Source organism: Nocardiopsis sp. JB363 (assembly GCF_900143625.1).
Lineage (GTDB): Bacteria > Actinomycetota > Actinomycetes > Streptosporangiales > Streptosporangiaceae > Nocardiopsis.
Map to the genome: position 1 here is coordinate 1 of NZ_FRFF01000021.1, position 56630 is coordinate 56630.

55 protein-coding genes and 1 pseudogene are annotated in these 56630 nt (G+C 69.4%); 14 read left to right on the forward strand and 42 right to left on the reverse strand.

The window, feature by feature from the left end:
• Nucleotides 1-195: 195 nt before the first annotated feature.
• From BQ8420_RS04390 to BQ8420_RS04460, 15 genes are all read right to left on the reverse strand, one after another.
• Entirely contained in the window at nucleotides 196-1713 is a 1518-nt protein-coding gene (locus tag BQ8420_RS04390; protein WP_087096523.1) for a YifB family Mg chelatase-like AAA ATPase, read from the reverse strand.
• On the reverse strand, nucleotides 1713-2087 hold the full coding sequence (locus tag BQ8420_RS04395) for a YraN family protein (RefSeq protein WP_087096524.1): 375 nt from the start codon (nucleotides 2085-2087) through the stop codon (nucleotides 1713-1715). The genes BQ8420_RS04390 and BQ8420_RS04395 overlap by 1 nt, the downstream gene beginning before the upstream one ends.
• Before the next feature lie 82 nt (nucleotides 2088-2169).
• A complete protein-coding gene (locus BQ8420_RS04400; protein WP_087096525.1) occupies nucleotides 2170-2502 on the reverse strand; it encodes a DUF2469 domain-containing protein in 333 nt (110 codons plus the stop codon).
• A gap of 248 nt (nucleotides 2503-2750) precedes the next feature.
• Nucleotides 2751-3620: a signal peptidase I gene (gene lepB / locus BQ8420_RS04405; protein ID WP_087096526.1), complete on the reverse strand. Its 870-nt coding sequence runs from the start codon at nucleotides 3618-3620 to the stop codon at nucleotides 2751-2753.
• 71 nt (nucleotides 3621-3691) lie between these two features.
• Nucleotides 3692-4051, reverse strand: coding sequence for a 50S ribosomal protein L19 (gene rplS, locus BQ8420_RS04410; protein ID WP_087096527.1), 360 nt, complete (start codon nucleotides 4049-4051; stop codon nucleotides 3692-3694).
• A gap of 286 nt (nucleotides 4052-4337) precedes the next feature.
• Entirely contained in the window at nucleotides 4338-5096 is a 759-nt protein-coding gene (gene trmD, locus BQ8420_RS04415; protein WP_087096528.1) for a tRNA (guanosine(37)-N1)-methyltransferase TrmD, read from the reverse strand.
• A gap of 45 nt (nucleotides 5097-5141) precedes the next feature.
• Nucleotides 5142-5660, reverse strand: a complete 519-nt coding sequence (gene rimM / locus BQ8420_RS04420; protein ID WP_087096529.1) for a ribosome maturation factor RimM — start codon at nucleotides 5658-5660, stop codon at nucleotides 5142-5144.
• 162 nt (nucleotides 5661-5822) lie between these two features.
• Entirely contained in the window at nucleotides 5823-6065 is a 243-nt protein-coding gene (locus BQ8420_RS04425) for an RNA-binding protein (RefSeq protein ID WP_067601808.1), read from the reverse strand.
• 2 nt (nucleotides 6066-6067) lie between these two features.
• Entirely contained in the window at nucleotides 6068-6523 is a 456-nt protein-coding gene (rpsP, locus tag BQ8420_RS04430) for a 30S ribosomal protein S16 (RefSeq protein WP_087096530.1), read from the reverse strand.
• A gap of 238 nt (nucleotides 6524-6761) precedes the next feature.
• Nucleotides 6762-8357: a signal recognition particle protein gene (gene ffh / locus BQ8420_RS04435; protein ID WP_087096531.1), complete on the reverse strand. Its 1596-nt coding sequence runs from the start codon at nucleotides 8355-8357 to the stop codon at nucleotides 6762-6764.
• Nucleotides 8358-8506: 149 nt separating this feature from the next.
• The gene (locus tag BQ8420_RS04440) at nucleotides 8507-9721 is read right to left on the reverse strand and encodes a hypothetical protein (RefSeq protein ID WP_087096532.1); all 1215 of its coding nucleotides are present in this window, start codon (nucleotides 9719-9721) and stop codon (nucleotides 8507-8509) included.
• Between the two features lie 337 nt (nucleotides 9722-10058).
• On the reverse strand, nucleotides 10059-11444 hold the full coding sequence (locus BQ8420_RS04445) for an ammonium transporter (RefSeq protein ID WP_087096533.1): 1386 nt from the start codon (nucleotides 11442-11444) through the stop codon (nucleotides 10059-10061).
• A 255-nt stretch (nucleotides 11445-11699) separates the two neighbouring features.
• Nucleotides 11700-12890: a signal recognition particle-docking protein FtsY gene (ftsY, locus tag BQ8420_RS04450; RefSeq protein ID WP_087096534.1), complete on the reverse strand. Its 1191-nt coding sequence runs from the start codon at nucleotides 12888-12890 to the stop codon at nucleotides 11700-11702.
• A gap of 75 nt (nucleotides 12891-12965) precedes the next feature.
• Nucleotides 12966-14000 (reverse strand): iron ABC transporter permease, encoded by a 1035-nt coding sequence (locus BQ8420_RS04455; protein ID WP_087096535.1) that lies wholly within the window; start codon nucleotides 13998-14000, stop codon nucleotides 12966-12968.
• A gap of 21 nt (nucleotides 14001-14021) precedes the next feature.
• Nucleotides 14022-15017, reverse strand: a complete 996-nt coding sequence (locus BQ8420_RS04460) for an ABC transporter substrate-binding protein (RefSeq protein WP_087096536.1) — start codon at nucleotides 15015-15017, stop codon at nucleotides 14022-14024.
• 643 nt (nucleotides 15018-15660) lie between these two features.
• Between BQ8420_RS04460 and BQ8420_RS04465 the strand changes: the two genes are divergently transcribed.
• The gene (locus BQ8420_RS04465; RefSeq protein ID WP_087096537.1) at nucleotides 15661-18327 is read left to right on the forward strand and encodes a S8 family serine peptidase; all 2667 of its coding nucleotides are present in this window, start codon (nucleotides 15661-15663) and stop codon (nucleotides 18325-18327) included.
• Nucleotides 18328-18468: 141 nt separating this feature from the next.
• Complete coding sequence (locus BQ8420_RS04470; protein ID WP_087096538.1) at nucleotides 18469-18825, forward strand: ribosomal protein L7/L12; 357 nt, start codon at nucleotides 18469-18471, stop codon at nucleotides 18823-18825.
• Between the two features lie 25 nt (nucleotides 18826-18850).
• Here BQ8420_RS04470 and smc read toward each other — a convergent pair whose 3' ends face one another.
• From smc to BQ8420_RS04490, 5 genes are all read right to left on the reverse strand, one after another.
• The gene (gene smc, locus BQ8420_RS04475; RefSeq protein ID WP_087096598.1) at nucleotides 18851-22399 is read right to left on the reverse strand and encodes a chromosome segregation protein SMC; all 3549 of its coding nucleotides are present in this window, start codon (nucleotides 22397-22399) and stop codon (nucleotides 18851-18853) included.
• Between the two features lie 455 nt (nucleotides 22400-22854).
• Entirely contained in the window at nucleotides 22855-23046 is a 192-nt protein-coding gene (locus BQ8420_RS04480) for a hypothetical protein (protein WP_067601834.1), read from the reverse strand.
• Between the two features lie 356 nt (nucleotides 23047-23402).
• Nucleotides 23403-23690, reverse strand: coding sequence for an acylphosphatase (locus BQ8420_RS04485; RefSeq protein ID WP_087096539.1), 288 nt, complete (start codon nucleotides 23688-23690; stop codon nucleotides 23403-23405).
• On the reverse strand, nucleotides 23660-23983 hold the full coding sequence (locus tag BQ8420_RS33185) for an NAD(P)H-binding protein (RefSeq protein ID WP_369825469.1): 324 nt from the start codon (nucleotides 23981-23983) through the stop codon (nucleotides 23660-23662). The genes BQ8420_RS04485 and BQ8420_RS33185 overlap by 31 nt, the downstream gene beginning before the upstream one ends.
• 39 nt (nucleotides 23984-24022) lie before the next feature.
• The gene (locus BQ8420_RS04490) at nucleotides 24023-24760 is read right to left on the reverse strand and encodes a dihydrofolate reductase family protein (protein WP_087096540.1); all 738 of its coding nucleotides are present in this window, start codon (nucleotides 24758-24760) and stop codon (nucleotides 24023-24025) included.
• A 320-nt stretch (nucleotides 24761-25080) separates the two neighbouring features.
• On the opposite strand from BQ8420_RS04490, the pseudogene BQ8420_RS32995 reads away from it, so the two are divergent.
• Nucleotides 25081-25482 (forward strand): annotated as a pseudogene (locus BQ8420_RS32995) (hypothetical protein); the annotation flags it as partial.
• Complete coding sequence (locus tag BQ8420_RS32570; RefSeq protein WP_255404809.1) at nucleotides 25374-26204, forward strand: hypothetical protein; 831 nt, start codon at nucleotides 25374-25376, stop codon at nucleotides 26202-26204. The pseudogene BQ8420_RS32995 and the gene BQ8420_RS32570, both read left to right, overlap by 109 nt.
• 194 nt (nucleotides 26205-26398) lie before the next feature.
• Here the strand turns inward: BQ8420_RS32570 and BQ8420_RS04500 are convergent, their stop codons facing one another.
• The 7 genes from BQ8420_RS04500 to BQ8420_RS04525 all read right to left on the reverse strand — a co-directional run bounded on the left by BQ8420_RS04500 (nucleotide 26399) and on the right by BQ8420_RS04525 (nucleotide 30721).
• The gene (locus BQ8420_RS04500) at nucleotides 26399-26941 is read right to left on the reverse strand and encodes a cyclophilin-like fold protein (RefSeq protein WP_087096541.1); all 543 of its coding nucleotides are present in this window, start codon (nucleotides 26939-26941) and stop codon (nucleotides 26399-26401) included.
• A gap of 53 nt (nucleotides 26942-26994) precedes the next feature.
• Entirely contained in the window at nucleotides 26995-27762 is a 768-nt protein-coding gene (locus BQ8420_RS04505; protein WP_087096542.1) for an SDR family NAD(P)-dependent oxidoreductase, read from the reverse strand.
• Between the two features lie 34 nt (nucleotides 27763-27796).
• The gene (locus BQ8420_RS32220; RefSeq protein ID WP_200815792.1) at nucleotides 27797-28054 is read right to left on the reverse strand and encodes a hypothetical protein; all 258 of its coding nucleotides are present in this window, start codon (nucleotides 28052-28054) and stop codon (nucleotides 27797-27799) included.
• A gap of 87 nt (nucleotides 28055-28141) precedes the next feature.
• Nucleotides 28142-28531, reverse strand: a complete 390-nt coding sequence (locus BQ8420_RS32225; protein WP_200815793.1) for an SDR family NAD(P)-dependent oxidoreductase — start codon at nucleotides 28529-28531, stop codon at nucleotides 28142-28144.
• A gap of 132 nt (nucleotides 28532-28663) precedes the next feature.
• Complete coding sequence (locus BQ8420_RS04515; protein ID WP_087096543.1) at nucleotides 28664-29329, reverse strand: SDR family NAD(P)-dependent oxidoreductase; 666 nt, start codon at nucleotides 29327-29329, stop codon at nucleotides 28664-28666.
• A gap of 102 nt (nucleotides 29330-29431) precedes the next feature.
• Nucleotides 29432-29791, reverse strand: coding sequence for a cyclophilin-like fold protein (locus tag BQ8420_RS04520; RefSeq protein ID WP_087096544.1), 360 nt, complete (start codon nucleotides 29789-29791; stop codon nucleotides 29432-29434).
• A gap of 27 nt (nucleotides 29792-29818) precedes the next feature.
• Nucleotides 29819-30721 carry a helix-turn-helix transcriptional regulator gene (locus BQ8420_RS04525; RefSeq protein WP_087096545.1) on the reverse strand — a complete coding sequence of 301 codons (903 nt, stop codon included), beginning with the start codon at nucleotides 30719-30721 and terminating at the stop codon, nucleotides 29819-29821.
• Between the two features lie 131 nt (nucleotides 30722-30852).
• Here BQ8420_RS04525 and BQ8420_RS04530 point away from each other — a divergent pair, with 131 nt between their 5' ends.
• A complete protein-coding gene (locus BQ8420_RS04530; protein WP_087096546.1) occupies nucleotides 30853-31875 on the forward strand; it encodes a zinc-dependent alcohol dehydrogenase family protein in 1023 nt (340 codons plus the stop codon).
• 168 nt (nucleotides 31876-32043) lie between these two features.
• Here the strand turns inward: BQ8420_RS04530 and mutM are convergent, their stop codons facing one another.
• The 7 genes from mutM to recG form a co-directional block, all read right to left on the reverse strand.
• Entirely contained in the window at nucleotides 32044-32898 is an 855-nt protein-coding gene (gene mutM / locus BQ8420_RS04535; protein WP_087096547.1) for a bifunctional DNA-formamidopyrimidine glycosylase/DNA-(apurinic or apyrimidinic site) lyase, read from the reverse strand.
• 3 nt (nucleotides 32899-32901) lie between these two features.
• Nucleotides 32902-33672, reverse strand: a complete 771-nt coding sequence (gene rnc, locus BQ8420_RS04540; RefSeq protein ID WP_087096548.1) for a ribonuclease III — start codon at nucleotides 33670-33672, stop codon at nucleotides 32902-32904.
• Nucleotides 33673-34022: 350 nt separating this feature from the next.
• A complete protein-coding gene (gene rpmF, locus BQ8420_RS04545) occupies nucleotides 34023-34199 on the reverse strand; it encodes a 50S ribosomal protein L32 (RefSeq protein ID WP_017545944.1) in 177 nt (58 codons plus the stop codon).
• A gap of 130 nt (nucleotides 34200-34329) precedes the next feature.
• A complete protein-coding gene (locus tag BQ8420_RS04550) occupies nucleotides 34330-34878 on the reverse strand; it encodes a DUF177 domain-containing protein (RefSeq protein ID WP_087096549.1) in 549 nt (182 codons plus the stop codon).
• Between the two features lie 210 nt (nucleotides 34879-35088).
• Nucleotides 35089-35577 carry a pantetheine-phosphate adenylyltransferase gene (gene coaD, locus BQ8420_RS04555; protein ID WP_087096550.1) on the reverse strand — a complete coding sequence of 163 codons (489 nt, stop codon included), beginning with the start codon at nucleotides 35575-35577 and terminating at the stop codon, nucleotides 35089-35091.
• 313 nt (nucleotides 35578-35890) lie between these two features.
• Nucleotides 35891-36457, reverse strand: a complete 567-nt coding sequence (rsmD, locus tag BQ8420_RS04560; RefSeq protein ID WP_087096551.1) for a 16S rRNA (guanine(966)-N(2))-methyltransferase RsmD — start codon at nucleotides 36455-36457, stop codon at nucleotides 35891-35893.
• A 166-nt stretch (nucleotides 36458-36623) separates the two neighbouring features.
• Nucleotides 36624-38843 carry an ATP-dependent DNA helicase RecG gene (gene recG / locus BQ8420_RS04565; RefSeq protein ID WP_087096552.1) on the reverse strand — a complete coding sequence of 740 codons (2220 nt, stop codon included), beginning with the start codon at nucleotides 38841-38843 and terminating at the stop codon, nucleotides 36624-36626.
• 431 nt (nucleotides 38844-39274) lie between these two features.
• Here recG and rpmB point away from each other — a divergent pair, with 431 nt between their 5' ends.
• Complete coding sequence (rpmB, locus tag BQ8420_RS04570; RefSeq protein WP_087096553.1) at nucleotides 39275-39460, forward strand: 50S ribosomal protein L28; 186 nt, start codon at nucleotides 39275-39277, stop codon at nucleotides 39458-39460.
• A gap of 164 nt (nucleotides 39461-39624) precedes the next feature.
• On the opposite strand, the gene BQ8420_RS04575 is transcribed toward rpmB, so the two are convergent.
• Nucleotides 39625-40272: a cellulose binding domain-containing protein gene (locus BQ8420_RS04575; protein ID WP_087096554.1), complete on the reverse strand. Its 648-nt coding sequence runs from the start codon at nucleotides 40270-40272 to the stop codon at nucleotides 39625-39627.
• A 140-nt stretch (nucleotides 40273-40412) separates the two neighbouring features.
• On the reverse strand, nucleotides 40413-41408 hold the full coding sequence (locus BQ8420_RS04580) for a thiamine-phosphate kinase (RefSeq protein ID WP_087096599.1): 996 nt from the start codon (nucleotides 41406-41408) through the stop codon (nucleotides 40413-40415).
• A 148-nt stretch (nucleotides 41409-41556) separates the two neighbouring features.
• On the opposite strand from BQ8420_RS04580, the gene BQ8420_RS04585 reads away from it, so the two are divergent.
• Both BQ8420_RS04585 and BQ8420_RS04590 read left to right on the forward strand, forming a co-directional pair.
• Complete coding sequence (locus BQ8420_RS04585; protein ID WP_087096555.1) at nucleotides 41557-41790, forward strand: Lrp/AsnC family transcriptional regulator; 234 nt, start codon at nucleotides 41557-41559, stop codon at nucleotides 41788-41790.
• A gap of 32 nt (nucleotides 41791-41822) precedes the next feature.
• Complete coding sequence (locus tag BQ8420_RS04590; protein ID WP_087096556.1) at nucleotides 41823-42290, forward strand: DUF3515 domain-containing protein; 468 nt, start codon at nucleotides 41823-41825, stop codon at nucleotides 42288-42290.
• Nucleotides 42291-42373: 83 nt separating this feature from the next.
• Here the strand turns inward: BQ8420_RS04590 and BQ8420_RS04595 are convergent, their stop codons facing one another.
• The gene (locus tag BQ8420_RS04595) at nucleotides 42374-43147 is read right to left on the reverse strand and encodes a DUF3105 domain-containing protein (protein ID WP_087096557.1); all 774 of its coding nucleotides are present in this window, start codon (nucleotides 43145-43147) and stop codon (nucleotides 42374-42376) included.
• Nucleotides 43148-43236: 89 nt separating this feature from the next.
• Between BQ8420_RS04595 and BQ8420_RS04600 the strand changes: the two genes are divergently transcribed.
• The 6 genes from BQ8420_RS04600 to BQ8420_RS04625 all read left to right on the forward strand — a co-directional run bounded on the left by BQ8420_RS04600 (nucleotide 43237) and on the right by BQ8420_RS04625 (nucleotide 51392).
• A complete protein-coding gene (locus BQ8420_RS04600; protein WP_087096558.1) occupies nucleotides 43237-43959 on the forward strand; it encodes a DUF305 domain-containing protein in 723 nt (240 codons plus the stop codon).
• Nucleotides 43960-44239: 280 nt separating this feature from the next.
• Nucleotides 44240-45685, forward strand: coding sequence for a cytochrome ubiquinol oxidase subunit I (locus tag BQ8420_RS04605; RefSeq protein ID WP_087096559.1), 1446 nt, complete (start codon nucleotides 44240-44242; stop codon nucleotides 45683-45685).
• 13 nt (nucleotides 45686-45698) lie between these two features.
• Nucleotides 45699-46739 (forward strand): cytochrome d ubiquinol oxidase subunit II, encoded by a 1041-nt coding sequence (gene cydB, locus BQ8420_RS04610; protein WP_087096560.1) that lies wholly within the window; start codon nucleotides 45699-45701, stop codon nucleotides 46737-46739.
• Between the two features lie 202 nt (nucleotides 46740-46941).
• Entirely contained in the window at nucleotides 46942-48669 is a 1728-nt protein-coding gene (gene cydD, locus BQ8420_RS04615; protein ID WP_087096561.1) for a thiol reductant ABC exporter subunit CydD, read from the forward strand.
• Nucleotides 48670-48767: 98 nt separating this feature from the next.
• On the forward strand, nucleotides 48768-50465 hold the full coding sequence (gene cydC / locus BQ8420_RS04620; protein WP_235005923.1) for a thiol reductant ABC exporter subunit CydC: 1698 nt from the start codon (nucleotides 48768-48770) through the stop codon (nucleotides 50463-50465).
• Between the two features lie 123 nt (nucleotides 50466-50588).
• On the forward strand, nucleotides 50589-51392 hold the full coding sequence (locus BQ8420_RS04625) for an EI24 domain-containing protein (protein WP_087096562.1): 804 nt from the start codon (nucleotides 50589-50591) through the stop codon (nucleotides 51390-51392).
• A gap of 66 nt (nucleotides 51393-51458) precedes the next feature.
• Here BQ8420_RS04625 and BQ8420_RS04630 read toward each other — a convergent pair whose 3' ends face one another.
• From BQ8420_RS04630 to BQ8420_RS04650, 5 genes are all read right to left on the reverse strand, one after another.
• On the reverse strand, nucleotides 51459-52019 hold the full coding sequence (locus tag BQ8420_RS04630; protein WP_235005919.1) for a Uma2 family endonuclease: 561 nt from the start codon (nucleotides 52017-52019) through the stop codon (nucleotides 51459-51461).
• Between the two features lie 254 nt (nucleotides 52020-52273).
• Nucleotides 52274-53398, reverse strand: a complete 1125-nt coding sequence (locus BQ8420_RS04635; protein ID WP_087096564.1) for a D-alanine--D-alanine ligase family protein — start codon at nucleotides 53396-53398, stop codon at nucleotides 52274-52276.
• 60 nt (nucleotides 53399-53458) lie between these two features.
• Complete coding sequence (locus BQ8420_RS04640) at nucleotides 53459-54676, reverse strand: PLP-dependent aspartate aminotransferase family protein (RefSeq protein WP_087096565.1); 1218 nt, start codon at nucleotides 54674-54676, stop codon at nucleotides 53459-53461.
• A gap of 11 nt (nucleotides 54677-54687) precedes the next feature.
• Nucleotides 54688-55752, reverse strand: coding sequence for an NAD(P)H-dependent glycerol-3-phosphate dehydrogenase (locus BQ8420_RS04645; protein WP_200815794.1), 1065 nt, complete (start codon nucleotides 55750-55752; stop codon nucleotides 54688-54690).
• Entirely contained in the window at nucleotides 55749-56615 is an 867-nt protein-coding gene (locus BQ8420_RS04650; RefSeq protein WP_087096566.1) for a 1-acyl-sn-glycerol-3-phosphate acyltransferase, read from the reverse strand. The genes BQ8420_RS04645 and BQ8420_RS04650 overlap by 4 nt, the downstream gene beginning before the upstream one ends.
• Between the last annotated feature and the right edge of the window lie 15 nt (nucleotides 56616-56630).

The window sequence follows — 56630 nt, forward strand, 5'->3', positions numbered from 1 at the left end:
CGCTCACCCAGCCCGCCCCCTCTGCACACCTTCGCGCGCTACCCGACCAACGCCCGATGTTCCGACAGCACCGGCCGGGACCGGGCACGCATCGGCCTGGCTCTCCGCGTGGAAGCGCGCCCCGAACCGCACCCCGCACGCGGTTCACATCGTGTCCGCCAGCTTTCGCCGCCACGGCCCGCACGTTCCGGTGGCTCACCAGGCGTGGCCGGCCCAGAGCGCGTACGCGTAGGCGGTCTCCTCCTCGCCTGGCCGGTCGCGACCGGCCAGGTCGGCGAGGGTCCAGGCGACCCTGAGGGCACGATCGACACCCCGGGCACTGATCTGCCCGCGGTCCATGGCCAGGCCCAACACCCGCAGGGCGGTGGGGGCCACCGGGAAGTCACGGCGCAGCCGGGCGCCGGGGATCGCCGCGTTGGTGTTCCACGGGGTGTCGGCCAGCCGGACGCGGGCCCGCTCCCGGGCCGAGGCGACCCGTTCGGCCACCACCTCGGAGGACTCCGCGAAACTCCGGTCGGCCAGCAGTTCGGCGCGGGCCACCGGTTGGAGCTCCACCTTCAGGTCGACCCGATCCAACAGGGGCCCGGAGATCCGGGAGAAGTACCTCCTGCGCTCGCCCGCCGGGCAGGTGCACAGGTTGCCCGGTTTCGCGCAGGGGCAGGGGTTGGCGGCCATGACCAACTGGAATCGGGCGGGGAAGGCGACGGTGGCGGAGGCCCGGGCGATGACCACCTCGCCGCGTTCGAGGGGTTCGCGCAGGGAGTCCAACACCCCGCGGCCGAACTGTGGCGCCTCGTCCACGAACAGGATGCCCCGATGTGCCTTGGACACCCAGCCCGGTCCGGGGTTGCCGTTACCGCCACCGATGATGGCGGCTCTGCTGGAGGTGTGGTGCGGTGCCGCGAAGGGTGCTCGGGTGACCAGCGGGGCTCCGGGCGGGAGCAGGCCCGCCACCGAGTGGATGGCGGTGGCCTCCAGGGCCTCGTTCTGGTCGAGCGGGGGCAGCACCGTGGGCAGCCGTTCGGCCAAGAGGCTCTTCCCCGTCCCCGGAGGCCCGAGCATCATCAGGTTGTGTCCGCCCGCGGCGGCGATCTCCACCGCACGGCGGGCCACCGGCTGACCCAGCACGTCGGCCAGGTCCGGTCCGTGGTCCTCGACGTCGGTCCCGGTCTCCACCGGTTCGTCGGGCGGATCCGACCGCTCGCCGCGTAACCAGGAGCACACCCCGGCCAGGTCGGCGACGGCGGTCACCTCCACGTCGGGGACCAGTCGGGCCTCGGCGGCGTTGCCGCCGGCCACCACGAACCGGGTGAACCCCTGCCCGGCGGCGGCGACCACCGCGGGCAGGACCCCGCGGACCGGGCGGGTACGTCCGTCCAGACCGAGTTCGGCGATGAGCACGGTGCCGTCGAGCCGGTCCGGGGGTACCTCACCGGCGGCGACCAGTACCGCGCCGGCGATGGCCAGGTCGAACAGGCTGCCGGACTTGGGCAGGCTCGCCGGGGACAGGCTGATGGTGATCTGGCCACTGGGCCAGTTCTCGGAACTGTTGGCCACGGCGGCGCGGATGCGGTCCCTGGCCTCGCGCAGCGCCGCGTCGGGCAGGCCGACCAGGGTCACCCCGGGGTCGCCGCCGCCCAGATGGACCTCCACCTCGACGATGTGCCCCTGCACGCCCAGCAGGGAGACGCAGTGGGTACGGGAGAGCGTCATCAGCGCAGCCCCCGTTCGTGCGACAGGAGCACCCGGCCCCGGTCGAACAGGACGCACACGCCGTCGACCCGGAGTGGGCCGGGTCGACGGCGGTGTGTCAGGGCCCAGGAGCGCCCCAACGCCCGCAACCGGCGACGTTTGCGTTCGTCGATGGCCTCCAACGGGTGACCGTGGTGGAGGGAACCGCGGGTCTTGACCTCGGTGACCACCAGCACGGGCCCGTCCCGGGCCACGATGTCGATCTCCCCGGCACCGTTCGGAGCCCGCCAGTTACGGGCCAGGACACGCATCCCGGCCCGCTCCAGATACCGGGCGGCGAGCTCCTCACCGCTCCGGCCCAGTGTGTGCCGGTACTCGGCCCATTGTCGTCGCAAAGCGACCACCTCCCGTTACCACGGTCGGTGATCGCGACGTCGCGCGCCAGAGGCGATTTCCCGCCTGTGGACAACTCCGGCCTCACTCGGCGGGAGGGGGCCCATCGGTCGGCGGCATCTCCAGGTCGGGCTTGGTGATCTCCTCGACGTTGACGTCCTTGAACGTCACCACGCGCACGTTGCGGACGAACCGGGCCGGCCGGTACATGTCCCAGACCCAGGCGTCCTCCATCACGACCTCGAAGTACATCTCCCCGTTCTCGGTGGAGCGGGGCTGTAGGTCCACGTGGTTGGTGAGGTAGAAGCGGCGCTCGGTCTCCACCACATAGCCGAAGAGACCGACCACGTCGCGGTACTCCCTATAGAGCTGCAGCTCCATCTCGGCCTCGTACTTCTCCAGGTCCTCTGAACTCATCCGCTCGCTCGCTTTCGTCAGCACTCTCCGGTCGTGATGTGCCGGTTCTCCCACCGTGGACACCATCGCCACCCGACCTGTTCCCGTCGGGGTTGTGGGCCACGCGTTCGGAGAACGCCGATACGATCCCAGATCCATCATGCGTCACCGAACGCGCTTTTGCGCCCCGTCGAACGGAATTCCTTCGACTGTTCGGTCACCCGGCCCTGTCCGAAGGTCCTCGAACGCCGAGGCGGTGGGGTCCGCCCCTACTCGGATTCGAACTTCTCGAAGCTCTCCGGGACACTGAGCGCACCGGCCTGGTCGAACGGCCAGATGATGACGAACGCCCGCCCCACCACGTGGTCGATCGGGACGGCGCCACCACCGGGGTTGTTCTGGTTGGCGCGCGAGTCGTGCGAGATGGCGCGGTGGTCGCCCATCAGCCACAGGTGGTCCTCGGGGACCTCGATGGGGCCGAACTCGGTGTGGCTCTCGACGCTGTCCGGGTAGAGGTAGGCCTCCTCGTCGAGGGGCTCGCCGTTGACCAGTAGACGGTTCTGGTCGTCACAGCACTCCACCGTGTCCCCCGGCAGGCCGATGACCCGCTTGATGTACTCCTTGCCGGTGGGCGCCGCGCCGAACTGCTGCTGCACCCAGGTGAACGCGCCGCTGACCGGGTTGGTGGGCTCGGGGATCTCCACGGTGTTCGGATCGTCCCATGACCCGTCGCCGTTGAAGACGATGACCTCGCCGCGCTCGATGTCCCGGATCTGGTAGACGACCTTGTTGACGAGGACCCGGTCTCCGACGAGCAGGGTGTTCTCCATCGATGTGGAGGGGATGAAGAACGCCTGCATCAACCAGGTTCTGATCACGAAGGCGAGCACCAGCGCGATCACGATCAGGATGGGCAGTTCCTTCCAGAACGACCCCTTCTTGGCACTGCTCTGGGACTTGCTCATCGCTGATTGCGCCCTCTCGTCCGACTCTTCGTCCTCGACCTCGGAGACACCACTGGCTCCCAGACCATTGTGGGTCTGGGAGCCAGTGGCGGAGCCGTGCTCCTCCGGGCCGGGCCGGGCGGAATCCTCGTCCTGGGCCCCGTCCGCGCCGAGGCCCTTCTCGTCTTCGTCCATCGGCCGAAAGCCTATCCTGCCTCCCACCTGGGCGGCACGGTTCCGGCCGGATGTGGCGACGAGTCGCGGAACTACTTGGTGACGGGCTCGCGGCGCTCGCGGATACGAGCGGCCTTGCCGCGCAGGTCGCGCAGGTAGTACAGCTTGGCGCGACGCACGCGACCGCGGGCGGCGACCTCGTACTTCTCGATGGCCGGGGTGTGGATCGGGAAGGTACGCTCCACGCCCACTCCGTAGCTCACCTTGCGGACGGTGAAGGTCTCGCGGCTGCCCGAGCCCTGCCGGCGGATCACGACACCCTTGAAGATCTGGACACGGGTGCGGGTACCCTCCGTCACGCGAACGTGGACGTTGAGGGTGTCACCCGGACGGAACTCCGGAACGTCGGTACGAAGCTGAGCCTTCTCAAGCTCCTGAATGGCGGTGTGCATCTCGCGAATCCTCATCGATAGCGCGCCGCGTCCTGCCCCCCGGCTGTTCCGAGGAGGGGGTTCGCGGGCGAGGCCCTGTTGGGTCTGAACTGTGGAACCACCCGGTGACCGACACAGAGGCCGACGTCGTACCGCCGGCATGCGGATGCCTTGGGGTCACCGAGGGGGAACCCTCCCAGTTTGCCATATCCCATGCGGCCACTCGAACCATCCGGGGTGTGGCCTTGACGATCCTGTCGAGCGGACCCGTGCCGGCGCGTCCGATCGGGCCCCTCCGGCCCCCGTTTCAGGTCTGAGTCGTGTCCTCGGCGAGCACCTCGCGGTCACGCTTGTCGAGGCTCTCTTCGGGGGTCGCGGTGATCAGGTCGGGACGGTTGCGCGCCGTCTTGCGCAGCGCCTGGTCACGGCGCCAGCGGTCCACCGCGCCGTGGTTGCCGGACAGCAGTACCGGCGGGACCTCCTGATCGCGCCAGACGGACGGCTTGGTGTACACCGGCCCCTCCACCAGGTGTTCCATGCCGCCCGAGGCGAAGGAGTCCTGGACGTGGGACTCGCGGTTGCCGAGTACGCCGGGCAGCAGCCGGGTGATGGCCTCCACGATGACCAGTGTCGCGGACTCGCCCCCGTTGAGGACGTAGTCGCCGATGCTGATCTCCTCGATCGGCATCCGACCGGCGGCGTCCACGGCCACTCGGGAGTCGATGCCCTCGTAGCGGCCGCAGCCGAACACCAGGTGCTCCTCACCGGCCAGACGCTCGGCGTCGGCCTGGGTGAAGGGCCGCCCGCTGGGGGTGGGCAGGATCAGCCTGGCGGGACGGTCCGCGACGACCTCGTCGAGCGCCTCTCCCCACGGTTCCGGCTTCATCACCATGCCGGGACCGCCCCCGTAGGGGGTGTCGTCGACGGTGTTGTGCCGGTCGTGGGTCCAGGAACGCAGGTCGTGGACGCGCACGTCGAGAAGGCCCGCGGTACGCGCCTTGCCGATCAGGGACAGGTCCAAGGGGGCGAAGTAGTCGGGGAAGATGCTGATGATGTCGATGCGCACGGCGTACTCGGTCTCGTTCGCTCGGCGACCGGGGGTTTCGGCCGCTCAGTCGTTGGTCTGGAGGTCGAGCAGGCCGGGCGGCGGGTCCAGCGTGATCCGCCCCGCGGCCACGTCCACCTCGGGGACGAGCGCGGCGACGAACGGCATGAGGACCTCGTGGCCGGCCTCGGCGGTGATCACCAGAACGTCCTGGGCGTAGTGGAGGATGTCGTCGACCCTGCCGACGGTCGTGCCGTCGGTGGTGACCGCGGTCATGCCGATGAGCTCGTGGTCGTGGAACTCGTCCGGATCGTCCAGGGGAGCGATGTCCTCGGAGTCCACCAGGAGGGCGGTACCGCGCAGCGTCTCGGCGGTGTCGCGGTCGGCCATGCCCTTGAAACGGATGAGCAGCTTCCCGCTGTGTCGACGGATCGAGACGATGGTGAGCGGTCCCACCGACTCGGGGTCGGTGTTCAGGACGGCGCCCTCCACGAACCGGGCGTCGGGGTCATCGGTACGCACCTCGACGGCCACATCGCCGCGGATGCCGTGCGCGCGGCCGATCCGGCCCACCACGAGTCGCATGAGTCCTTTTTCCTTCGATCGATACCGGCCCGGAGCTCGACCGGGTGCCTCGGTGGCGGCCCGGAAGGCCCTGCGGGGAAAACCGTGCCCGGGCACCCCATGAGGTGTGCCCGGGCACAGGTGCGGGGCACCGACCTCGCGGTCGGTGCCCCGGGAGGCGCGTCAGCGCACTTCGTGCAGGTCCAACAGGTCCACACGCACGTAACGACCACCGGCGAGCGCGCCGATGATGGTACGCAGCGCCTTGGCGGTGCGGCCGTTGCGGCCGATCACCTTGCCCAGGTCGTCAGGGTGGACCCGGACCTCCAGGACCTTGCCCTTGCGGAGCCGCTTGGCTCTCACCTGGACGTCCTCGGAGTTCGCGACGATCCCCTTCACGAGGTGCTCAAGCGCCTCTTCCAGCACGATCAGGCCTCGCCCTCGGACTTCTTCTCGGCCTCGGCGTTCTCAGCGGGCTTCTCGGCCGCCTTGTCCGCCTTCTTCTCGGCCTTCTTGGTCTTCTTCTCCTGGCCGGGGAGCACGAGCTCCTTCAGCGCGGCCTGGAAGGCGGCCTCCTGGGCCTCCGGGTCCTTGGCCTCGGCGACCTGGAGCGGAGCCGGGGGCTGCAGGCCCTTGAACTTCTGCCAGTCGCCGGTCTTGCGCAGGAGGACCTTCACCGCGTCGGACGGCTGAGCGCCGACGGACAGCCAGTACTGGACCCGCTCGGAGTCGAGCTCGATGAAGCTCGGGTGCTCCTTGGGGTGGTAGTGACCGATCTCCTCGATCGCCTTGCCGTCACGCTTGTTGCGGGCGTCGGCGACGATGACACGGTACTGGGGCGCGCGGATCTTGCCCAAGCGCTTGAGCTTCAGTTTGACAGCCACTGGAGTGGTCTTCTCCCGTTTAACGGTGTTAGGCGCCGGACGGCGGACCACGTGGGGTTGTGGAACCCGTCGAGGCAAGACATGAGTGGCAGGCTAGTTAGAGGGCCGGCCCACCACCGTTAGTCGACTCCTCATTGTGCCAGACGCCGGCGAGTTCCTTGGCCAGGACACCGGTACGAGTCCCATCACATTCGCGGACGCGGCCGCTCCCCCGGGGAAACGGCCGCGTCCGCGTCGCTCACTTGTCGTCGTTCTTACCGAACTTGAAGTTCGACAGGTCCGGCATGTTCGAGCCGCCGAAGGCGGGCGGGAGGCTGGGCTGTTCACCGCCGCCACCGCCCAGACCCGGAGGCAGCTGCGGTGTCTGCGGGCCCTCCTCCTGCCGGCGCTGCCGTTCGGCGGCGCGGTCGGCCTCCTGCTGGCGTGCCTTCATCGGGTTGCCGCTGCGCTGCTTGCCCTTCTTCGGCTTCTTGCCCTTCTTGACCTTCTTGCCGCCGCCCCCCGGCATCCCGGGCATCCCCGGCATGCCGCCGCCGTTCTTCATCTTGCGCATCATCTTCTGCGCCTCGAAGAAGCGGGTGACCATGCCGTTGACGTCTCCGACCTGGGTGCCCGAACCGTTGGCGATACGCAGCCGGCGCGACCCGTTGATCATCTTGGGGTTGGAGCGCTCGGTCGGGGTCATCGACTGGATGATCGCCTGGATGCGGTCCAGGGACTTGTCATCGATGTTGTCGATCTGCTCGCGCATCTGCCCCATGCCGGGCATCATCCCGAGCAGGTTGCCGATGGGGCCGAGCTTGCGGACCATCTTCATCTGTTCGAGGAAGTCGTCAAGCGTGAAGTCCTCGTCCGAGGCCATGGTCGAGGCCATCTTCTCGACCTCGGCCTCGTCGAACGTGCGTTGCGCCTGTTCGATGAGGGTGAGGACATCGCCCATGTCCAGGATGCGCGAAGCCATCCGGTCCGGGTGGAAGAGGTCGAAGTCCTCCAGCTTCTCACCGGTGGACGCGAACATGATCGGGCGTCCGGTGAGGTGCCTGATGGACAGGGCCGCGCCACCGCGGGCGTCACCGTCGAGCTTGGTGAGCGCCACCGCGTCGTAGCCGACGCCGTCGAGGAAGGCCTGCGCGGTGTTGACCGCGTCCTGACCGATCATCGCGTCGACGACGAAGATGATCTCGTCGGGCTCGACCGCGTCACGGATGTCCGCGGCCTGCTGCATCATCTCGGTGTCCACGCCGAGACGGCCGGCGGTGTCGATGACGACGACGTTGTGGTTGTTGCGCCGCGCGTGCTCGATCGACTCGCGGGCGACCTGCACCGGGTCACCGACGCCGTTGCCGGGTTCGGGGGCGAACACCGGGGTGCTCGCGCGCTCACCGACCACCTGAAGCTGCGTGACGGCGTTGGGGCGCTGGAGGTCGGCGGCGACCAGCAGCGGGGTGTTGCGGTCGTCCGACAGCCACTTGGCGAGCTTGCCCGCCAGGGTGGTCTTACCGGCGCCCTGCAGACCCGCGAGCATGATCACGGTGGGGGGCGTCTTCGCGAAGCGGACCTGCCGCGTCTCGCCACCGAGGATCTCGACGAGTTCCTCGTTGACGATCTTGATGACCTGTTGGGCGGGGTTCAGGGCCTTGGAGACCTCTTCGCCGCGGGCGCGCTCCTTGATCCGCGCGATGAACTCGCGGACCACGGGTAGTGCGACGTCCGCTTCGAGCAGCGCGAGACGGATCTCGCGCGCGGTCGCGTTGATGTCCTCTTCGGAGAGGCGCCCCTTGCCGCGCAGCGAGGAGAAGACCGATGTCAGCCGGTCGGAAAGCGTCTCGAACACGAGTTCAGCCAGTCCTTCGTCTCGGGAGTGGTCTCCTAGCCTACCCGCACGCCGTCACCTGGAGCGCTGTACGGGCGGGCTCGGCAGCCGGACACGGGGAGGGGCGGGAACCGAAGGCCCCCGCCCCGGTTCCCGGGAGACGTCGAGGGCTACTGACCCTCTTCGCCCTCTTCGGCGCCTTCCTCGGCGCCTTCCTCGGCGCCCTCTTCACCAGCGTCCTCGCCACCGGAAAGGGTGGCCTCACGCTGCTCGGTGACGGCGGCGAGCATCTCCTCCTGCTGGGAGGACGTCAGCCCACTGGTGGACAGGACGGCGTCGGCGTCGATGTTGTACTCCTCGGGATCGGAGCTGGTGACGTCGTAGTCGACCCCGCAGGACAGGTCCAGGGTGCCGCCGGCCTCCAGCGCACCGGACTCCGAGCACTCCTCGTTGCCGAGCTCCTCGTTGGCGAAGGTGACGTCCATGCGCACCAGAACGGTGCCGCTGCTGTTGCCGCCGGCGTCGTGCACGGTGCCGGACCAGGTACAGCTCGGCCCCTCGTCACAGTCCATGCCGGCCTCGCCGTCCCAGGCGGCCTCGACCCGGGCATCACGGGAGGAACCGAGTTCCTCCTCCACGGCGGTGGTCAGTCCGGTGTAGAGCTCCTCCACCGCGGGTTCCTCGGCCTCGGCCAGGTCCAGCCGAACCTGCGGTCCGCTCTCGGCGCCCTCGGGGACGAGTTCCTCGATCGCGATGCGCAGGATCTGGTTGGTCTCGGCGTCGATCCAGAGCTGGTTGCGCTCACCGGCGAGGTCGACCCGGTAGGCACGGGTGCCGTCGAGGTCCTCCTCCACCGCTTCGTCGCTCTCCAGCTCCATCGCGCCGAGGGTCTCGGCGAGCGAGGGCGGTGCGAGCGTGCTGGAGGGGTTGAGGCCGGCGTGCGCGGGCGAGGAACGCACCCAGTTGCCCTCGAAGGCGTCGCTGTCGGGACCGAAGACGCTCCGGTCCAGCCAGAACTCCTCGTCGGCACGCAGGAACAGCTTGCTGTCCGCGGCGAGCACCTCGGCCTCGGCCCCGTTGACCTGGAAGGAACCGCGGGTGGCCCCGCCGTCGGCGACGGTGAGTTCGGCCTCTTGTACGTCGGAGCCGACGCTTGCGGCGATCTGCCCGGTCGCGACCACGGCCGGGTAATCGGCCAGGGAGAGCAGGGCCTCCTCCAGCAAGGGTGCCGCGTCGACGGGTTCCGCGGTCTCGGTCGCGGGTTCCTCCGCCTCGTCACCGTCCCCGAGCGAGCATCCGGCCAGGCCCAGCGCAGCGATGGTTCCCACTGCGGCGAGCGTGAACCGTCCGCCTCTGCGACCCCTGTTGCGAGTAACCGGCGCCATCTTGCCTCCTGCCCCCATCGGCTGAGGGGTGCTGATACGAATCGGCGTTGAAAGTGAGTCATCGAGGAGGGTTCGGGCCCTGACGGCCCGGCCTGCAGCTCCCCGGCACGTGATGAGTCGGTGCGTACCCGGTCGGTGTCCCGTCGTGTCGGGAAGGGACCGTCACACCGCCTCGAAAGGGTACCGAACCCAGACACGGGTCACTGCCAACAATGCCTCATGATCACGCACACATATCCGACAAGCTGGGAGAACAGGCGCCCGAAAAACCCTTTCGCGCACGAATTCCGCACGTGGACGGGGCCGACGGAACCTGCCCGTCGGCCCCTGGACCACCTCACCGCGTCAACGGTTCGAGGCCACCACCTCGACGTTGAGGCTTGGACTCGTCCCGCGGTGAGGCCGTCTCCCCGCCCGGAGGCGTCGGCGAGGAGACCGCTTCTTCCTCCCTCTCATCGAGCTCGTCGAAGGCGTAGGCCGCTTCGGCGTGCAGCTCGTGGTCGAGGCCGTTGGTCTCGACCTCCTCCGGGAGACGGAAACCGATGATGAGGTCGATCACCTTCGCGATGACCCAGGTGATGGCGAAGGTGTAGATCATGACGCCCAGGACCGAGATGGCCTGGGCGGCCAAGAGGCCGATGCCGCCACCGGTGAACAGACCGGCGTCACCGCCGCCGGGCACCGCCGAGGAGGCGAAGAGGCCGAGGGCCAGGCAGCCGATGACACCGCCGACCAGGTGGAGGCCGACCACGTCCAGGGCGTCGTCGTACTTGAACCGGAACTTGAGGCTGATGGCGTAGGCGCACACGGCGCCGGACAGCGCGCCGACCACGATCGCGCCGACCGGAGTGAGGTTGGCGGCCGACGGGGTGATCGCGACCAGCCCCGCGATGGCACCGGAGGCGAAGCCCAGGGCGCTGACCTTGCCGTAGCGGATGCGCTCGACGAGCATCCATGCCGCCGTGGCGGCGGCGGTGGCGACCTGGGTGTTGACCAGGGCCAGGGCGGCCTGCTCGTTGGCGGCGTAGGCGGATCCGCCGTTGAAGCCGAACCAACCGAACCACAGGAGCGCGACGCCCAACAGGACGAAGGGCAGGTTGTGCGGGCGCGTCGACGACGAGCCGAAGCCCTTGCGGCGGCCCAGGACCAGGACCAGGGCGAGCGCCGCGACGCCGGCGTTGATGTGGACGGCGGTTCCACCGGCGAAGTCGATGACCTCGGGCAGCCCGGTCCACTCGTGCATGCTCGCGATCCACCCGCCGCCCCAGACCCAGTGGGCGACGGGGAAGTAGACCAGGAGCGCCCACACCGGGGCGAAGAGCAGCCAGGCGCCGAACTTGGCACGGTCGGCGATGGCCCCGCTGATCAGGGCCACGGTGATGACCGCGAACATCAGCTGGAAGCCGGCGTCGACGAGCAAGGGGTAACCGCCCTCACCGTCGGCGGCGGGTTCGACCTCGGTCATGATGGCGCTCAGGCCCACGTAGTCGAAGCCGCCGATGAACATATCGAAGGCGCCGTGGCCGGGGGCGTAGGTGAGCGAGTGCCCGATGAGCACCCACAGGACGCTGACGATCGCGATACTGCTGAAGCTCATGAGCATCATGTTGAGGACGCTCTTGGCCCGTGACATGCCTCCGTAGAAGAACGCCAGGCCCGGGGTCATGAGCATCACCAGTGCGGCGCTCATCAGGAGCCACGCGGTGTTGCCGGTGTCGATCATTTCGTCGCCTCCATGGGACGGACGGGGGATCATCTTTCGATGAGGGCGCCGGTCGGCGAGCGCGTCTTCGGGCCCGTCTCGGATCACCACGGCGACCACCGTCCACCTCCGGTGTTTCCCGGTGGGACTCCACGTGTTGCGCGAACGTAAAAGGCCGGGAGGCGGTGTTACGGCTACGTGAAGCGGAACGGAGAGAGGCCGGCGCACCCGTAGGTGCGCCGGCCTCTCTCCGTGGGTTCGTGGGGGTCGCGGGCGTCAGCCCAGGATCGCGTCCACGAAGACCTCGGGGTCGAAGGGCGCCAGGTCGTCGGGGCCCTCCCCCAGTCCGACGAGCTTGACCGGGACGCCCAGCTCGCGCTGGACCTGGACGATGATGCCGCCCTTGGCGGTGCCGTCGAGTTTGGTCAGGGCGATGCCGGTGACGTTCACGACCTCGGCGAACACCCGCGCTTGGCGCAGACCGTTCTGTCCGGTGGTCGCGTCCAGGACGAGGAGGACCTCGTCGACCTGGGACTTCTTCTCCACCACACGCTTGACCTTGCCGAGCTCGTCCATGAGACCGGTCTTGGTGTGCAGGCGTCCTGCGGTGTCGATGATGACGGCGTCGGCCCCGTCCTCCACACCGCGGGCGACCGCGTCGAAAGCGACACTGGCGGGGTCGGCGCCCTCTTCCTTGCGCACGACCGGGGCGCCCACGCGGGAACCCCAGGTCTGGAGTTGTTCGCTGGCGGCCGCGCGGAAGGTGTCGGCGGCACCCAGGACCACGCTGCGTCCGTCGCCGACCAGGGCACGGGCGAGCTTGCCGGTGGTGGTGGTCTTTCCGGTGCCGTTGACGCCCACGACCAGGACCACGGCCGGGCGTTCGCCGTGCGGCGCGGTGCGCACGGTGCGGTCGGTGTCGGCGCCGAGCTGTTCGAGGAGCTCGTTGCGGAGCAGGGTCCGCACCTCCTCGGTGTCACGGGTGCCGAGCACCTTGACCCGGGTACGCAGGTTCTCCACGATCTGGGTGGCCGAAGTCACACCGATGTCGGCGGTGATCAGCGTGTCCTCGATCTCCTCCCAGGTGTCCTCGTCGAGGTTCTTGGCGGAGAGCAGGCTGAGGAGCCCTTGGCCGAGGGAGCTCTGGGAGCGGGCCAGACGAGCCCGCAGGCGGACCATGCGTCCCGCCGACGGGGGCGGGGTCTCGATCTCGGGTTCGGCGGGGGCGGCCGGAGCCTCGGGCTCGGCCTCCTTCTCCGCCGGTGGAGCGTGGGCGGGGGGCGTGCGTACCGTCCCCTCGTCCCGTTCTCGATCCTCCGGGGCGGGTGCTTTGGGGGTCTCGGTGACCTCCGGCTTGGTCTCCTCCTTGCCCGGCGCGACCGAGCTTCGGGTCCTGACCAGGAAGAACCCGCCGACCACCAGGAGGGCGACGACGACGATGATGCTTACGAGCAAGGTGATGTCCATAGCGTGGACCAGTCTCCCAGAGTGTTCGTCGCGTTCGCATCACACACGGCCCCGCCGGCCACCACCGGACGGGGTTCAGGTGCCGCGATGGCGTGTGGTGCGCAGGATGAGGACGAAGAACGGCGCGCCGAGGAACGCGGTGACCACACCGATGGGCAGTTCCGCGGGGGCGACGATGGTGCGCGCCACGATGTCGACGGTGACGAGGAAGGAACCGCCGGCCAGCACGGTGACCGGCAGGATCGCCCGGTAGTTGGAGCCGACCAGGCGACGCACGATGTGCGGCACGACGATGCCGACGAACCCGATGAGGCCGCTCACTGATACGGCGGCGGCGGTGGCCAGGGACGCGGCGGCGATGACGACCAACCGCACGGCGGCCGGGTTGAGACCGAGGCTGACGGCCTTGTCATCGCCCAACGCCAGCATGTCCAGCAGGTACCCGGACAGCAGAAGTACGGCCAGGCCCACCACGGCGTAGGGGGCGATGAGTCGCACGTCGTCCCAGCCTCCCCGGCCCAGTCCGCCGAGCAGCCACGCGTAGATGCGTTGGAGTTGGTCCACGCCCATCTGCTGGACGAGGGTCTGTGCCGCGGACAGGAAGGAGGAGACGGCCACTCCGGCGAGCACCAGGGCGGCGGTGCCCCCTCCCCCGGCGGTGGAGCCGAGCGCGTACGCGGCGGCCACCCCCAGGAGCGCTCCGACGAAAGCCGCCACGGGGACCAGCGCCCGAGGGTCGGTGGTGAGGTCGGTACCGAACACCATGACCATCGTGGCGCCCAGTCCGGCGCCGGCGGCCGCGCCGAGCAGGAAGGGGTCGGCCAGCGGGTTGCGGAAGACACCCTGGTAGGCGCCGCCCGCGGTGGCCAGGAGGGCGCCGACGATCGCGCCCATCACCACGCGGGGCAGGCGCAACTCCATGAGCAGCGCCTCCTGCCGTTCGGTCAGGGGTGACTCCACCCCACCGAACGGCAGGAGGCCGAGGAAGTGCTGGAGGATGTCGGCGGCCGTCAGGGAGGCCGCACCGGCCGAGATGCCGAACAGCGCGGCCGTGCACAGCACGACGACGCCGCCCAGCAGCCACCCGAACGGGATCCCGAAGCCCTTCACCGCTCTACTCCCGCCTTTCTTCTACTCGCCCGCGCTCTGCTGGACGGCTTCGCCGACCGCTTCGGCGAAGTCGACCACGCGCGGGCCCCAGCGGGAGGAGGTGTCCTCGTCGAGCAGGTGCACCGCGTCGTCCTGGACGGCGGTGACGGTGTCGAAGGCAGGGCGTTCGGCCGTGCCCTCGACGGTGGACTCGTCTCCATAGGACAGGAAGATCAGGTCCGGGTTCTCCTCCACCACGAATTCGGTGGACAGCTGCGGGTAGCCGCCGCTCTCGGAGTCGTCCGCCTGATCGGCGATGTTCACCAGGCCGAACGCGTCGTAGACCTGCCCGACGAAGGTCGTGGAGGTGACGGAGAACAAGGTCTCGTCGAGCTCGTGGTAGAAGGTGAGCTCGGTGTCGCCCAGCGCGCCGCAGGTCTCCTCGACGACGGCGTTGAACTCGGTCTCGACCCGGTCCGCCTCGCTGTCGGCCTCTTCCGTCTTGCCGGTGACCTCGCCGAGCAGACGGATCTGGGCGTAGACGCCCTCCAGGTCGGCGGCGTCGCCCAGCACGAGCGTGGGAATGTCCACGGCGTCGAGCTGCTCGGCGCTGTCGATGGCGCTTTCGGGGAGGATGACCAGGTCGGGGTCGTACTCGCTGATGGCCTCGACGCTGGGGGTGTAGCCGCTGAGGTCCGTGGTGGGGGCCTCTTCGGGGTAGTAGGAGTACTCGTCGACCGCCTCGACCTGGTCACCGGCGTCGATGGCGAAGAGCGACTCGGTGGTGCTGGGCGAGAGCGAGACGACGCGCTCGGGCGCCTCCTCCAGGGTGACCTCGCCGACGGTGTCTTCGACGGTGACCGGGAAGGTTCCGTCACCGATCTCGGCGCGGTCGGCGGGCTCGGGGACTCCGCATTCCGCGGACGCGGTCTCGGTGGTCTCCTCCGCGTTCTCCGGTTCGGAGCCGTCGGTGCCGCAGGCGGTGAGGGCGAGGGTGGCGCCCAAGAGGGCGACGGGAAGCTGGCGGGCGATCCGCACGGTGCTCCTTCGAGTGCGTGCGGGGAGGAGCACGGCCCAGATCGGGACGGCCGGTCCTTCCCACGAGGACAGGGGACGTCGACATCGGCGAGGCGACCTGGCTCGTCCCCGCGCTCGGCGGGGCTTCACAGTTGCGGGACAGCGCCGGATCCGGCGGCCGGATGTGGCCGCCTGCCGGACTTCGCTCGATCGATACCGGTACATGCCGCCCCGGGTGGGACGGCACGACGTGTCCAACTCTACTGCGCGGTGGTTCGAACCCGACTCGGGCGGGTGTACCCGCTCCGACCTGCGTGTCCTTCGTTACAGGCGGCTGCTTTCGTGAAACGGTCACGTTCTGGTCCGGGAATTCAGGCCAACCGCTTCCACGGATATTGAGAAGAAATGCACCTTGCGTCCGTTTTATAAACCACTGTGCCCCCAGGGGAAACCTGCGGTACTTCGTCACACCATGTGGCCATATTGAGTCTCAATGAACATTGACACCCCACATCGCACACAGCAATGATCTCGTTGCCATGCGCGCCGATCATCCGAATACGGACACTTACCGGCGTATCCCCCGTGTGTGCGCTCCATGCCCGGTGGAACGCTCATTCCCCCACTGTCCTGAGGCGCGCACGAGAAGGGATGTGTTGACAAGGTGGCACCCCACCGATCACGCCTGGCCCCACTGGCCGGGTTGACACTCATCGCCGGCCTGGTGGCGGTCACACCCGCGAGCGCGGACGAGGAACAGGGACTCGCACCCCTGCACCCCGCTCCCACCTCCGGGAACGGCGAGCTCACCCACCAGGTCCAGGACCTGTGGTTCATCGAACTGGAGAGCCCGCCCACCACCGGGGGCACCGCCTCCGCCCACGTCGAGGACGAACACGCCGAATTCCACGCCGAGGCCGAGGAACACGGCCTCGAATTCACCGAACGCCACTCCTTCACCGAGTTGTGGAACGGCGTCTCCGTGGAGATGGAGGACGACCAGATCGGAACGGCCCGGGAGATTCCCGGTGTGGCCGCCATTCACCCGGTCATGCGACACGAGATCCCCGAGACCGCCGACTCCGAACCCGAGATGGACACCGCGCTGGGCATGACCGGCGCCGACGTCGCTCAGAGCGAGCTCGGCCTGACCGGTGAGGGTCTGCGCGTGGCCATCATGGACACCGGTGTCGACTACACCCACCCCGACCTGGGCGGTCCCGGCGGGTTCCCGTCCGAGCGCGTGGTGGCCGGGCACGACTTCGTCGGCGACGACTTCAACGCCGGCGACCCCGACAACGCCGAACCGGTCCCCGACGACGACCCACAGGACTGCAACGGGCACGGCACCCACGTCGCCGGCATCGTCGGCGCCCAGGGCCAGGTCACCGGCGTGGCGCCCGACGTCGAGTTCGGTGCCTACAAGGTGTTCGGCTGCACCGGTTCCACCACCTCCGACATCATGATCGCCGCCATGGAGCAGGCCCTGGCCGACGACATGGACGTGCTCAACATGAGCATCGGTTCCTCGCACTCCTGGCCCCAGTACCCGACCGCCGTCGCCTCCGACCACCTGGTCGACGAGGGCATGGTCGTGGTCGCCTCCATCGGCAACGAGGGCGCCACCGGCCTGTACTCCGCGGGCGCGCCCGGCCTGGGCGAGCACGTCATCGGTGTGGCCGCCTACGACAACACCCACATCCGCGCGACCGCCGCCGAGGTCACCCAGAGCGGTGAGACCGTCGCCTACATGGAGATGGACGAGGCCCCGTCTCCACCGACGTCCGGGGAGACCGACGAGATCGTGAACATCGGTCGGGGCTGCCTGGCCGCGGGCGACGAACTCGAAGGCGACCCCGAGGGCAAGACCGCGCTGATGATCCGCGGCGAGTGCACCTTCACCGAGAAGTACGACGCCGCCGTCGACGCGGGCGCCACCGGTGTGGTGGTCTACAACAACCTGCCCGGCATGTTCGCGGGCGGGGGCATCGTCGACCGTGGCGCCTTCTCCGTCGGTGTCTCCGACGAGTCCGGCGCGCACATCCTGGAGCTCCTGGAGGCCGGTGAGAGCGTCACCCTCACCTGGACCGGCGAGGAGACCACCATTCCCAACCCGACCGGCGGGCTGATCAGCAGCTTCAGCTCCTACGGTCTGGGGGCCGACCTGTCCCTGAAGCCGGACATCGGCGCCCCGGGCGGTCTGATCAACTCCACCTACCCGATGGCCAAGGGCGGCTACGCCACCGTCAGCGGCACCTCGATGTCGTCCCCGCACGTCGCGGGCGGCGTCGCGTTGCTCCTGGAGTCCCGTCCGGACCTGGACGCCCACGACGTACGCGACGTGATGCAAAGCTCCGCGGACCCGACCATGTGGTGGGGCGACCCGGACATGGGAGCACTCGACAACGTCCACCGTCAGGGCTCCGGCATGCTCGACCTGCCCGGGGCCGTGCGGGCCACCACCGCGCTGACACCCGGCAAGCTCAGCCTGGGCGCCACCGAGGGCCCGGTGACCGAGGCCGTCACCATCACCAACGACGGTGACGCCGAGGCCACCTACGAGATCGAGCACGAGCCCGCACTGGGCACCCACGGCGACACGTTCACGCCGGAGTTCAACGACGCCTACGCCGAGGCCGTCTTCAGCGAGGACGCGGTAACCGTGCCGGCCGGCGGTTCGGTCTCCGTCGACGTGACCGTCACCCCGCCCTCCGACGACTTCGAGCAGATGATCTACGGCGGGTACGTCAAGGTCACCGAGGTCGACGACGAGGGCGAAGCCGATGCGCACCGGGTCCCGTACGCCGCCTACAACGGCGACTACCAGGCGATCGACGCCATGACCCCGATCACCGACGGCGATGGCCAGACGCACGAGCTTCCGTGGCTGACCAAGATCACGGAGTGCGAGGCGTTCTTCGGCCTGGACTGCGCCGGCAACGGCGGCGGGTACGAGAACCAGCCCGACGGCGCCGCCTACACCCTGGACTGGGCGGACGGTCTGCCGGACGTGCCGTACGTGATCGCCCACTTCGACCACCACGTCACCGAGCTGGAGATGACCGTGGTCGACGAGCGCACCGGCCGCCCGGTCCACCCGGACCGCAACATCGCCCTGTCGGTCGACCATGTCAACCGCAGCGCGACCCCCACGGCGTTCTTCGCCTACGCCTGGGACGGCACCGTGACGGACTCGCACGGCCGGGTCACCGACGTGCGCGACGGTGACTACCGCCTGGAGGTCCGGGCCCTGAAGGCGCTCGGCGACCCGGACAACGAGGATCACTGGGAGGACTGGACCTCCCCGGTCATCACCATCGATCGAGGCTGACCCCGGCCGCCTCTTCGGGGCCGTCCTCCCCACCGGGGGGGGCGGCCCCTTCGCGTCCGCACGCGGCTCGGTCGCCGGCCGGGCGTACACTGCTCCATCGGGGCGAACACCCCGGTTCCCCAACCCTCGAAAGGGCTACCCATGGCCGGGTTCTTCGACCGTTTCCGCGTTCCCGACCCCACGCCCTTCCGCCGGGAGCTCGACCGGCCGGGATACGAGGAGGCCCTTGGACACATCCGGGACGGCCGCAGGATCCACGCGATCAAGGTCGTCCGCGAACACACCGGTATGGGACTGGTCGAGGCCAAGAAACTCGCCGAGGACATCGAAGCGGGCCGTTGGAGCCCGGCCGGGCCCGCGGACGGTCAGAGCCTCGCCGACCGGACCCGCGAGCTGTTGGCTCAGGACCGTGTCGCCGACGCCGTCCTGATGGTCGCGAAGGAGACCGGCATGACCGAGGACGAGTCCTCACGCTTCATCGGCTCACTCGACCGCTGACCCGGACGCGATGGCCCGTGCCGCGTCAGGACACCGGGCGTTCCAGCTTCTGGCTGATCACCTGGGAGATACCGTCGCCCTGCATGGTGACGCCGTACAGCGCGTCGGCCGCCTCCATGGTGCGCTTCTGGTGGGTGATCACGATGAGCTGCGACGACTCCCTCAGTTCCTCGAAGATCACCAGCAGCCGCTGGAGGTTGGTGTCGTCCAGGGCCGCCTCGACCTCGTCCATCACGTAGAACGGCGACGGACGCGCCTTGAAGATCGCCGCGAGGAACGCCACCGCGGTCAGCGAACGCTCCCCGCCCGACAGCAGCGACAGCCGCTTGACCTTCTTGCCCGGCGGGCGGGCCTCCACCTCGATACCGGTGGTCAGCATGTCCTCCGGCGTGGTGAGCACCAGCTTGCCCTCACCACCGGGGAACAGGCGGCCGAAGATCGCCGCGAACTCGCGTTCGACGTCCAGGTAGGCGGAGGAGAACACCTCCTGCACCCGGGCGTCGACCTCGGCGACGATGTCCATCAGGTCGCGGCGGGTCTTCTTCAGGTCCTCCAGCTGCGCGTTGAGGAACGCGTGCCGCTCCTCCAACGCCGCGAACTCCTCCAAGGCCAGCGGGTTGATCTTGCCGAGCTGGTTGAGCTGCCGTTCGGCCGCTTTGAGGCGCTTGGCCTGCACCTCGCGCACGTACGGCAGCGGAACCGCGTCCTCGCCCGCGTCCGTGGGCGGTGGTACCGCCACGCGTGGACCGTACTCGGCGACGAGGGTGGGCACGTCCACGCCCAGCTCCTCCATGGCCTTGGTCTCCAGCTGTTCCAGACGGAGTCGACGCTCGGCGCGTGCCACCTCTCCACTGTGCGCGGAGCTGGTGAGCTTCTCCAGGTCGACGGAGAGTTCGCGCACCCGGGCCCGGACCGTCTTGAGCTCGCCGTCGCGCGCCTCGCGCTCGGCCTCGGCGGTGGCGCGTTCGGTCTCGGCCGTGGCCACCGACAACGCGATGCGTCCCAGGGCCAGGCGGGCACTCTCGACGACGGCTTCGGCGACGGTGGCCTGAGCGGCCCGGCCGCGTCGGCGTTCGGCCTCGCGTTCGACGGCCCGGCGTTCCTCCGCGGCCTGAGCGAGCAGCGCGTCCGCCCTGCCCGCGATGGACCTGGCGCGCTCCTCTGCGGTGCGCACCGCCAGGCGGCGTTCCATCTCGGTAGCGCGTGCGCGGGAGGCCAACGCGGCGAGTTCGTCGCGGTGGTCGGCGTCGGGCGCCTCCTCCTCCACGGCGACGGCGACCTCCTCGGCCTCGGCCAGCTCGGCCTCCATCGCCGCCAGTTTCAGAGCGTCCTCGTCGCGCACCGCGTTGGCCTTGGTCGCGGCCGCCTGGTAACGCTCGGACTCGGCCTCGGCCGAACGCGCCTGCCCGCCGAGCTTGCCCAGACGTTGGGCGGACTCATTGCGTTTGCGGTCGCTCTGCCGACGGCGGGTGGTGAGCTCCTCCGCGGCCTGGGCGATGTCGGCGCGTTCACGCTTGGCCGCGTCCAGGTCGACCGCGACCCGCTTGGCGGTCTCGGTGGCGGTCTCCAGCCGTTCGGCGGCCTCGTCGACCGCGGCCTGCACTTCCAGCAGGCTGGGCGCCGCCGCGGTGCCACCGTGCACCATCTCGGCGGCGAACACGTCGCCCTCGGGGGTGACCGCGCGCACCCCGGGCAGGGCGGCGACCAGGTTCAGGGCCGCGCGAGTGTCGGAGGCCAGCGCCACCCGGTCCAACAGGGCGGTGACGGCGCCGGTCAGGTGGTCGGGCGCGGTGACGGCGTCGGCGGCGTAGCGGCCCCCTGATGGCAGTGCCGGCCAGGTGGCGCGTTCCGCGGAGGGCACGGCGCGGGACACGACGATGCCGGCGCGTCCGGCGTCCTCGGACTTGAGGAGTTCCAGGGCGGCCATGGCGCTGTCGTGGTCGTTCACGGCCACGGCGCCGGCGGCCACCCCGAAGGCGGCGGCCACGGCGGTCTCGTGTCCGGGTTCGACCTGGATCAGGGTGGCGAGACCACCGAGCATGCCGGGGAGGTCGGCTGCCAGCAGGGTGCCGGCGCCGTCCTTGGGCGCCAGCCCCAGTTCCAGGGCCTCCTTGCGGGCGGCCAGGGCGGCGCGTTCGCCATCGGCGGTGCGTTCGGCGTCGCGGAGCCGGTTGAGTTCGGCGTCGGCCGCGGACAGGCTTCGGGCGAACCGTTCCTGGGTCTGGTCGAGTTCGGCGTCGCCCTCGTCGAGTCCGGCGGACTCCTCGGCGGCCATCTCGTATTCGGTCTGGGCGCCGGCGGCGCGTTCGGCCGCCTGGGAGGCGGCCTCCTCCAGCCGGGCGATCTCCGACTCGTGAGAGGTCAGACGGCCACGCAGGCCCTCCACCCGGGCGGACAGGCGAACGAGGCCCTCGCGGCGCTCGGCGGAGGCACGGGAGGCGGCCTCCAACCGGCGTTCCTCCCGATGCAGGGCGTCCTCGGCGGCGGCGCGTTCGGTGACGCTCGTCTCCAGAACCTCGCGGGTCTCCTCCAGGCGGGTCTGCAGCTCCTCCTCTTGGGCGGCGGCCTCCTCGGCCTCCATCTCCAGTTCCTCGGGGTCGCGCCGGCTGATGACCTCGCCCTGCACGGCGACCAGGTTCTGGTGGCGTTCGGTGGCCAGACCGCGCACGGCGTCCAGGCGTTCGGTGAGGCGGGAGAGCGCGTGGTAGGTGTCATTGGCCCTGGCCAGGGTCGGGGCGGCCGCTGTGGCCTGCGCCTCCAGCTCGGCCTCGCGTTCCTGGGCCTGTTTGAGGGAGGCCTCGGCGGCGCCGCGGCGTTGCAGGACGTCCTTCTCGTCGGCCTCCTCCTTGGCGAGCTTGTCGGTGAGGGTGACGATGTCGTCGGCGAGCAGACGCAGACGGGCGTCGCGCACGTCGGCCTGGATGACGGCGGCCTTGCGCGCCAGTTCGGCCTGACGACCCAGGGGTTTGAGTTGGCGGCGCAGCTCTGCGGTGAGGTCGGTGACGCGGTCCAGGTTGCCCTGCATCGCGTTGAGCTTGCGGATCGCCTTCTCTCTGCGCTTGCGGTGCTTGAGGATGCCCGCGGCCTCCTCGATGAGGGCGCGGCGTTCCTCGGGACCGGCGTGCAGCACGGTGTCCAGCTGGCCCTGGCCCACGATGACGTGCATCTCCCGGCCGATACCGGAATCGCTGAGCAGGTCCTGGATGTCCAGGAGGCGGCAGGTGTCGCCGTTGATCGCGTACTCGGAGCCGCCGTTGCGGAACATCGTCCGCCTGATGGTGACCTCGGTGTAGTCGATCGGCAGCGCGCCGTCGGTGTTGTCGATGGTGAGACTGACCTCGGCGCGTCCCAGCGCCTGGCGGGTGGAGGTACCCGCGAAGATCACGTCCTCCATCTTGCCGCCGCGCAGGGACTTGGCCCCCTGCTCGCCCATCACCCAGGACAGAGCGTCGACGACGTTGGACTTACCCGAACCGTTGGGCCCCACCACGCAGGTGATCCCCGGTTCGAATCGAAGGGTCGTGGCCGATGCGAACGACTTGAAGCCTCGCAACGTCAGATTCTTCAGGTACACCCGCACCCCCCACGTCGGTCACCGTTATCGCCACGGGCGGTCGCCACGAGACAGATGACAAGGGTGCCACGAAGCGGTGACCGAAGGGTGGTGTTGGGAGCTTCTGACCCCGATGAACTGCGACACCGTGCGCTCGGGTTCGAACACCGGCGGGTTGATCGGAGGGGCCGGCCAGGCCTTGCGAACCCGCTCGGTCCGAAGCGCCGATGGGCGCAGAAACCCGACACGGCCAGGGGTTGACATCCGGAGGAAGGTCCGGCGGGCACACAGGGTTGCCCTTCGGTCCGCCGGGTACAACGCTTAAAGAGGCCGCCAAGGGAAGGGAAAACTCAGCGGCGGGAGTACGGGGGCTCGATCCGGCCAGGGACGCCAGTGCTGCTGTCGGCGTCCCCGTCAGTGGATCGGCGGTCAGTGTTCGTTACCCACCCGTGCGGGCGACGAACGTGATTTCTGGTTCAGGCGAGCGCGGGCTCGCGGTCGGTCGCGCTGGTGGCGACGTCGGTGACGGCCATGCTGAGCTGGTCGTTCTGAGCCTGAAGACGACCGATCTCGTCTTCGAGGTCGCGTACCCGCTTCTGAAGCCGTCGCATCTCCGAGACCATACGAGGGTCGGAGCCGCCGACGTGGCCGAACAGAGCCTTCGCCATGATGTGGGTCCTCCACACTGAGTGACCAGTGGTTGTGCGCACGTGCGACATCCCGTGGAATGGAACGACCGTGGGCCGTGTGTCACGGGTGGTTGCTGCGCGATGTGTCTTTAAGAGTCTCACCATGCGCGCCGCTGGTCAAGATTGGATACAACAGTCCGTAACGACCACTGCCCGGCCGTAAGGACTCAGGGCACGTGGTTTCGCACGATACGAATCGGTCCACCCCCGGCGCCGCGAGCGGCCGGTGACGGCGAGGCGCTGACGCCCTCCGCCCTGGCCCGCAGCCACCGTCGACGGCTGCGATGCGCCGTTCTGCGGTGGATGACTCGAACCGCGTTACCCTTCCATCATACTCAACGCTCGATGAAACCGTCGAAGGAACCCCCTGGCACGGACCAACGTTCCACCACGGAATCCACACGACCGGGTGTTCCGCCGCCCCTCAGGTGCTCCAGAAGGCGTTCACAGTCGGCCCCGGGGCCCTCGGCGACGACCTCCACCCGACCGTCGTCGAGGTTGGTGGCCGCACCGGCCAGCCCGAGTTCGAGCGCCCGAGACCTGGCCCACCAGCGGAAACCCACTCCCTGGACCCTGCCGCGCACCCACGCGGTCAGTCGGACCGGTTCGACCTGTTTCCCCATGACCGGGTCACTCCCTTACCTAGCGGCGACATTTTCCTCACCGACACGCCCCAACGTCCTTCCCCGGGTCGACGAAGGACCCTCGCCCGTTCCCGAGCGGGGCCTTCTCCAGAGAGCCTCAGGCCCGCGACCGCGGTGCCCGCTGGCAGGACGGGTGCCCCCACCATCCGCAGGTCCCAGGTGTTGAACGGCTCCGGCAGATCCTCATAGATGCCGCCCGCGCTGATCGTGATTATCCGCCGCGCCCCGGTCTGCTTCGCAGCCGCGACCACCAGAGCCATGGTCTCGCGCAGGCCGTCCCCCGGGCGATGCCCCGGTGAAACCTACTGCAATCATGATGCTGCTTCTCCGTCGTCGGTCTTCGGGGTATAGCGCAGCCACACCACCCCCTCACCCAGGTTCTCCAGATGGGTGAGCTCGAACTGGGTGTCCCGGATCGGGCTGTAGGGCTCCCTCGCGGTGAAGAAGCGGGGCGCGTCCGGGTCCCCGTTCGCCACGGGGGCCAGGATCATGCTGATTTCGTCCACGAGTCCTCGTTGGACGAACGACCAGTTGATGGTGCCCCCGCCGCCGATCATGAGCCGTTCGACGCCGAGCTCGCGCAGCTTGGCCAGCATCAGCCCGTAGTCGACCTGCCGCTCACCGGCGATGATGTAGGAGATGCCCTGGCGGCGCAGGAAGTCCTTGTATCCGTTGCTCGCCGCCTCGGTGAGGACTTCGATCACGTGCGCGGGCACGCCACCGTAGCCGAAGCTGTTGAACTCCCAGGCCAGTTCTCCTCGCGGGTCGATCGAGACGTAGTACATCTCCGCATCCGGGGCCGCGGTGAAGTCACCGGCGGGCACCGGGGCGGCGTTCTCGTCGACGTCGGGGGTCCCGTAGTGGGTGATGTTGTCCTCGGTCGAGGTCTTCCCGTTGAGGTAGGCGTCGATGTCCAACTGCTGCTTACCAGGGGTCAGGGCGATCTCCTGGTAGTGCCGGCTGCCGGCGTGGAAGCCGGGCTGGTCGATGGTGTTGATGTTGCCGTCGATGGCCGTGTGCGTGTGGATGATGACGTAGGGGCGGGTCACCGATGCTCCTCTCTTCGACTGCTTGTGGACTGCGGACCATTCCTGGCCGCTGCGGTTTCACCAGGCGTAGGACTGCGGTGCTTCTCCCGGGCCCGGCCAGACGCGGTCGAGCTCGGCCGGCGTCTCGTGCTGCTCGCCCTGAAGCTCCCGGCGCTCCGTCCTCTCGCCCTCCTTGGGCTCGCCGGCGAGGCCGCCCATCGCATGCCTTCAACGCTAGGCGCGGGGCGGCCGGTGTGGGAGTCCCTCTCGGTACCTCCCCCGACCGGGACTCCCACGCGCATGGGAGCGATGGTGTAGTGGAAGGCAACAGACCGTAGGGAATGACCCTTCCCCTGCACGAAGGACATGAATTGCTCGACGCCGCCACCGGCCCCACCACCGATCTGTTCCACCCGCTCTCGCTGGGAGGGATCGACCTGGCCAACCGGGTCGTCATGGCCCCGATGACCCGGCTCCGCTCCGGGACGTCCGGAGTGCCGGGCGAGCTCCTCGTCGAGCACTACCGCCAGCGCGCCGGCCTGGGGATGATCGTCACCGAGGGCACCTACCCCAGCCCCGAGTCGCAGGCCTACGCCGGCCAGCCCGGCATCGCGACCGACGAGCAGGCCGCCGGATGGTCGCGCGTCGCCGACGCGGTCCACGCCGAGGGCGGGCGGATCGTGATGCAGCTGATGCACGGCGGCCGCGCCGCCCACCCCGCTGTCAACGGCGGCCGGCGCGTGATCGCCCCCAGCGCGGTCGCGGTCTCCGGCGAACTGCACACCGCCGACGGCAAGGTGCCGTTCATCGTGCCCGAGCCGATGACCTGCGCCGCGTCGTGCGGGGGCACGTCGCCGCGGCCCGTCGCGCCATCGCCGCGGGCATGGACGGCGTGGAGGTGCACGCCGCCAACGGGTACCTCCTCCAGCAGTACCTCTCCCCCGCGTCGAACATCCGAACCGACCATTACGGCGGATCCGCACAGAACCGCGCCCGGTTCGTCGTCGAGGTCGTGACGGCCGTCGCCGAGGCGGTCGGGGCCGACCGCGTCGGGGTCCGGATCTCGCCCGAGCACGACTACCAGGACGCCTTCGAGCCCGACCGCGACGACGTGCTCGCCACCTACGGCGGACTGCTCGACCGGCTCCGACGGATGGGCTTGGCCTACCTCTCGGTGCTGCACCGCGAACCGGCCGGGAATCTCGTGGAGGAGCTCGCGGCCCGCTTCGACGGCCCGGTGGTCGTCAACAGCGGCTTCGCCACCGTCTCCTCGCTGGCGGAGGCGGAGCAGCTGCTGCGGGCCCCCTTCGTCGACGCGGTCGCCGTGGGCCGGCCGGTGATCGCGAACCCGGACCTCGTCGAGCGGTGGCACGGCGGCCACTCGCTGAACGAGCCGCGGCCGGAGCTGTTCTACGCCGACTCCGCCGAGGGGTACACGGACTACGCGTCCCTGCCCATCGGCTGAGGCCGCCACAGGACGTCCAGCACGGAGAAGGAGGCATTCACGGCCTGGTCTCGCGCCCGCAACGCCGGTCGGCCTCAGGATCCGAGGCCGTTGCGGGCCCTCCTGCTCGGCTCCGCACTCATCGATTGACGGGACTCCTTCGAGGTCATGATCGGTGAGGACACCCCGACCCCACGCCCCGACGCCCCGACGCCCTAATCCACCACTTCGACTCTGGTCTCCTGACCCTCGAAGCGAGCCAGTTCGGCTTCCGTCGCGTCGTAGGTCCCCAGGTGGATGGTCTGGTCGGAATACCCGATCCCGTCGGCGTCGTAATAGAAGCCGATGTTGCCCCACGGCACGAAGAAGATGAGGTCGCCGTCCTCGGGGTCCGATCCCGGTGATCCCTCCCATTCGAGCTCGCGCGGCAGATCGGCGATCTTTTCGCGCCCGTTGAACTCTTCCAGGGTGAGCGTCATCGGGAGCATGCTGACGAAGTCGCGCGTGGCCGGGGTGTCCTCACCGATCGTGACATCCACCGTCTCGGCACCGACGGAGAGACGCACAATGGTGCCCTCGAAGCGGACATCCGACGATGACGGCGAAGAGGCAGAGCCGGAAGGGGTGGAAGTCGCCTCAGCGCTCTGGTTCGGCGGCGCGGTCGCGGTCTCGCCTGTGTCGGGGCCGTCGCTACAGCCGGCCAGTACCAGAGCGGAAAGAAGCCCAGCCGTCAGGGTGGCGAGGGTCGTCTTCTCCATCGAGGTGGGCTCCTTCATTCGGACCGGCATCCGGCTGCCGGGCGGACTGTGGACTACTGCGCGGTGTACGCGCCGTCGACGGGCAAGGCGACGCCGGTGACGTAGCTCGCGGCGTCGGAGCACAGCCAGAGCACCGCGGCGGCGATCTCCTCCGGGCGGCCCAGCCTGCCCATCGGGATCGCGGCGACCGCGCCCTTGGGGTCGAGCTCGCCGCCGGCGGTCATCCGCTCGACCATCGGAGTGGCGATCGTGCCGGGGCACACGGCGTTGACGCGCACGCCCCGCTGTCCGTACTGCAGGGCGACGCTCTTGGTCGCACCGAGCACGCCGTGCTTCGTGGCGTGGTAGCCGGCCCGCCCGTCGCCGCCGACCAGTCCGCCCAGCGAGGAGCAGTTCACGATCGCCCCGGAGCCCTGCTCGCGCATCTGCTTCAGCTCGTGTTTCATCGAAGCCCACACGCCGCGCAGGTTGACCCCGACGATCTTGTCGAAGGCCTCCGAGGTCTCGTCGGCCGAGTCCACCGGCGGCAGCATGACGCCGGCGTTGTTGAATGCCATGTCGAGGCCCCCGAAGGCTTCGACGGTTGCGCGGACGGCGGCGGCGACCTGGTCCTCGTCGCTGACGTCGCAGGTGACCGCGAGAGCCTTCAGGCCCTTCCCGGTGAGCTCGTTCGCGAGCTTCTGGGCGGCGTCGCCGTCGAGGTCGATGATGGCGACGGCGGCTCCGGCCTCGGCGAACGCGCGGACGGTGGCTGCGCCCATGCCGGCGCTACCGCCGGTGACGAAAGCGGTCTTGCCGGTGAAGTCGTAAGTGACAGTCATGGTGGAGGTCCTCCTTCTGCTCCGGTGTTCAGGATCAGTGGTAGGGCGAGTCGATGCCGGTGTGATGCGCGAGGGCGGCGAGCAGCTCGTCCTGGAACCGCTCGTCGTGCACCGCGGGATGGGGAACCTCGGTCCGCCGGTGGTGCCAGTAGCGGCCGCTCACGAGCGCCTCGCGTTCGTGGGTGGTCGCGAGCCAGGCCTGGGTGACGTGGCCGAGCGCGAGGTCGTCACTCGCCGACGGGCCGCCCATCTTCGTGGGCACCCAACCCGGGTCGACCGCGTGCGTGAGCACGCGAGGCCGGCGCCTGGCGGTCGCGGCCATGAGCGTCGTGACGAACAGCTTGCTGTCGGAATAGGAGGCCGTCTTCCGTACACCGGACTAGTCGGCGCGGGCGAGGTCCGACCGACCGCCGCGGTGCATGCTGCTGGAGAGATAGACCAGCCGCGACGCCGGGACCAGCGCGGTCAGCACATAGGGAGCAACGACGTTGACCGGCAGGAGCGCCGATCCGTCGATGATGCCTGCGTTGTGGATGACCGCATCGAACGGGCCGAACGCGTTGGCCTGCTCCGCCAGGCTGTGCACCTGGTCCAGGTCTGCGAGGTCGCCGACGACGCTCGACACACCTCGCGAGGTCAGCTCCCGGGCGGCGGCCAACCGCTGCGGCGTGCGGGCATGGACGACGACCTCGCGGCCCTCGTCCAGGAGCGCTGCGGCGGTGGCCCGGCCGACGCCGTCGGTCGACCCGGTGATCAGGATGCGCGACACGGATTCCTCCTTCCGGTTACGCCGTGGGGTCGAACCGCAGGACGCGGTCGTCGTCGGGGCCCGGGTCGCCGCGGCCGTCGGTGTTGTTCGTCAGCACCCACAACGACCCACCGGGGGCGAGGGAGGAGACTCTCATGCGGGCTCGTCGCCGACGAAGGTGCGGTACGCGCCGCGGTCCCGATGCAGCGCCCAGATGCGGTCGGCCAGGGCGTCCGGCTCGTGGTCGGGCTCGCCGCCCCCGATCCCGCGGGGGATGATCAGCTGCGCGACATGGATGCCCTCCGGTGCCAGCGCCTCGTGGAGCATCTGCCCGTATGCGGACTCCCCGGCGAAGGCGACGGATGTGCCGGCCACGCCACCGCTGGGGCGGACGGCACTTCCGCCGTTGATGAGCAGGATCGTGCCGCGGCCCAGCTCCCGCAGACCAGGTAGGACGTGCTGGATGGCGGTGACCGGCCCGTACACCGACTGCTCGACGGGGCCGACAAGGTCCTCGGCCGTCGTCTCGAGCACCGGCTTCATGAACTCCTTCGCGGGCACCGGGCTGTACTGGAGCACCTCGATGGGACCCAGGTCGGCGGCCGCGGCGTCGAGGGCGGCGCGCAGCGCCTGCGGGTCGCGGACGTTCGCCGCGTAGCCGCCGGCCGTGATGCCCACACCCTCAAGCTCGGCGGCGAGGGAGTCGACGTTCTCTTGGGTGCGGGAGATCAGCGCGACGGAGAATCCCTCGCGGCCGAAGCGGCGGGCGGTGGCCTGGCCGAGTCCGCGCCCGGCTCCGACGATGGCGATGGTGGTCATGATGATGCGCCCTCTCCTCGTGTCGATGCCGTCCACGCTAGGCGCGGACGAGCTCCCGAGGGAGACTCTCTCGATACCCCTCTCCCGAAGGACTCCCTGCCACTACGCCGTCTCGGCGGAGGCGATTCGGATCCGGGTGCCATCGGGCAGCGCGCGCAGCTTGTCCAGGGGAAAGTCGAAGCGTCCCACGCGGACCAGGCCCGGCCACCGGCCGGGGCTAGCGTAGAAGAGGACCAGGTACGCGCCCGAGGCGTAGAAGCAGATCTCGCCGGGTCGCGGCGCGTCTGCGCTCGGGACGCCGCCCAGGTCCAGGGAGCGTCCCAGGGGAGCGAGCTTTTCCTGGTCGTGGAAGTCATCGAAGTCGGCCTCGAAGGGAAGCAGCGCGGTGATCTGGTCGGCGACGGGGTTGTCGTAGAGCTCTCCGGCGACCAGCTCGTCGCCGATGTGCAGGGTGATCTTCACGAGATGTGTCCTCTCGTTCTCGGTGTGTCAGCTGCCCGACTCGGTGCGCTGCTCGTCGGCGACGGGCGAAATCGCCTCGCGCTCCTCGCTGGCCGCCCATGAGGCAAGCAGCTGCATGCGCTCGCCCGAGTCCGATCCGGGCTCGGCTGTGTAGACCGTGAGCGTCAGGCCGGGTTCGGCCTCCATCGCGAGACCTTCGTAGGCCAGCGTCATCTCCCCCACCACCGAATGGTGGAAGGTCTTCGTCCCGGTGCCGTGGTGGCGCACGTTGTGCGCGCCCCACAGCCGGCGGAACTCGTCGCTGCGGGTGGAGAGCTCTCCGATGAGGTCGTGCAGCTCCTTGTTGTGCGGGTCCCGGCCCGCCTCGGTGCGCAGGATCGAGACGGTAACCTCCGCGAACGCGTCCCAGTCAGGGTAGAAGTCGTGGGCGCGCTCGTCGAGGAACGTGAACCGGGCGATGTTCGGCGGCTGTCCCGGCATGTCGTAGACGTCCTTGTAGAACGCCCGGGCCAGTGCGTTCGCCGCGAGTAGGTCCATCCGACCGTTGCGCACGAACGCGGGGCCGGCGGTGACCGCGTCGAGCATCCACTGCAAGCTCGCATGCGGGATCCAGGACTTCGGGCTGCGCCGACGAGGCGGCCGGGCCACGGGGCTGGCGGCGTGGGCCAGGTCGAACAGGTGCGCCCGCTCGGCGTCGTCGAGCAGCAGTGCCTTCGCGATCGCGTCCAGCACTTCAGGGGACGCGCCGCTGATCGCGCCGCGCTCGAGCTTGGTGTAGTACTCGATGCTCACGCCCGCCAGAGTGGCGACCTCGCTGCGACGCAGGCCCTCGACCCGGCGGTTCGTCCCCGCGGGCAGACCGACCATGTCTGGGGTCACCCGCGCTCGGCGGGAGGTGAGAAACTCGCGTACTTCTCCCCGATTGTCCATGCCTTCAACGGTAGACCCGAGCCCTGGCCTCGAGGGAGTCCCTCGCGGTACCCCCATCGAGCGTGACTCCCTCCCGCGCGCGAACCGTGGTGTCGTTGATGGTGAACGAACAACGAGTACGAGGAGAAACCATGCGCGCCGTCGTCATGCACGCCCCCGGGGACGTCCGGGTCGACCAGATCGACAAGCCCACCATCGTCGAGCCCACCGACGCGGTCATCCGCGTCAGCGCCGCCTGCGTCTGCGGATCCGACCTGTGGCCCTACCGCGGCCTCGAGGACGTGGACGGCCCCACCCCCATGGGCCACGAGTACGTCGGCGTCGTCGAACAGATCGGCGACCAGGTCCGCGGCGTCGAGGTCGGCGACCTGGTCGTCGGCTCGTTCGTCGCCTCCGACAACACCTGCGAGATCTGCCGGGCCGGCTTCCAGTCCCGCTGCGTCCATCAGGTCATGATGGGCTCGGTCGGCACCCAGTCCGAATACGCCCGCATCCCCTTGGCCGATGGCACCCTGGTCAAGGTCCCCGGCGAGCCCACCCCCGCGCAGTTGAAGAGCCTGCTGGCGGCCTCAGACGTGCTCGGCACCGGCTGGTTCGCCGCCGTCGCCGCCGAAGCAGGGCCCGGCAAGACCGTCGCCGTCGTCGGCGACGGAGCCGTCGGCCTCCTCGGCGTCCTCGCCGCCAAGCGCCTCGGCGCGGAGCGGATCATCGCCATGTCCCGCCACGCCGACCGCCAGGCACTCGCCAAGCGGTTCGGAGCCACCGACATCGTCGCCGAGCGCGGCGACGAGGGCGTCGCGAAGATCAAGGAGCTCACCGGCGGCTACGGCGCGCACTCCACCATCGAAGCCGTCGGCACTCAGGAGTCGATGATGCAGGCCATCCACGCCACCCGCCCCGGCGGGCACGTCGGCTACGTCGGCGTTTCCCACGGAGTCGCGCTCGACGGCCTCGACCTATTCCTCTCCACCGTGAGCCTGCTCGGCGGCCCCGCTCCCGTGCGCCGGTTCCTCCCCGAGCTGATCGACCTCATCATGACCGACCAGATCGACCCCGGCGTCGTCTTCGACCTCGAGCTTCCCATCGAGCAGGCGGCGGAGGGCTACAAGGCGATGGACGAGCGCCGCGCCACCAAGGTCCTGCTCACTCTTTGAACGACTCTCCCCCATCGCGCACGGCGAGATTCTCGGCAACGAGCGGGACTACGGCGACTCCAGCGCGTTCCCGGTCTACAGCGGCAAGTGAGAGGAGCAGGACCATGGAGAAAGGGCCACATCGAGCGGGCCAGGACCGCGGTCTGCCCGCCACTCACATCACGTCGGTCAGGCCCGCGACCGCGGTGCCCGCTGGCAGGACGGGCAGCTGAACGAGGACCGGTTCATGAACGCCTCGCGCACGATCGACGTCCCACAACGCCCACACGGCCGGTCCCGCCGGCCGTACGCGTTCAGTCCACGCTCGAAGTAGCCGCTCTCGCCGTTGACGTCGACGTACAACCCGTCGAAGGTGGTGCCGCCCACCTCCAGCGCCTCCGACATCACCTCGGTGACGTGTCCGAGCAGCTCCAGGGCCTGGGCGCCGCTCAGTCCCCGGGTGGAACTCGCCCAGTGCAGCCGGGACCGCCACAGCGCCTCGTCGGCATAGATGTTTCCCACACCGCTGATCAATGACTGGTCCAGGAGGGCGCGCTTGACCTCGGTCCGTTTGGCCCGCAGCGACCGTACGAACGCGTCGGGGACGAACTCCGGGTCCAAGGGGTCCAGGGCGATGTGGTCCACCGACGCCGGCACGTCGATCCGCTCCCCCGGTTCGTCCACCAGGAGGTGGCCGAAGGTGCGCTGGTCGACGAAGCGCAGCTCCTGCCCGTCGGACAACGGAAGCCGCACGCGCAGGTGTTTCTCGTCCGGTTTGCCCTGCGGCTGCACCAGCATCTGGCCGCTCATGCCCAGGTGGGCCAGCAGCATCGCGCCGTTGTCCAGCACCAGCCACATGTACTTGCCTCGTCGGCGCACCGCCGTCGGGGCGCGTCCCGCCAACCGGCCGACGAAGTCGGCGGGTCCGGGCACGTGCCGACGGACCGAACGCGGGTGCAGCACCTCCACGGCGCCGATCCGGCGGCCCACCGCGTGCTCGTCGAGACCTCGCCGTACGACCTCGACCTCGGGAAGTTCGGGCATCGGTCAGTTCCGTCCCTTGGCCTTGTTGCTCGGGGCCCTGGCGGGGGCTTCCCCGCTCTGGGCGGCGGCCTCGTCCGAGCGGGCGCGGATAGCCTTCCACGCCGACTCCGCGGCCTGCTGCTCGGCCTCCTTCTTGCTGCGTCCCTCGCCCAGCCCGTGGCTCTCCCCCGCCACCCGCACCGTGGCGCGGAAGGTCTTCTGGTGGTCGGGGCCGCTCTCGTCCACGTGGTACTCGGGCACACCGAGCAGCTCGGCGGCGGTGAGCTCCTGCAGGGAGGTCTTCCAGTCCAGGCCGGCGCCCAGCCCCGACGCGGTCGCGATGAGCGGGTCGAAGAGACGGTGCACGAACTCCGAGGCGACCTCCAGGCCACGGTCCAGGTAGACCGCGCCGATGATGGCCTCCAGGGTGTCGGCGAGGATCGAGGACTTGTCCCGGCCCCCGGTGCCCTCCTCACCGCGTCCCAAGCGGATGTACCCGCCGATGCCCAGGTCACGGGCGACGTCGGCGAGGGCGCGCATGTTCACCACCGCCGCGCGCAGCTTGGCGAGCTGCCCTTCCGGCAGGTCCGGGTGCTTGCGGAAGAGGGTGTCGGTGACGACCAGGCCCAGCACGGAGTCACCGAGGAACTCCAGGCGCTCGTTGGTGGGCAGGCCGCCCTTCTCGTAGGCGTAGGAACGGTGGGTGAGGGCGCGGAGCAGGATCTTGGGGTCGACCTCGACCCCGATCGCCCTGTGGAACGACTTCGCCTCGGATACGGAGAGTTGACTGGCCACGCGAGTTCGCTTCCCTGGTTCGGGCGCGCCGAAGCGCGCGAGTGCTGTGGGGATCCCTCGGCCCGACCGGGACGCTCGAAAACGAGGTGATCGTCGCGGGAGCGTGCGCTCCCCCGGCGGCCACCACGATCTCGGGAGTCACCGCGAACCCGGAACCTCCGGTGTCGAAGTGCCACCGAAGATGACTTCCCCCGTCTGTGCGAGATCACTCTACAAAGACCGGGCGACACCGGGACTTTCGAATCCCCTCCTGGACATGACAACGGGGCGGACCCTCGATGGGTTCCGCCCCGCCTGAGTATTCGTCGAAGACCGGGGTCGGGCGCATGCCGCCCGGGGCCGGTACATCGTTACGCCGGGTTGATGACCTGGCGGTTGTTGTAGGTGCCGCAGCTGGGGCACGCGATGTGGGGCTGCTTCGGGTCACGGCAGCGCGGGCAGTTGACCAGCACCGGGCGCGACGCCTTCCACTGGGAACGGCGGGTCCGGGTGTTGCTCCGCGACATCTTCCGCTTCGGGACGGCCACTTCAATCCTCCTGGGTCACCCCCGCGCGGTCGCGGGAGGTCGCTTATCTGGTCACCCCGCGCGCGGTGGCGGGGAGGGTGTGCTCCGGTCGGTCGGTCCCTGAGGCACCGTGGGCGACCGGTTCACGAGCTCACTGCCGGCCGGGGTCCTCCGTGATGTCACGAAGCGCGTCCCAGCGCGGATCGATACCGTCGCCGTGCCCGTGGTCGGGTCCGGCTTCGGCGAGCTTGACGCCACACTCGGAGCACAGGCCGGGGCAATCCGGGCCGCACAACGGCGAGAGTGGGAGCGCGAGCACGACGGCGTCTCGGACCACCGGTTCGAGGTCGAGCAGGTCGCCCTCTAGATAGTAGTCCTCCTCCTCGTCGCCCGAGTCCTCGTCACCGGCCGCGGTGGCGTCTTCATCGTCCCCGGGGTAGCGGAACATCTCCTGGAAGCCGGCTTCCAGTTCCTCGGACAGGGGTTCGAGGCAGCGGGAGCACTCGGCGGTCAGACGCCCGAGGACGGTCCCGGTGACCAGGACCCCCTCCATGACGGCTTCCAGACGCAGGTCCAGCTCGATCTCCTGGCCCTTGGGCACACTCGCCATCGCCGTTTCGAACCCTTCGGGAAGGGTCACGATACGGCTGACGGTCCGCATCGACCCCGGCTGGCGGCCCAGCTGGCGGGTGTCGACCACGTACGGGTCACGGGCATCTAGACGAGACAGAGTGATCGCGCTTTCAAAAGAGGTTACGGAGGCCGGGCACGAGCTCGCCGGCGCTTGCGCGCCGGTCGTTCACGGTGGTGCTGACCGGCCTGAGCGCACGCCGAGAACCGGCGACGCCCATGGTCGAACCACGATTCTACCTACCATGTCCCCGAGCACCCAAATCAGGAGCCGGAGACCTTACTCCCCGTGCTTCTCCAGGTACTTCTCCTTGAGCCTGTCCTGGACGTAAGGAGTGACCAGACTGGAGACGTCACCGCGGTGCTGGGCGATCTCGCGGACCAGGCTGGACGACAGGAAGGAGTACTGCGGGTTGGCCGTCATGAACACGGTCTCCACCCCGGAGAGCCGGTAGTTCATCTGGGCGATCTGCAACTCGTAGTCGAAGTCGCTGACCGAGCGCAGGCTTCGCACGATGGTCTCGATGCCGTTCTCACGACAGAAGTCGACGAGCAGCCCGTCGAACTCGCTGATCCGCACGTTGTCGAACTCGGACGTGCCCTCGCGGAGCATGTCGAGCTTCTCGGGGACGGTGAACAGGCCCCGCTTGTTGACGTTGTTGAGTACGGCGGCGATGACTTCGTCGTACTGCTTGGCGGCTCGACCGATGATGTCGATATGGCCGTAGGTCACCGGGTCGAAGGAACCCGGACAGACGACTCGGCGCACGGTGGATCGCCCCTCTCCTATGACTACTCGCGGGTACCGCGATGGTAGGGGTTGGGTTCCACGCAGATTCGGGCAACTCCCCCTTAGTGTCCACATTCACACCCAGCGCGGACTCGGGGAACACGTCCCCATGACCCTCCCCTGACCCGCCGACCGAGTTCTGCTCCTGGACCATGGGGGGTTCCGTTCGGGCGCCGTCAGGCCCTGTTCTCTGAAAAACCCGGGGAGGTGCCGGAGGTGGGATTGCGAGGAACGAGCCATCACACCGTAGGTGCCACAGCGTCTCCTTCAACCCATTCCCGACTCCCAGGCGCTAGACAGCGCTGCGGGCGTACCAGAGGATCGCCTCGCCGTACTTGCGGCTGCGGTCGAGTTCGAGCCCCTTCGGCCAGGTCGGTTCCGGGCCGCGCTTGGAGCGCTCCAGCACCACGATCGCGTCCTCGGCCAACCAACCGTGATCGACCAGGTCGGTGAGGACCGCGGTGACCTCCTCCTCGGTGACCGGGTAGGGCGGGTCGGCCACCACCAGGTCATAGGCGCCACCGGTGTTGCCGCGCGCCAGCAGACGTTCCACCCGATCCGCGACCAGTTCGGCCCCGGGCAACCTCAGGGTCGCGATGTTGCCGCGCACCACCTGCCCCGCCTTGCGGTCGGCCTCCACCAACAGGGCGTGGGACGCGCCGCGCGAGAGGGCTTCCAGACCGATGGCGCCCGACCCGGCGTACAGGTCCAGCACCCGGATCCCGTCGAGGGATCCCAGGTCGGACTGGACGGAGGCGAACAACGCCTCCCGGGTGCGGTCACTGGTGGGCCTGGTGGTGCGGCCGTCGGGGGCGTCGATGCGTCGACCGCCCGCCGCCCCGGCGATGATGCGGGTCATGGCCACCACGTTAGTGCGCTCACGGAGTCGGGTGAGGGGACCAGTCGTTCGGGCAGGCCGAAGTGGACGGGAACCGAAGGTCCCCGATATCGAGTCGACACCGGGGGACCCTCCTCTCACCAGAGGAAACGTGTCGCCTGTGGACAACCTCCGGCCGGACCGAAGGTCAGGTCTTCTCCAGGTACTCGGCGCGTTCCTCCGGGAGCAGGGCTGCCAGGGCCTCGGCCAGGGGCGGGTGGTCGGCCAGCGACGCGTCCCGCGCCACGTACCGGGTCGCCGCTTCCCGGGCCTGGCCGATGAGTTTCTCGTCGTAGACCAGGGTGAGCATGCGCAGGCTGGAACGGGCGCCCGACTGGGCGTCGCCCAGCACGTCGCCCTCGCGGCGCATCTCCAGGTCGGCGCGGGAGAGCTCGAAGCCGTCGGTGGTGGAGGCCACCGCGGCCAATCGTTCCCTGGCCGGGCTGCCCTCCTCCGATTCGGTGACCAGCAGGCACAGGCCCGGCAGCCGGCCACGTCCGACCCGACCGCGCAGCTGGTGCAGCTGGGAGACACCGAACCGGTCGGCGTCCATGATGGCCATGACGGTGGCGTTGGGCACGTCCACGCCCACCTCGATGACGGTGGTGGAGACCACCACGTCGGTCTCCCCCGCGTTCAGCCGGCGCATGACCGCGTCCTTGTCCTCGGGCACCATCCGGCCGTGCAGGGCCTCCACCCGCACGTCCGCCATCGGCCCCTCCTTCAGACGGGCCAGGACGTCCAGCACGGCCAGCGGTGGGCGGGCGCCCCGGGGTGATTCCTCCGGTGGCGCGTCCACCTCGTCTCCGGTCTCGCCACCACCGGAACCGTCGGTGCCGTCGCCGATCCGGGGGCACACCACGAACGCCTGCCGCCCCTGGCCGACCTCCTCGCGGATGCGTTCCCAGGCACGGGTCAGGAAGTGGGGTTTCTCCGCGGCCGGGACCACGTGCGTGGACACCGGGGCGCGCCCCTCGGGCAACTGGGTCAGCGCCACCACGTCCAGATCCCCGTACACGGTCATCGCGACGGTGCGCGGAATGGGTGTGGCGGTCATCACCAACACGTGCGGGCGACCATCGACGGCCTTCTCCCGCAGGGCGTCACGCTGCTCCACGCCGAAACGGTGCTGTTCGTCCACCACCACCAGCCCGAGGTCGGCGAAGGACACGTGCTCCTGGAGCAGGGCATGCGTTCCCACGACGATCCCGGCGGCGCCCGACGCGGCGTCCAACAACGCCTCCCGGCGGGCGGCGGCACCCATGGAACCGGTGAGCAGCGCCATCCTCGTGGCGTGTTCGGCCCCGTCGATCTGCCCCGCCCGCCCCAGGGCGCCGAGCATGGCGCCGATGGAACGGTGGTGCTGCTGGGCGAGGACCTCGGTGGGGGCGAGCAGGACGGCCTGCCCTCCCGAGTCCACGACCCGCAGCATCGCGCGCAGGGCCACCAGGGTCTTGCCCGAGCCCACGTCGCCTTGGAGGAGGCAGTGCATGGGGTTGGTGGCCGCCAGACGCTCGGACAGGGCGTCGCCGACCTCGCGTTGCCCGTCGGTGAGGGTGAACGGCAACCGGGCGTCGAACGCGTCGAGGATGCCCTCGCTCGTGCCGGTGCGGGGCTTGGCGGGCAGCTCCCCGGCCTTGTGTCGACGCTGGGCCAGGGCGATCTGCACGACGAACGCCTCGTCCCACTTCAGCCTGCGCCTGGCGGGTTTGAGCTCGTCCATGTCCTTGGGCCGGTGGATGCGGGTCAGGGCCTCGTACACCCCGAGCAGCCGTTGTTCGGAGCGCAGCTCCGGCGGGAGCGGGTCGGGGATGTCCACGGCGTAGTCCAGGGCCACGCCCACCGACCGGGCGATGGTGGCCGAGTCCAGCCCCTTGACCGCGGGGTAGATCGGGATGACCTCGTCGGCGTAGGCTCGGGCGGCCTCCCCGTCCAAGCCGTCCTCTTCGAGCAGCACGTACTCGGGGTGGTCGAGCTGACGGCGCCCCTTGAAGGTGGAGACCCGGCCGGAGAACATGGCCAGCCGTCCAGGGATCAGGGCGCCCTGGTGGTAGGAGCCGCGGTTGAAGAAGGTCAGGTGCAGGCGGCCGGTCCCGTCGGTGACGGTGGCCTCCATCATGTCCATGCGGCGGCGCCCCTGGCGGGCCGGGATGGTCTTGCGCCGGGCGTCGAGGACCTTGGCCTGCACGGTCACGTCCTCGCCCTCACGCAAGAGCGCCAGGTCGGTCAGGTCACCGCGGCGGTCGTAGCGGCGCGGGTAATAGCGCAGCAGGTCGCCGAGGGTGTGCAGGTCGAGTTTGTCGGCCAAGGCCTTGGCCGTCCTGCCACCGAGCGGTCCCTTGCGCAGCGGCTCGTCCCAGGTGCTCACTGTCGTCCCCGTCCTGGACTCGTGCGTCGATCCTCCCGCCACGTTAGACCTCGGGTGTGACGGGTGGGGCCCGATGAGGTCGGTCGCCGGCCGCGGAAGGTGCCGACCCCAGGAGATGCCGCCCGGGAGCGACGCGAGTGGCCGAGCGGCACTCCCAACCGGGGTATACTCGTCAGAGTTCATCGCGTTTTCGCCATGCCCGCGTGGCTGATCTCGATGCTCCGGTGGTGGTGCTCCCGTTTCGGCCGCATCATGTTCCACCGTTGCGCGAACGGGTGCCGTCCAGTGGTCTTGTTCCACTTTCGGTCAGTTCCTTCGTGTACTCTTCCAAGGTTGGCGTCCGCGTCAGCCTGTCCGCCCGACCTCTCCCGGTCGGATGAACCTTCGCGTGCGGCGACGTGCGCGATCCCGAGCGCTTGAATGGAGTTACCGTGGCTTCCGTCTGCGACGTCTGCGGCAAGGGACCAGGGTTCGGTAACAGTGTTTCCCACTCGCACCGTCGCACCCGCCGCCGCTGGAACCCCAACATCCAGACCGTTCGCACCCGCCTGGGCGGTACGCCCAAGCGTGTGAACGCATGCACCTCGTGCATCAAGGCCGGCAAGGTGACCCGCTAGGGAACCCGCCCCTGTGTCTGTTTCATCGAAGGCCCTCCGGCTCCGGTCGGGGGGCCTTCGTCATGCGCCGGCCGCCTCGGGCACGGTGACCAGGGTCGCTCATGGGGGCTGTGGGAGCGGTGAGGACCGAGTGGGTCCCGGGGTCCGCGGTGCGTCAGGACCGCTCAGAGTTGGCAGACGTGCCCGTTGAGCGAGCAGCGGATCGGGCTCTGGGAGACACCGACCGCGTCGAAGGTGAGCGCGACCGACTCCCCCGGCTCCAGCGCCGCCTCGGCACCGGACCTTCCGGCCAGGATGCCGTCGTCCATGGGTTCCCAGTCGGCGTCGCGGACCTCGGTGATCTCGGCGCTCTCGAACGCCAACGCCAGTTCCCAGGCCTCCAGCGTGCTGGTGGAGGTGTTGGTGACGGTGATCTGTCCGGTGAACCTCAGGGATGAGGACTCCAGGATCCGGTAGACGACCGTGGTGGGTTCGCTCCCGGCCTGGGTCTGCGGCCCCGACCCGCCCTCCTCTGGGGTGGCCCCCTCCGGTTCGGCGGAGGCCTCTTGGCTGGGTTCGCTCCCGTCCTGGGGTCCGGGCGCATCGGTCGCGCCGGGCGCGCCGCCGAACTGCAGGTAGATCTGGGTGGTGCTGTACCCGAACAGGAGCAGCCCGAGGATGACTCCGGAGACGACGAGAACGTTCAGCAACCTCGGGGGTTCGACACGTTTGGGAACCGTGCTTTCGAGAAGGCCGCCGAACCTCCGCAGGGGACCGGCGTTCTCCGGTTCGCTGCGGTGGGCTCCACGGCGGACACCATGCCGCCTAGCCATACCGCCTCATCAACCGCCTCTCGACACTGCTCCGCTTCCCTGCCGTGACCCCCGGTCCGCTTCCCGACCGGCCGCTGGGACGATGCCGGCCGCGATGGCAAAGCCTAGCGTGATCACCAAACAGGACAAATTCTTCGGGCTCACTCCCGACGGAAATGATCCCATCCGCCGCCCTCCACCATGTCTCCGTCCACGGTGACGGAGGGACCGTTTTCCTCCCCCGCCGGGTTCGAGGACGAGATGACGGACCCCACCATGTGCCAGTGTTCCGGGAGGTCCACTTCCGGGGGGAAGACCGCGGCCAACGCGTGGTCCTCCCCTCCCACGAGCATCAGCCGACGGGCGGCCTCTTCGATCTTCCCCGTCGCGACGCCGAGTACTCCCATGGCTTCGAGGAGTGCGGGATCGGGGCTCAGCGCGTTCGAGTCCAGATCGATACCCACCCCGCTTCGCACGGCGATGTGTCCCAGGTCCTGCACGAGGCCGTCGCTGACGTCGAGCATGGCGGTGGCACCCAGCCTGGCCGCCTCCGGGCCCGCGGCGTAGGGAGGACTCGGCCTGCGGTGTTCGTCCAGGCAGGCGGCGGGACCGTCGATCCCCCGCTCCAGCAGGGCCAGGCCGGCGGCGGACAGTCCCAGGTTCCCCGAGTAGGCGACCACGTCACCGGGCCGGGCCCCGTCGCGCCGCACGGGCGCCCTCCCCTCCAGGTCGCCCAGGGCCGTGACGGCGATGGTCAGCACGTCCGAACCCACCATGTCGCCGCCGACGACGGCTCCCCCGGCGAGCGCGCACTCGTCGCGCACCCCCGCGGTGAACTCCTCCGCCCACGCGACCGGCAGGTCGGGCGGGGCGGCGAACCCGATGAGCATGCCGGTGGGACGCGCGCCCATGGCCACCACGTCCGCGTAGTTCTGCGCGACGGCGCGGTGCCCGACATCACGAGCACTGGACCATTCCCGTTTGAAGTGGCGCCCCTCGACCAGCAGGTCCGTGGTCGCGACCGTACGCCCGTCGGGCGCGGCAACGATCGCGGCGTCATCGCCGGGTCCGAGGATTACATCGTCCGTCCTGGGGAATTGGCTCGTCACGCGTGTGATCAGAGCGAACTCACCCAGGCCCCCAATGGTGTTCAACACGAAGATCAGGGTACGGTGACGCACCGACTCAGTGGTCTAGACCCGGTGGTCGAGCCTCACGTTCGTCATCCGTTCGTCATCAGCTGTGCCCCGGCTCGGGCGACGTCCACTCTTGGTACACACCAGCACGGCACGAAGGAGTAGACACATGGTGCAGGCGTACATCCTGGTGCAGACGGAGGTCGGCCAGGCCGCCAAGGTCGCGGAGCGCATCCGAGGGATCGACGGGGTGGAGAAGGCGAACGACGTCACGGGTCCCTACGATGTGATCGTTCAGGCCGAGGCCGACGACATCGACGCGCTGGGCACCCTCGTGGTCGCCCGGATTCAGCGGCTCGACGGTATCGCTCGTACCCTGACGTGCCCCATCGTCAATATCTGAGTGTCGACCGCGTCGACGGAGCGAGGAATCTTGTGCTGAAACGGTACCTGGGGGCGGCCGGTGCCGTCGTCCTCCTGACTGCCGGCTGTGGACAGTCCGTCCAGATGCAGGCCTTCGAAGCACAAGAGAACACCGCCGAGCCCTGCGCCGCCCTCGTCGCGGACCTTCCGGACACCCTCCTCGACGCCGACCGCGCCACGATCAGCCCCGAATCGGACGTGATGGCCGCCTGGGGTGATCCGCCCATCGGTCTGCGCTGCGGTATCCCCCGTCCCTCCGGTCTGGAGATGGACTCGCCGCTGACCGATATCGGTGAGGGCGAGGACACCGTGTCCTGGGCGCAGCCGGAGGGCGTTCCGACCGTGTTCGTCGCGCTCTACCGTGAGGCCTACGTGGAGCTGAGCGTCCCGAGCTCCTACGGCAACCCCGCCGCCGCGCTGTCCCAGGTGAGCGAACTGATCTCCCAGCATCTGGAAGAGCACGCCGAGAACGGCGTCTGAGACCGAAGCCCTCGGGGGCGCGGACGACGGTGAAACCGCCCTCCGCGCCCCCGTTCGCGTGCTGCCTCAAGCGAGGTTCGGCGCTACTCGGACTCCTCTTCGGAGCCCTCGGCGCCTTCTTCGCCACCGCCCTCGGTGGTGTCCTCGTTCTCGGGGTCCGCACCCTCCTCGTCGCTCTCCGCGCCTTGGACGGCCTCGGCCTGCTCACCCTGCGCGTCGATCTGCGCCTCGACCTCGGCGGCGCTCTCGGCGATGCCGCCCGAGCAGGCGGCGCCCGGCTCGGGGACGTCGGTGCCGCGCTCGTACGTCTGCACGTAACGGCTCAGGTTCTCGTCGTCGGAGGACTCGACGTTGATCTGACGCTCCCAGCTGGAGGCGACGATCGGTGCGTCCATCTCACCCTCGTAGGGGGTGACCAGGACGTAGTCGCCCGGGTTGTAGAAGCTCTCCAGGGCGTCCACCTCCTCCTGGGGCAGCTCCGGGTCGTAGGTGATCCACACGGCGCCGTGCTCCAGGGCGTGGACACCGAACTCCGGGGTGATGGGTTCGGGGTAGACCCCACAGTTCTGCCACTGCGGCCAGTGCTGACCGCCGACCGGCGGGGACTGCTCGTAGTCCACCCGCTCGCCGACCGTGACGTGGCTGTACTCGTCGATCGTGTACTCGTCGACGCCCTCGATGTTGTGGCTTCGCAGTTCCATGAAGATGGCCGTGCCCAGCAGTCCCAGGACCGCGGCTCCGGCCACGGAGACACCCGTGACCTTGAGGGCTTTGCTGCGTCGTTCCTTCTTACGCTGCTCCTCACGCAACGCGGCCGCTCTGGCGCGGCGCTCCTCCGCCTTCGACTTCTTGGCCACTGGGACTCCTGGAATGCGAGTGGTCGAACAGGACTTTCCTATCCTCTACTTTGTCAGCAGAGTTGGGCGATTTGACCAAGGTGGTTCAAATGGGGCGAGTGACCGGGGCTGCCTCCGGCGACGGCGGCGACACCGAGGCGGACGAGTACGAGGACGAGGGGGCGTTGCCCGAGGGGTTCTCGCGCGCCTCCGAGCGCACCGGATCCACACCCTTGGCACGACGGTCCGTGCCACTGTGGACTTCGGTGATCTTGGTCGCGTTGGCGCTGGTCGCGGGCTTCCTGTTGGGGCGTCCCTCCTACCCGTTGGACACCGGGGCCGACGCCGGATTCCTGCGCGACATGAGCGCCCACCACGCCCAGGCCGTGGACATGTCGATGGTCGTCCTCGACAAGACCGAGGACGTGGAGCTGCACACCGTGGCCATGGACATGGCCCGTACCCAGCAGGCGCAGATCGGCATGATGCAGGGCTGGTTGGCGGCGTGGGGGTTGACCGCGCGCGCCTCCGAGCCGCCGATGAGCTGGATGGAGGGCCACGACCACGGCGGTGGCGAGGGCGAGGTTCCCGAGGCGATGCCGGGACTGGCCACCGACGAGCAGATGGTGGAGCTGGACGACGCCGAGGGCGAGGAGGCCGAGGTCATGTTCCTGGAGCTGATGATCGCCCACCACCTGGGCGGCATCGAGATGGCCGAGGCCGAGGTGGAGTTGGGTCGGGAGGACCTCGTGGTCCAGTTCGCCCAGGGCATGGTCGACGCCCAGACGACAGAGGTGGAGAACATGGAGCGGATGTTGGAGCGGTACGGCTGACGCGCCCCCGGTGAATGTGGTGGAGGACACCGGAGGTCGAGGAGACCGACCTCACCCCTCCCCCGCACGCCATCTGTGAACTGCGAGAACGCCCTCCTCACCGAAGGAACCACAGCACGGCGGCGCGCCCCGACCCGGGGCGCGCCGCCGTTTCGCGTGTGTTCCGCGCGAGGCGCCGACCGTCGTGAGCGCCGTTTCACAGGGGGCCTCCCGCATGACGACGACAAGTAGCACTACAGTTCGTAGTACTACCGACGGTCGGTCTTTGTGAGAGGCGTACATGGAAGCTCTAGACCTGGCGCGATGGCAGTTCGGGGTCACCACGATCTACCACTTCCTGTTCGTGCCCCTGACCATCGGGCTGTCGTTCATCGTGGCCGTGCTCCAGACGTTCTGGTACAAGACCGGACGGCACGAGTACCTACAGGCCACACAATTCTTCGGCAAGCTGTTCCTGATCAACTTCGCCATGGGCGTGGTCACCGGAATCGTGCAGGAGTTCCAGTTCGGCATGAACTGGAGCGAATACTCCCGCTTCGTCGGTGACGTCTTCGGCGCTCCCCTGGCCATGGAGGCGCTCCTGGCCTTCTTCCTGGAGTCCACCTTCATCGGACTGTGGATCTTCGGCTGGCATCGTCTCTCGCGCCGGGTCCACTTGGCCTGCATCTGGCTGGTCGCCATCGGCACCAACCTGTCGGCCTACTTCATCCTCGCCGCGAACGCCTGGATGCGCCGCCCCGTCGGCTACGAGATCAACCCCGAGAACGGCCGCGCCGAACTCAACGACATCTGGGCCGTGCTCAGCAACGACCAGGCCTGGTCCACCTACCTGCACACCGTCTCGGCCGCCTTCATCACCGCCGGGCTGTTCGTGGTGGCGGTCAGCGCCTTCAAGCTCTGGCGCAACATGCGACACGAGGACACCGGCGACGTCGGTGTCACCCCTCCCAAGCGGGACTTCGCGCTGTTCCGCTCCACCCTCAAGGTCGGTCTGGTCTTCACCCTCCTCGCCGGAGCGCTCACGATCTTCTCCGGCGACCACCAGGCCAAGCTCGCCGCCGAGTACGAACCCATGAAGATCGCCGCCGCCGAGGCACTCTGGGACACCGAGGAGGGTGCCGCGTTCTCCACCTTCGCGGTCGGCGACACCGAGGCCCGCTACAACCCCATCGACGTCACCGTCCCCAACGTCCTCAGCTTCATGGCCACCGGGCACTTCGACGGCGAGGTGCACGGCATGAACGACCTCCAGGAGAGCTACGAGGAGTTCTACGGGCCGGGCGACTACATCCCCAACGTGTTCGTCGTCTACTGGTCCTTCCGTCTCATGATGGGCCTGGGCCTGTTCGGTGTGGCCGTGGCGGCCCTGGGGCTGTGGCTCACCCGCGGACGGGAACGCGTGCCCCGGAAGAAGTGGTTCTACTTCGCCGCCATCGCCGCGCTGCCCGCCGCCCTGCTCGCCAACATCTTCGGCTGGGTGCTCACCGAGATGGGCCGCCAGCCCTGGACCGTGCACGGTGAACTCCTGACCGCCAACAGCGTCTCCCCGGGGGTGAGTCTGGGCACCGTGGCGATGAGTCTGGGCATCTTCACCGCCGTCTACGGATTCCTCTTCGTGGTGGAGGTCGGGCTGCTCTGGAAGTACGTCAAGAAGGGCCCCTCCCACCTCGTTCCCGACCTGGAGAACGACGAGGACGAGTCCCAGATCCCACACTTCAGCTACTAGGAGCAGCAAGACCATGGAACTGGCCGTCATCTGGTTCATCGCCATCGCCGTCCTGTGGATCGGCTACTTCGTCCTGGAGGGGTTCGACTTCGGGGTGGGCACCCTGCTGCCCTTCATGGGTGGGCGCAACTCCGTCGACCGCCGGGTCGCCATCAACTCGATCGGCCCGGTCTGGGACGGCAACGAGGTGTGGGTCATCACCGCGGGCGGTGCCATGTTCGCCGCCTTCCCCGCCTGGTACGCGTCCCTGTTCAGCGGGTTCTACGTGCCGCTGTTCCTCATCCTCATCGCGCTGATCCTGCGCGGTGTGGCGTTCGAGTACCGGAGCAAGCGCGACGACCCGCGCTGGCAGGACTGGTGCGACCGGGCGATCTTCTTCGGCAGCGTCGTCCCCGCGTTCCTGTGGGGCGTGGCCTTCGCCAACATCGTGCGCGGTGTGGCCATGGACGCCGACCAGATCGTCACCGCGTCCCTGTTCGACCTGCTCAACCCCTACGCCCTGCTCGGCGGGCTGACGACCCTGTCGCTGTTCACCCTGCACGGCGCCGTCTTCCTGACCCTCAAGACCGACGGGCCGGTCCGCGTCCGCGCCCGGCGAGCCGCGTTGTCCGCCGCCTACGTCGCCGTTCCCGCCGGGGCCGCCTTCCTGCTGTGGACCCAGTTCGCCTACGGGAAGCCCTGGACCCTGCCGCTCGTCCTGATCTCCGCCGCCGCCCTGGTGGGCGGGGTCGCGGCGGTCCACCTCCGTCGCGAGGGGTGGTCCTTCGTGGCCACCGCCGTCACCATCCTGACCGCGGTGACGGTCCTGTTCGGGTCCCTGTTCCCGAACGTGCTGCCCTCCACCACCGACCCGGCGTTCAGCCTGACCGTCGCCAACGCCTCCTCGGCCGACTACACGCTGACCGTCATGTCGTGGGTGGCCCTGGTGGCCCTGCCCGTGGTCATGGGCTACCAGGCCTGGAGCTACTGGGTGTTCCGCCAACGCGTCACCGGCGAGCAGATCACCCCGGCGTCGGTCGGCGGAGGTGAACCGGAGCCCGAGAAGGCCGCCTGAGTGGCGGGGTGCCCCTCGGGGCCTCCGCCGACCCAACGACGTCCGTACCCCCCGCCCCCGCATCGCCCCGGGAACGGGGGGTACGGCGCTGCCCGGACCCACCACCGGGATACTGGGGCCAGACCGTGCCCCGTCGTTTCCCGGCCGACCACGGTCCCGACCACCCGGGGCCGCCACGACGACCACACGAGGTCTTCCGCGCATGAAACCGCTCGATCCGCGCCTGGTCCGCACCGCGAGCGCGGTCCGTGTCCACCTGGCCGTCACCGTCGTCAGCGGTGTGCTGATCACCGGTCTGATCCTCGTCCAGGCCTGGCTGCTGGCCCGCGTCATCACCGGCGCCTGGGCAGGCGACGGCATGGACGTCCTCGGACCGATGATCGCCCTGGTCGCCGCCGTCGCCCTCACCCGCGCCCTGCTGTCCTACCTCGCCGAGACCTCCGCGCTGCACAGCGCCGCCCGCACCAAGTCGCAGCTGCGTCGCAGGCTCATCGCGCACGTGACCGGCTCCGGCAAGGTATGGCTGGCCGAGGGCGGCGACGGGCGGGACGATTCACCCAAGGCCGGTGAACTCGTCACCCTCGCCACCCGCGGTCTGGACGCCCTCGACGAGTACTTCTCCCGGTACCTGCCCCAGCTGGTGCTGTCGGCGATCGTGCCGCTCGCCGTACTCTCCGTGGTGTTCTGGGCCGACTGGATCTCCGGGATCGTCATCCTGGTGACGCTGCCGCTCATTCCCGTCTTCATGGCGTTGATCGGTATGCACACCCAACAGCGCACCGACCGGCAGTGGAAGCTGCTGAGCCGGTTGGGCGGCCACTTCCTCGACGTGGTGGAGGGCCTGCCGACCCTGGCGGTGTTCCGTCGCGCCAAGGCCCAGGCCGCCATCATCCGCGAGGTCGGCGACGACCACCGCAAGGCCACCATGGGGACGCTGCGGGTCGCGTTCCTGTCCGCCTTCGCCCTGGAACTGCTCGCCACCCTGGCCGTCGCCCTGGTCGCCGTCGAGGTCGGGTTGCGGCTGCTGGGCGGCCACATGGACTACCAGACCGCCCTGCTCGTGCTGATCCTGGCCCCCGAGGCGTACCTGCCACTGCGCGAGGTGGGGGCCCGCTTCCACGCCAGCATGGAGGGGGTCGCCGCCGCCGACCAGGTCTTCACCGAACTCGAACGCCGGCGGGACGAGGGATCCGAACGCCCGGCGCCGGCTCCGACCGGTCGGCCCTCCCCCACCACCGGCGGCGACCTGCGGCTGAGCGGCGTCGAGGTGCGCTACCCCGGCCGGGACACACCCGCCCTGTCCGACCTGGACCTGACCCTCCACGCCGGCGAACACCTGCTGCTCACCGGTCCCAGCGGTTCGGGCAAGACCACCCTGTTGTCCCTGCTGCTGCGCCTGCGCGAACCCACCGAGGGACGCGTCGAGGTCCGCGCCCCCGACGGAGAGTGGACACCGCTGCGGGACGTGCCCGTCGAGGACTGGCGCGCCGGCATCGCCTGGGTGCCCCAGCACCCCTACCTGTTCGACGTGTCGGTGGCCGACAACATCCGCCTCGGCGCACCCGACGCCGACCTCGACCGGGTCCGAGAGGCCGCGCGGCTGGCCGAGGCCGACGGGTTCATCGACGCCCTGCCCGACGGCTACGACACCAGGCTCGGTGAACGCGGCGCCCGCCTGTCCGCCGGCCAGCGCCAACGCATCGCTCTGGCCCGCGCCATGTGCCGTGACGCCCCGTTGGTCCTGCTGGACGAACCCACCGCCCACCTGGACCCGGAGAACGCCACGGCCGTGCGCACCGCCGTGGCCCGCCTCCTGGAGGGGCGCACCGCCGTGATCGTCGCGCACGACACCGGTTGGGCCGAGTCCGTCTCCGGTGCCCGCCTGCGCACCGCCCACCTGCCGCTGCTCACCGAGAGGGTGTCCCGATGAGTGCCCCCGCCACCCGACCCGGCGTCGGCCCCGAGGCCGACCCCGTGATCGAGTCCGTCGTCGCCGAACGCGAGCGCCGCAAGGACCCGCTGCGCCGGATGATCGCACTGGCCCGGCCGCGCAGCGCCCGCTTCGCCCTCGGTGTGCTGCTGGGCGGCGCCGCCACCGGCTCCGGGGTGGCGCTGCTGGGCGTCGCCGCGTGGATGCTGGCCACCGCCGCGAACCACCCCTCCATCACCGCGCTGAGCGTGGCCGTGGTCGCCACCCGCGCCCTGGGCGTGAGCAAGGGCGTGACCCGTTACCTGGAACGCCTGGTCACCCACGACGCCGCGTTCCGCACTCTGGCCCAGGTACGGGTGCGGGTGTACGAGCGACTGGCCCGGACCGAACCGTTCGGCCGGTTCCGCTCGGGCGACCTGGTGTCCCGCCTGGTCAACGACACCGAGGCCACCCTCGACCTGCTGGTGCGCGGACTCACCCCGCCGCTGGTGTCGGTGGTGACCGGCGGCGCCACGGTGCTGGTCCTGACCGTGGTGTACGCGCCGGGCGGGCTGCTGCTCGCCGCGGGCCTGCTGCTGGCCGGACTCGCCGTCCCGCTGATGGCCGCCGCCCTGAACAGGAAGCCCGGGCAGCGCGAGGCCGAGGCGCGCGGAGCCCTGTCCACCGCCCTGGTCGACACCCTCCAAGGCGCTCCGGACCTGGTGGCCTACGGGGCGATGGACCGTCACGTCGCACGGGTGAACGAGGCCGACGCCGAACTGACCCGGGTGGCCCGCCGCGACGCCGCCACCCTGGGGCTGAGCGAGGGTGTCAACGCCCTGATCACCGGGCTGACCGTGTGGGGCGCCCTGTTCCTGGGGGTGCTCGCCGTGGAGGAGGGCACCATCGGCCCCACTGCCTTGGCCGTGCTGGTGCTGACCACGCTCGCCGCCTTCGAGATCGTCGCGCCGCTGCCCGCCGTCGCCTCCCGTCTGGGGGCGATCCGGGCGAGCGGCGTCCGCCTGTTCGGTGTCCTGGACACCCCGCCGGCCATCGCTCCCCCCGCGCAGGAGGGTCTGGAGATCGACCCGGACGCCGACGCCCCCGTCCACGTCCGTGGCCTACGGGTGCGGTACGGGCCCGAGGAGCCGTGGGCCTTGGACGGGGTGGACCTGGAGATCCCCGCCGGGGCGACCGTGGCCGTGGTCGGGCCGAGCGGGGCCGGCAAGAGCACACTCGCCTCGGTGCTGCTGCGCTTCCGCGACCCCGACGAGGGCCGGGTGGAGATCGGCGGCACCGACATCACCGCCTACCCCGCCGACGAGGTGCGCCGGGTGGTGTCCGGGGTGCCGGAGGACCCGCACGTGTTCGGGTCGACCCTGCGCGAGAACCTGCGCCTGGCCAAGCCGGGGGCGGAGGACGACGAACTGTGGGCGGCGCTGCGCGGCGCCCGGCTGGCCCATGACGTCGAGGCGATGCCCCACGGGTTGGACACACGGGTGGGGTCGCACGGGCTGGGACTGAGCGGGGGCATGGTGCAGCGACTGGCCCTGGCGCGCGCGGTGCTGGCCGCTCCCCGGGTCCTGGTGCTGGACGAGCCCACCGCGCACTTGGACCCGGACACCCGCGACGCCGTGGTGGCCGACCTGCTCGCCGCCGCCGAGGGGTTCTCCACGTTGCTCATCACCCACGACCTCACCGGGCTGGACCGGGTGGACCGGATCTACGTGGTCCGCGACGGCCGTGTACTGCAATCGGGCACCCACACCGAGCTGCTGGCGGAGGACGGATGGTACAGAGACGTGCACGACCGCTAGATCGGGTTCCGTGGACGCCGGCCGTCGCTATGAAGGCCACTGCGCCGTAGGCGTCCGTTGAGGGTGGTGGCGGGCGACGCGCAGCAGGGCGTGTATTCGTGGAACATGCTCTAGTGTTCGCCTGTGAATCCCATACGTGAGGCCCTTTCCGGGGTCGGCACCCTGTTCCGCGGTCTGGCCATCGTGCTGCGCAGACCCCGCCTGTTCTTCCTCGGCGCCCTTCCGGCGTTGATCACGTCGCTGCTGTTCCTGGCGGCGCTGATCACGCTGATCCTCAACATGGAGGATCTGGTCGCCTGGGCCACGCCCTTCGCGGCCGACTGGGGCAGTACCTGGCGGGGGTTGCTGCGCGGCTCCCTGGCCCTGGGGCTGCTGGTCGGTTCGATCCTGGTGATGGTGGTGGCCTTCACCACAGTCACCCTGACCCTGGGCGCCCCGATCTACGACAAGATCGCCGAGATGGTCGAGGAGGAGATGGGCGGCGCGCCCGAGGCCCCCGAGGAGTCCGTCCTGGCCTCGATGGCCCGCGCCGCCGGCCAGGCCATCGCGCTGGTGGCGATCACCCTGGTCGTGACCATCGGCGCGTTCCTGCTCGGTTTGATCCCCGTGGTGGGCTGGATCCTGGGCCCGGTGCTGACCGCGGTCATGGGCGGCTGGCTGCTGGGGATCGAACTCACCACGAGCGCCTTCGATCGCCGAGGGCTGTTGCGGATTCGGGACCGCCACAGCCACATGCGTCATCGACGCTGTCGCGTGCTGGGGTTCACGATCCCCACGTACTTCCTGATGGCGATACCGTTCGTGGCCATCGTGGTGTTCCCCGCCGCCACCGCCGGCGGCACCATCCTCGCCCGCGAACTCCTTCCCGAACAGCCCGAGTCCCCGCAGACGCCGGTGCCGCAGGTCCCCCCGACGACCACCCCCTGAAAATGACACGAAGGGGGCGGGCGACCACGTGGTCGACCGCCCCCTTCCACACATCCTTGTTCTCGCTCAGGTATCCGAGAGCAACAGATCAGCCGCGTCCAGTTTCAGATCGAACGGCTTCGGGAAGCGAACCGATCCGTTCTTTTGAGTTCGAGTCACTTCCTGGTACTCCGATCCCTCCGGGTCCTGGAACAGAGCGACCTCCTCCCGTACCGGATCGATCACCAGGTATAGGGGGACCCCGGCCTGCGCATACCCCTTCGCCTTGTCGATCCAGTCAGCGTGCCTACTGCTCGGAGAGACGACCTCCACGACCAGCTCGACCTCCTCGGCAGGACGTGTCCATTCCGGACCATCCCACCCCTCCCCCCTCGCCAGGGGGATCGGCATGACGACCAGGTCGGGAACATAACGGTCACCCGTCTTGGCGATCTCCAGAGTGATCATCTGCATCGCACGTAGACCCTGGCCCTTGAGACCGACTTCTAGTAGCGACTCGTGTACCTCGGTGAGAATGTCGGCATGCCTGACCGTGGGCGTAGGCGACACGATGATGCTCCCGTTGATGATCTCCGTGCGGTAACCATCCGGGAGTTCGATGCTTTCGGCCAGTGCGTGGAGGTCCATCTCAGACTTCTCCGTCCGCTCCTGCACAGCACACGTCATGGGCGGCTCCCTGCGGTATCCAGAACGTTTCCGAGCGTAGCGAGAGCACTCTGCCAGCGTACGCCTTTTCTCGAAGGATCCCCAGGAATTCGACGTGCGGGCAGCGCGAAGTGGGAGGAGTTCCAGGCTCCCCCGAATTCGAGGGGACCACACGCCACAGGCCCGGCGCCACTGTGGACGGCCGGGCCTGTGGACAACCTCTGTGGTCAGTACATCTAGCGCAGGCCTGGGTCGCGGCGCAGGGCGGTGGTGATCATCCGCTCCACCAGAGTCGCGTAGTCCACGCCGGTGGCCTCCCACATCTGCGGGAACGCCGACGCCGGCGTGAAGCCGGGCATGGTGTTGAGCTCGTTGACGAGGACCTCCCCGTCCGCGGTGTAGAAGAAGTCCACCCGGGCCAGGCCCTCGCAGCCCATGGCCTCGAACACGTCCGCGGCCATCTGGCGCAGGCGGGCCGTGGCCTCCTCCGGGATCTCCGCGGGGATGGTCAGGCTGGACGTGGACAGGTACTTGGCCTCGAAGTCGTAGAAGTCGAAGCCCTCGGCCACGTGCACCTCGGCGGGGAACGACACGTCGGGGGTGCCGCCGTCCTCGGACTCCAGCACGCCGCACTCGATCTCTCGGCCCACGACCTGGGCCTCGACGAGCACCTTGGGGTCGTGTTCGCGGGCGGCCTCGACGGCGGCCACGACGGCGTCGGCGTCGGAGGTGTCCCGCACCCGGGTGATGCCGACGCTGCTGCCGGCGCGGGCGGGCTTGACGAACACCGTCGTGCCCAGCTCGGCGACGTCGTCCAGGACCTTCTTGCGCTCGTTGCGCCAGGTGCGGTCGGTGATGGCCACGAACGGGCTGGTGGGAATGCCGTTGCCGACCAACAGCGCCTTCATGAACACCTTGTCCATGGCGGCTGCGCTGGAGAACACCCCGGCGCCCGCGTAACGCACGCCCATCATCTCGAACAGCCCCTGGATGGTGCCGTCCTCGCCGAAGGGTCCGTGCAGCAGGGGCAGCACCACGTCGACCTCGGCCAGGCGCTGTGTGCCCTGGTCCGGGGAGACGGTCATGAGTCGGCCCGGGCCGTCGAACGGCAGCACCAGCTCGGCGCCCTCCTCGGAGACCGACGGCAGCGCCTTGGTCGCCGCGTCGATGCGCAGCCCCTCGGGGTCGCCCGAGGTCAGCACCCAGTTGCCGGACGGGGTGATCCCGACCGGGACCACCTCGTAGCAGTCGGGGTCGATGACGGACAGGACACTGCCCGCGGTGACGCAGGAGATCTCGTGTTCGGAACTACGACCGCCGAAGACGACGGCGACCCGAATCTTGCGCTGCTCGGACGACATGCTGCCAGACCTTATCTCGCCTACCGATGGAACCGGAACGTGTGGGATTCGCCCCGTGTGTCACTTTCCCCCGTCGAGCGCCGCCAAAGCGTCGTCGATGAGGTCCTGGGGATCCTCCAAGCCGATGGAGAACCGTACCGCGCCCGGGGAGACGCCCGCGGCGGCCAGTTCGGCCCCGCTCATCAACCGGTGCGAGGTCGAGGCCACGTGTCCGGCCAGGGTGTGGGTGCCGCCCAAGGAGGCGGCGATGGTGGCCAACCCCAGTCGGTCGACGAAGGCCATGCCGTCGTCGCGCCCACCCTTGAGGTGCACGGTGACCACGGCACCGTAACGGCCCGCGTCGAACAGCTCGCCCGCGAGGACGTGCTGGGGGTGGGAGGTCAGCGACGGGTGGTCGACCCGCTCCACGGCCGGGTGGCCCTCCAGGGCGGCGGCGAACGCCGAGGCGGTCTCGCATTGGCGCCCCACCCGCAGCGGCAGGGTCTCCAGACCGCGGTGCAGCAGGTACGCCTCGTCCGGGGCCAGGCACGGGCCCAGGTCCACGCGGGCCGAACGGATCCGCTCGATCAGCGTGGGCGAGGCCACGGCGACACCGCCGGTGGTGTCGCTGTGCCCGCCCAGATACTTGGTGGCCGAGTGCACGACCACGTCCGCGCCGGACTCCAGGGGGCGGCAGATCGCCGGGGAGGCGAACGTGGAGTCCACCACCAGAGCGGCGCCCGCCGAACGGGAGATCCGCGCCAGTTCCGGCAGGTCGGAGACGGTCATGGTGGGGTTGGAGAGCGTCTCGGTGAACACCACCCGCGTGTCCGGGGTGATCGCCGCGCGCACCGCGTCCAGGTCGGTGATGTCCACGAAGTCGGTACGCACACCGAACCGGCGCATCATCCGGTCCAGCAGCGAGTAGGTGTTGCCGTAGATCGAGCGGGCCGCCACCACGTGCGCCCCGGCCTCGGTGAGGGCCAACAGCACGGTGCTGATCGCCGCCATCCCGGAGGCGAACGCCTGGCCGTGCACCCGGTCCGGGAGCCCCACGCCCTCCATCGCGGCGACCGCCTCGGCGAAGGCGTCCACGGTGGGGCTGTCGATGCGAGCGTAGGAGTAACCGTCGCTCTTTCCGTCCAGCACGTCGGCGAACCCCTGCGAGGTGTCGAACGCGTACGTGGTGGCGCGGTGCACGGGCATCCGCATCGGGCGTTGGGTGGGGACGGGCGCCTCAGGAAGGGAGACGGCCCTGGTGTGCTCGCCCGCGCTTCCGGTCCCGGGTGTGTATGACATCGTGCTCGCTCTCAGACCCCGTACCGTTCCGGCTTACTGCTGCGGGACATGAACTCCGCGAGCGCCTGGGCCGGACCCAGATCGTGGTGCATCATCTTGACGACGGCCTCGGTGATCGGCATGTCGACCCCGTGGGTCCAACCGAGTTCGAGGATCGACTCGGAGGACTTGACCCCTTCGGCCGTCTGCTTGGTCTCCTCGACGACCTGCTCCAGGGTCTTACCCGCGCCCAGTTTCTCACCGAAAGTCCGGTTCCGTGACAACGGGGAGGAGCATGTCGCGACGAGGTCGCCCATCCCGGCCAGGCCGGACAGGGTGTGCTCGTCGGCACCGAGTGTCACCGCCAGGCGGGTGGTCTCGGCCAGACCCCGGGTGATGAGCGAGGCCTTGGTGTTGTCACCGAAGCCCATGCCCTCGGCCACGCCCACGGCCAGACCGATGACGTTCTTCATGGCGCCGCCGATCTCCACACCCACCAGGTCGGTACTGGTGTAGGGGCGGAAGTACGCCGACTTGAACAGCGACTGCAACCGGACGGCCGTGGGCTCGTGCGGGCAGGCCACCACGGCGGTGGCCGGCTGGCGTTCGGCGATCTCCCTGGCCAGGTTGGGGCCCGAGACTACGGCGATCTGCTCCTCGGGCAGCTCCAGGACCTCGCCGATGACCTGGCTCATCCGCAGGAGGTTGCCCAGTTCGACGCCCTTCATGAGGCTGACCGCCACGGCGTCCCTGGGGAAGGCGTCCTTCCAGGCGGTGAGGTTGGCCCGCAGCGACTGGGAGGGGACCGCCAAGACCACGACGGAGGCGCCCGCCAGCGCCTCGTTCACGTCGGTGGTGGCCCTCAGCCCGGCGTTGAGCATGAGGCCCGGGAGGTAGTCGGGGTTCTCCGAGGCCTCGTTGATCGCGTCCACGATCTCGGCCCGGCGCGCCCACAGGACCACCTCGGCGGTGTCCTCCCGCCCCGACTTGCGGGCGAGGTCGGCGGCGTCGGCGACGACGTTGGCGAACGTGGTCCCCCAGGAGCCACCACCCAGAACCGCGACCTTGACCTTGTCATCACTCATGTACTCGGTCATGCCCCCGTGTTGTTCTTCGCGTTGTCACTGTCGGCGGCCTCGGCCTGCGGAGTCTCTTCCCGCGGCGCCTCGGTCTCGGCGCCCCCATCCTCCGGGGCACGATCCTCCAAGGCGCGCTCGGTGCGCTTGGCCTCGGCCTGCTCCCGGCGGGCCTTGGCATAGTCGAAGGGCTCCGCGGGCGGCTCCTCACCGCGGATCTCGGCCTGCAACGCGGTGATGTCGGCCATGATCGCCTTGGTGGCGCCGTCCAGGACGGTGGGCGTGATCGGCTCGCCCAGGTACGCGGACAGGTCCACCGGCGGGCCGGCCCTGAACTGGATGCGCTTGCGTGGCGGCAGCAGTCGGGGCTTCTTCGAGCCGTAGGGCAGGAGGTTCTGCTCGCCCCAGTGCGCCACCGGAACGACCGGGACGCCACTGGTCAACGCCAGGCGCGCCACCCCGTTCTTGGCGGTCATCGGCCACAGATTCGGGTCACGCGTGCAGGTGCCCTCGGGGTAGAAGATCACCGAGGAACCGTCCTGGGTGAGCGCCTTCTCCGCCTCGCCCAAGGCCTTGACCGCGTCGGAGCTGCCGCGCTTGATCGGGATCTGTCCCGTGCTCCTGGCGACCGAGCGGACCACCGGAATCTTCATGACCGAGTCCTTCATGGTGAAGGTGGGCCAGCGCCGGGTACCGATGTAGAGGAAGTGGGCGACCGTCAGCGGGTCGGTCACGGACAGGTGGTTCGCCGCGATGATCACACCACCCTGCGCGGGGACGTTCTCGGTCCCCTTCCACTCCGGTTTGGTCAACATCCAGAGCACGATGCGCACGATCCGGGACACGACCCACTTGACCCATCGTGATTCTCGTTGCTTGGCCACGGGACTCCTCACTTC

Bases quoted from the DNA above. Each gene is read 5' to 3' on its own strand.
- BQ8420_RS04630 (WP_235005919.1), bottom strand. From the start codon at position 52,019: ATGGACCTCCACGCACTGGCCGAAAGCATCGAACTCCCGGATGGTTAC.
- BQ8420_RS32570 (WP_255404809.1), top strand. From the start codon at position 25,374: ATGGTCGCGCGTCGCCGACGCGGTCCACGCCGAGGGCGGGCGGATCGT.
- BQ8420_RS04390 (WP_087096523.1), bottom strand. From the start codon at position 1,713: ATGACGCTCTCCCGTACCCACTGCGTCTCCCTGCTGGGCGTGCAGGGG.
- BQ8420_RS04640 (WP_087096565.1), bottom strand. From the start codon at position 54,676: ATGTCATACACACCCGGGACCGGAAGCGCGGGCGAGCACACCAGGGCC.
- BQ8420_RS04480 (WP_067601834.1), bottom strand. From the start codon at position 23,046: ATGGCGAAGGCTCTGTTCGGCCACGTCGGCGGCTCCGACCCTCGTATG.
- cydB (WP_087096560.1), top strand. From the start codon at position 45,699: ATGGAACTGGCCGTCATCTGGTTCATCGCCATCGCCGTCCTGTGGATC.
- cydD (WP_087096561.1), top strand. From the start codon at position 46,942: ATGAAACCGCTCGATCCGCGCCTGGTCCGCACCGCGAGCGCGGTCCGT.
- BQ8420_RS04515 (WP_087096543.1), bottom strand. From the start codon at position 29,329: ATGACCACCATCGCCATCGTCGGAGCCGGGCGCGGACTCGGCCAGGCC.
- BQ8420_RS04585 (WP_087096555.1), top strand. From the start codon at position 41,557: ATGGTGCAGGCGTACATCCTGGTGCAGACGGAGGTCGGCCAGGCCGCC.
- mutM (WP_087096547.1), bottom strand. From the start codon at position 32,898: ATGCCCGAACTTCCCGAGGTCGAGGTCGTACGGCGAGGTCTCGACGAG.
- BQ8420_RS04645 (WP_200815794.1), bottom strand. From the start codon at position 55,752: ATGACCGAGTACATGAGTGATGACAAGGTCAAGGTCGCGGTTCTGGGT.
- rplS (WP_087096527.1), bottom strand. From the start codon at position 4,051: ATGCACACCGCCATTCAGGAGCTTGAGAAGGCTCAGCTTCGTACCGAC.
- BQ8420_RS04400 (WP_087096525.1), bottom strand. From the start codon at position 2,502: ATGAGTTCAGAGGACCTGGAGAAGTACGAGGCCGAGATGGAGCTGCAG.
- lepB (WP_087096526.1), bottom strand. From the start codon at position 3,620: ATGGACGAAGACGAGAAGGGCCTCGGCGCGGACGGGGCCCAGGACGAG.
- BQ8420_RS04605 (WP_087096559.1), top strand. From the start codon at position 44,240: ATGGAAGCTCTAGACCTGGCGCGATGGCAGTTCGGGGTCACCACGATC.
- BQ8420_RS04635 (WP_087096564.1), bottom strand. From the start codon at position 53,398: ATGTCGTCCGAGCAGCGCAAGATTCGGGTCGCCGTCGTCTTCGGCGGT.
- BQ8420_RS04505 (WP_087096542.1), bottom strand. From the start codon at position 27,762: ATGACTGTCACTTACGACTTCACCGGCAAGACCGCTTTCGTCACCGGC.
- rimM (WP_087096529.1), bottom strand. From the start codon at position 5,660: ATGCGACTCGTGGTGGGCCGGATCGGCCGCGCGCACGGCATCCGCGGC.
- BQ8420_RS04470 (WP_087096538.1), top strand. From the start codon at position 18,469: ATGGCCGGGTTCTTCGACCGTTTCCGCGTTCCCGACCCCACGCCCTTC.
- ftsY (WP_087096534.1), bottom strand. From the start codon at position 12,890: ATGGACATCACCTTGCTCGTAAGCATCATCGTCGTCGTCGCCCTCCTG.
- BQ8420_RS04575 (WP_087096554.1), bottom strand. From the start codon at position 40,272: ATGGCTAGGCGGCATGGTGTCCGCCGTGGAGCCCACCGCAGCGAACCG.
- rsmD (WP_087096551.1), bottom strand. From the start codon at position 36,457: ATGACCCGCATCATCGCCGGGGCGGCGGGCGGTCGACGCATCGACGCC.
- BQ8420_RS04500 (WP_087096541.1), bottom strand. From the start codon at position 26,941: ATGGAGAAGACGACCCTCGCCACCCTGACGGCTGGGCTTCTTTCCGCT.
- BQ8420_RS04530 (WP_087096546.1), top strand. From the start codon at position 30,853: ATGCGCGCCGTCGTCATGCACGCCCCCGGGGACGTCCGGGTCGACCAG.
- BQ8420_RS04485 (WP_087096539.1), bottom strand. From the start codon at position 23,690: ATGGGGAAACAGGTCGAACCGGTCCGACTGACCGCGTGGGTGCGCGGC.
- BQ8420_RS04445 (WP_087096533.1), bottom strand. From the start codon at position 11,444: ATGATCGACACCGGCAACACCGCGTGGCTCCTGATGAGCGCCGCACTG.
- BQ8420_RS04525 (WP_087096545.1), bottom strand. From the start codon at position 30,721: ATGGACAATCGGGGAGAAGTACGCGAGTTTCTCACCTCCCGCCGAGCG.
- BQ8420_RS04600 (WP_087096558.1), top strand. From the start codon at position 43,237: ATGGGGCGAGTGACCGGGGCTGCCTCCGGCGACGGCGGCGACACCGAG.
- BQ8420_RS04440 (WP_087096532.1), bottom strand. From the start codon at position 9,721: ATGGCGCCGGTTACTCGCAACAGGGGTCGCAGAGGCGGACGGTTCACG.
- cydC (WP_235005923.1), top strand. From the start codon at position 48,768: ATGATCGCACTGGCCCGGCCGCGCAGCGCCCGCTTCGCCCTCGGTGTG.